Source organism: Streptomyces sp. NPDC036984, from assembly GCF_055607665.1.
Window position 1 is genome coordinate 48,526 of sequence record NZ_JBVJRL010000026.1, and the last position, 56,096, is coordinate 104,621.

General features: G+C 70.6%; 52 protein-coding genes, 1 tRNA gene and 1 pseudogene (1 of these 54 running past the window's edge). 16 read left to right on the forward strand and 38 right to left on the reverse strand.

Translation table 11 applies throughout. The features are described from left to right. Positions 1–1,403: pseudogene (locus ACZ7DL_RS33080) on the forward strand (hypothetical protein); the annotation flags it as partial. A 183-nt stretch (positions 1,404–1,586) separates the two neighbouring features. Continuing rightward, positions 1,587–2,522, forward strand: coding sequence for a coiled-coil domain-containing protein (locus ACZ7DL_RS33085; RefSeq protein WP_189819504.1), 936 nt, complete (start codon positions 1,587–1,589; stop codon positions 2,520–2,522). 65 nt (positions 2,523–2,587) lie between these two features. Here the strand turns inward: ACZ7DL_RS33085 and ACZ7DL_RS33090 are convergent, their stop codons facing one another. After that, entirely contained in the window at positions 2,588–2,782 is a 195-nt protein-coding gene (locus ACZ7DL_RS33090; RefSeq protein ID WP_470779889.1) for a hypothetical protein, read from the reverse strand. Between the two features lie 205 nt (positions 2,783–2,987). On the opposite strand from ACZ7DL_RS33090, the gene ACZ7DL_RS33095 reads away from it, so the two are divergent. From ACZ7DL_RS33095 to ACZ7DL_RS33110, 4 genes are all read left to right on the forward strand, one after another. Further along, positions 2,988–3,941: an ATP-binding cassette domain-containing protein gene (locus tag ACZ7DL_RS33095; RefSeq protein ID WP_470779891.1), complete on the forward strand. Its 954-nt coding sequence runs from the start codon at positions 2,988–2,990 to the stop codon at positions 3,939–3,941. Positions 3,942–3,944: 3 nt separating this feature from the next. Beyond that, positions 3,945–4,718: an ABC transporter permease gene (locus tag ACZ7DL_RS33100; protein ID WP_470779892.1), complete on the forward strand. Its 774-nt coding sequence runs from the start codon at positions 3,945–3,947 to the stop codon at positions 4,716–4,718. 131 nt (positions 4,719–4,849) lie between these two features. Then, positions 4,850–6,202, forward strand: coding sequence for an ABC transporter ATP-binding protein (locus ACZ7DL_RS33105; protein ID WP_470779893.1), 1,353 nt, complete (start codon positions 4,850–4,852; stop codon positions 6,200–6,202). Continuing rightward, a complete protein-coding gene (locus ACZ7DL_RS33110) occupies positions 6,199–7,065 on the forward strand; it encodes an ABC transporter permease (protein ID WP_470779894.1) in 867 nt (288 codons plus the stop codon). Before ACZ7DL_RS33105 ends, ACZ7DL_RS33110 begins: the two co-directional genes overlap by 4 nt. A 28-nt stretch (positions 7,066–7,093) precedes the next feature. Here the strand turns inward: ACZ7DL_RS33110 and ACZ7DL_RS33115 are convergent, their stop codons facing one another. After that, positions 7,094–7,426, reverse strand: coding sequence for an ATP/GTP-binding protein (locus ACZ7DL_RS33115; protein WP_470779895.1), 333 nt, complete (start codon positions 7,424–7,426; stop codon positions 7,094–7,096). A gap of 222 nt (positions 7,427–7,648) precedes the next feature. Between ACZ7DL_RS33115 and ACZ7DL_RS33120 the strand changes: the two genes are divergently transcribed. Next, positions 7,649–8,677: an LLM class flavin-dependent oxidoreductase gene (locus ACZ7DL_RS33120; RefSeq protein WP_470779896.1), complete on the forward strand. Its 1,029-nt coding sequence runs from the start codon at positions 7,649–7,651 to the stop codon at positions 8,675–8,677. Between the two features lie 115 nt (positions 8,678–8,792). Here ACZ7DL_RS33120 and ACZ7DL_RS33125 read toward each other — a convergent pair whose 3' ends face one another. Continuing rightward, positions 8,793–9,185: an SCO5389 family protein gene (locus ACZ7DL_RS33125; protein WP_014675028.1), complete on the reverse strand. Its 393-nt coding sequence runs from the start codon at positions 9,183–9,185 to the stop codon at positions 8,793–8,795. Between the two features lie 277 nt (positions 9,186–9,462). Here ACZ7DL_RS33125 and nucS point away from each other — a divergent pair, with 277 nt between their 5' ends. After that, positions 9,463–10,134, forward strand: coding sequence for an endonuclease NucS (gene nucS / locus ACZ7DL_RS33130; RefSeq protein WP_470779898.1), 672 nt, complete (start codon positions 9,463–9,465; stop codon positions 10,132–10,134). A gap of 309 nt (positions 10,135–10,443) precedes the next feature. On the opposite strand, the gene ACZ7DL_RS33135 is transcribed toward nucS, so the two are convergent. The 4 genes from ACZ7DL_RS33135 to ACZ7DL_RS33150 form a co-directional block, all read right to left on the reverse strand. Next, a complete protein-coding gene (locus ACZ7DL_RS33135; protein WP_470779900.1) occupies positions 10,444–13,017 on the reverse strand; it encodes a P-loop NTPase family protein in 2,574 nt (857 codons plus the stop codon). 267 nt (positions 13,018–13,284) lie between these two features. Beyond that, a complete protein-coding gene (locus tag ACZ7DL_RS33140; protein WP_360745921.1) occupies positions 13,285–13,608 on the reverse strand; it encodes an STAS domain-containing protein in 324 nt (107 codons plus the stop codon). Positions 13,609–13,765: 157 nt separating this feature from the next. After that, on the reverse strand, positions 13,766–14,614 hold the full coding sequence (locus ACZ7DL_RS33145; protein WP_470779901.1) for a 3-hydroxyacyl-CoA dehydrogenase family protein: 849 nt from the start codon (positions 14,612–14,614) through the stop codon (positions 13,766–13,768). A 124-nt stretch (positions 14,615–14,738) separates the two neighbouring features. Beyond that, a complete protein-coding gene (locus tag ACZ7DL_RS33150; RefSeq protein WP_470779902.1) occupies positions 14,739–15,380 on the reverse strand; it encodes a TetR/AcrR family transcriptional regulator in 642 nt (213 codons plus the stop codon). An 80-nt stretch (positions 15,381–15,460) separates the two neighbouring features. Between ACZ7DL_RS33150 and ACZ7DL_RS33155 the strand changes: the two genes are divergently transcribed. From ACZ7DL_RS33155 to ACZ7DL_RS33165, 3 genes are read left to right on the forward strand one after another with little or no spacing between them, the layout of a single operon-like run. Continuing rightward, positions 15,461–16,246 (forward strand): ABC transporter ATP-binding protein, encoded by a 786-nt coding sequence (locus tag ACZ7DL_RS33155; protein WP_470779904.1) that lies wholly within the window; start codon positions 15,461–15,463, stop codon positions 16,244–16,246. 28 nt (positions 16,247–16,274) lie between these two features. After that, positions 16,275–17,024, forward strand: a complete 750-nt coding sequence (locus ACZ7DL_RS33160) for an ABC transporter permease (RefSeq protein ID WP_470779906.1) — start codon at positions 16,275–16,277, stop codon at positions 17,022–17,024. Positions 17,025–17,037: 13 nt separating this feature from the next. Then, positions 17,038–17,610: a cob(I)yrinic acid a,c-diamide adenosyltransferase gene (locus ACZ7DL_RS33165; RefSeq protein ID WP_470779907.1), complete on the forward strand. Its 573-nt coding sequence runs from the start codon at positions 17,038–17,040 to the stop codon at positions 17,608–17,610. Positions 17,611–17,626: 16 nt separating this feature from the next. On the opposite strand, the gene ACZ7DL_RS33170 is transcribed toward ACZ7DL_RS33165, so the two are convergent. Next, the gene (locus ACZ7DL_RS33170) at positions 17,627–18,130 is read right to left on the reverse strand and encodes a DinB family protein (protein ID WP_470779909.1); all 504 of its coding nucleotides are present in this window, start codon (positions 18,128–18,130) and stop codon (positions 17,627–17,629) included. After that, positions 18,127–18,723, reverse strand: a complete 597-nt coding sequence (locus tag ACZ7DL_RS33175; RefSeq protein WP_470779910.1) for a hypothetical protein — start codon at positions 18,721–18,723, stop codon at positions 18,127–18,129. Before ACZ7DL_RS33175 ends, ACZ7DL_RS33170 begins: the two co-directional genes overlap by 4 nt. A 151-nt stretch (positions 18,724–18,874) precedes the next feature. Here ACZ7DL_RS33175 and ACZ7DL_RS33180 point away from each other — a divergent pair, with 151 nt between their 5' ends. The 3 genes from ACZ7DL_RS33180 to ACZ7DL_RS33190 all read left to right on the forward strand — a co-directional run bounded on the left by ACZ7DL_RS33180 (position 18,875) and on the right by ACZ7DL_RS33190 (position 22,636). Continuing rightward, the gene (locus ACZ7DL_RS33180) at positions 18,875–20,041 is read left to right on the forward strand and encodes a sensor histidine kinase (protein ID WP_470779911.1); all 1,167 of its coding nucleotides are present in this window, start codon (positions 18,875–18,877) and stop codon (positions 20,039–20,041) included. A 4-nt stretch (positions 20,042–20,045) separates the two neighbouring features. Then, a complete protein-coding gene (locus tag ACZ7DL_RS33185) occupies positions 20,046–20,687 on the forward strand; it encodes a response regulator (RefSeq protein ID WP_470779912.1) in 642 nt (213 codons plus the stop codon). 125 nt (positions 20,688–20,812) lie between these two features. Then, on the forward strand, positions 20,813–22,636 hold the full coding sequence (locus tag ACZ7DL_RS33190; protein WP_470779914.1) for a glycosyl hydrolase family 18 protein: 1,824 nt from the start codon (positions 20,813–20,815) through the stop codon (positions 22,634–22,636). A gap of 66 nt (positions 22,637–22,702) precedes the next feature. Here ACZ7DL_RS33190 and ACZ7DL_RS33195 read toward each other — a convergent pair whose 3' ends face one another. From ACZ7DL_RS33195 to ACZ7DL_RS33290, 20 genes are all read right to left on the reverse strand, one after another. Further along, positions 22,703–23,149 (reverse strand): DUF2550 domain-containing protein, encoded by a 447-nt coding sequence (locus ACZ7DL_RS33195; protein ID WP_470779916.1) that lies wholly within the window; start codon positions 23,147–23,149, stop codon positions 22,703–22,705. Positions 23,150–23,303: 154 nt separating this feature from the next. Beyond that, positions 23,304–23,678: a F0F1 ATP synthase subunit epsilon gene (locus ACZ7DL_RS33200; protein WP_470779918.1), complete on the reverse strand. Its 375-nt coding sequence runs from the start codon at positions 23,676–23,678 to the stop codon at positions 23,304–23,306. Between the two features lie 111 nt (positions 23,679–23,789). Next, positions 23,790–25,226, reverse strand: coding sequence for a F0F1 ATP synthase subunit beta (gene atpD, locus ACZ7DL_RS33205; RefSeq protein ID WP_470779920.1), 1,437 nt, complete (start codon positions 25,224–25,226; stop codon positions 23,790–23,792). Further along, positions 25,227–26,144 carry a F0F1 ATP synthase subunit gamma gene (locus ACZ7DL_RS33210; RefSeq protein ID WP_470779922.1) on the reverse strand — a complete coding sequence of 306 codons (918 nt, stop codon included), beginning with the start codon at positions 26,142–26,144 and terminating at the stop codon, positions 25,227–25,229. Positions 26,145–26,165: 21 nt separating this feature from the next. After that, entirely contained in the window at positions 26,166–27,758 is a 1,593-nt protein-coding gene (gene atpA / locus ACZ7DL_RS33215) for a F0F1 ATP synthase subunit alpha (protein WP_470779924.1), read from the reverse strand. Positions 27,759–27,907: 149 nt separating this feature from the next. Next, positions 27,908–28,723 carry a F0F1 ATP synthase subunit delta gene (locus ACZ7DL_RS33220; RefSeq protein WP_470779926.1) on the reverse strand — a complete coding sequence of 272 codons (816 nt, stop codon included), beginning with the start codon at positions 28,721–28,723 and terminating at the stop codon, positions 27,908–27,910. Continuing rightward, positions 28,720–29,268, reverse strand: a complete 549-nt coding sequence (locus tag ACZ7DL_RS33225) for a F0F1 ATP synthase subunit B (protein ID WP_470779928.1) — start codon at positions 29,266–29,268, stop codon at positions 28,720–28,722. Before ACZ7DL_RS33225 ends, ACZ7DL_RS33220 begins: the two co-directional genes overlap by 4 nt. Before the next feature lie 38 nt (positions 29,269–29,306). Beyond that, positions 29,307–29,552: an ATP synthase subunit c family protein gene (locus ACZ7DL_RS33230; protein WP_470779930.1), complete on the reverse strand. Its 246-nt coding sequence runs from the start codon at positions 29,550–29,552 to the stop codon at positions 29,307–29,309. A 79-nt stretch (positions 29,553–29,631) separates the two neighbouring features. After that, a complete protein-coding gene (gene atpB / locus ACZ7DL_RS33235; protein ID WP_470779931.1) occupies positions 29,632–30,402 on the reverse strand; it encodes a F0F1 ATP synthase subunit A in 771 nt (256 codons plus the stop codon). A gap of 273 nt (positions 30,403–30,675) precedes the next feature. Continuing rightward, positions 30,676–31,113, reverse strand: a complete 438-nt coding sequence (locus tag ACZ7DL_RS33240) for a hypothetical protein (RefSeq protein WP_470779933.1) — start codon at positions 31,111–31,113, stop codon at positions 30,676–30,678. Between the two features lie 302 nt (positions 31,114–31,415). Continuing rightward, positions 31,416–32,732, reverse strand: coding sequence for an MraY family glycosyltransferase (locus ACZ7DL_RS33245; RefSeq protein WP_470779935.1), 1,317 nt, complete (start codon positions 32,730–32,732; stop codon positions 31,416–31,418). 183 nt (positions 32,733–32,915) lie between these two features. Then, positions 32,916–34,154, reverse strand: a complete 1,239-nt coding sequence (locus ACZ7DL_RS33250) for a serine hydroxymethyltransferase (RefSeq protein ID WP_470779969.1) — start codon at positions 34,152–34,154, stop codon at positions 32,916–32,918. Between the two features lie 89 nt (positions 34,155–34,243). Continuing rightward, on the reverse strand, positions 34,244–34,903 hold the full coding sequence (locus ACZ7DL_RS33255) for an arsenate reductase/protein-tyrosine-phosphatase family protein (protein ID WP_470779936.1): 660 nt from the start codon (positions 34,901–34,903) through the stop codon (positions 34,244–34,246). 88 nt (positions 34,904–34,991) lie between these two features. Beyond that, positions 34,992–35,639, reverse strand: coding sequence for an L-threonylcarbamoyladenylate synthase (locus ACZ7DL_RS33260; protein ID WP_470779938.1), 648 nt, complete (start codon positions 35,637–35,639; stop codon positions 34,992–34,994). 52 nt (positions 35,640–35,691) lie between these two features. Beyond that, on the reverse strand, positions 35,692–36,537 hold the full coding sequence (gene prmC / locus ACZ7DL_RS33265; RefSeq protein WP_356855071.1) for a peptide chain release factor N(5)-glutamine methyltransferase: 846 nt from the start codon (positions 36,535–36,537) through the stop codon (positions 35,692–35,694). A 32-nt stretch (positions 36,538–36,569) separates the two neighbouring features. After that, positions 36,570–37,637, reverse strand: a complete 1,068-nt coding sequence (gene prfA, locus ACZ7DL_RS33270) for a peptide chain release factor 1 (RefSeq protein WP_470779940.1) — start codon at positions 37,635–37,637, stop codon at positions 36,570–36,572. A 105-nt stretch (positions 37,638–37,742) separates the two neighbouring features. Further along, the gene (rpmE, locus tag ACZ7DL_RS33275; RefSeq protein ID WP_014675000.1) at positions 37,743–37,967 is read right to left on the reverse strand and encodes a 50S ribosomal protein L31; all 225 of its coding nucleotides are present in this window, start codon (positions 37,965–37,967) and stop codon (positions 37,743–37,745) included. 249 nt (positions 37,968–38,216) lie between these two features. Next, positions 38,217–39,347, reverse strand: coding sequence for an LCP family protein (locus tag ACZ7DL_RS33280; RefSeq protein ID WP_470779942.1), 1,131 nt, complete (start codon positions 39,345–39,347; stop codon positions 38,217–38,219). 286 nt (positions 39,348–39,633) lie between these two features. Further along, entirely contained in the window at positions 39,634–42,450 is a 2,817-nt protein-coding gene (locus ACZ7DL_RS33285; protein ID WP_470779944.1) for a S8 family peptidase, read from the reverse strand. A gap of 147 nt (positions 42,451–42,597) precedes the next feature. Continuing rightward, positions 42,598–44,214, reverse strand: a complete 1,617-nt coding sequence (locus ACZ7DL_RS33290; RefSeq protein ID WP_470779945.1) for a phospholipase A2 — start codon at positions 44,212–44,214, stop codon at positions 42,598–42,600. A 199-nt stretch (positions 44,215–44,413) separates the two neighbouring features. On the opposite strand from ACZ7DL_RS33290, the gene ACZ7DL_RS33295 reads away from it, so the two are divergent. Then, positions 44,414–45,088: a hypothetical protein gene (locus ACZ7DL_RS33295; RefSeq protein ID WP_470779947.1), complete on the forward strand. Its 675-nt coding sequence runs from the start codon at positions 44,414–44,416 to the stop codon at positions 45,086–45,088. Between the two features lie 159 nt (positions 45,089–45,247). Here the strand turns inward: ACZ7DL_RS33295 and rho are convergent, their stop codons facing one another. The 7 genes from rho to ACZ7DL_RS33330 form a co-directional block, all read right to left on the reverse strand. After that, positions 45,248–47,242, reverse strand: coding sequence for a transcription termination factor Rho (rho, locus tag ACZ7DL_RS33300; RefSeq protein ID WP_470779949.1), 1,995 nt, complete (start codon positions 47,240–47,242; stop codon positions 45,248–45,250). Between the two features lie 406 nt (positions 47,243–47,648). Beyond that, positions 47,649–48,578, reverse strand: coding sequence for a homoserine kinase (gene thrB / locus ACZ7DL_RS33305; protein WP_470779951.1), 930 nt, complete (start codon positions 48,576–48,578; stop codon positions 47,649–47,651). Positions 48,579–48,859: 281 nt separating this feature from the next. Next, positions 48,860–49,918: a threonine synthase gene (gene thrC, locus ACZ7DL_RS33310; RefSeq protein ID WP_470779952.1), complete on the reverse strand. Its 1,059-nt coding sequence runs from the start codon at positions 49,916–49,918 to the stop codon at positions 48,860–48,862. A gap of 6 nt (positions 49,919–49,924) precedes the next feature. After that, positions 49,925–51,217, reverse strand: a complete 1,293-nt coding sequence (locus tag ACZ7DL_RS33315; protein WP_470779954.1) for a homoserine dehydrogenase — start codon at positions 51,215–51,217, stop codon at positions 49,925–49,927. A gap of 152 nt (positions 51,218–51,369) precedes the next feature. After that, positions 51,370–52,761 (reverse strand): diaminopimelate decarboxylase, encoded by a 1,392-nt coding sequence (gene lysA / locus ACZ7DL_RS33320; RefSeq protein WP_470779956.1) that lies wholly within the window; start codon positions 52,759–52,761, stop codon positions 51,370–51,372. Between the two features lie 50 nt (positions 52,762–52,811). Further along, on the reverse strand, positions 52,812–54,047 hold the full coding sequence (gene nrtL, locus ACZ7DL_RS33325) for an ArgS-related anticodon-binding protein NrtL (protein WP_470779958.1): 1,236 nt from the start codon (positions 54,045–54,047) through the stop codon (positions 52,812–52,814). Positions 54,048–54,301: 254 nt separating this feature from the next. Continuing rightward, entirely contained in the window at positions 54,302–54,835 is a 534-nt protein-coding gene (locus tag ACZ7DL_RS33330) for a response regulator (protein ID WP_470779960.1), read from the reverse strand. Between the two features lie 165 nt (positions 54,836–55,000). Between ACZ7DL_RS33330 and ACZ7DL_RS33335 the strand changes: the two genes are divergently transcribed. Further along, positions 55,001–55,072: transfer RNA gene (locus ACZ7DL_RS33335), tRNA-Arg, on the forward strand. Positions 55,073–55,322: 250 nt separating this feature from the next. On the opposite strand, the gene ACZ7DL_RS33340 is transcribed toward ACZ7DL_RS33335, so the two are convergent. Together ACZ7DL_RS33340 and ACZ7DL_RS33345 are read right to left on the reverse strand one after the other, a co-directional pair. Beyond that, a complete protein-coding gene (locus ACZ7DL_RS33340) occupies positions 55,323–55,619 on the reverse strand; it encodes a GYD domain-containing protein (protein ID WP_031077045.1) in 297 nt (98 codons plus the stop codon). A gap of 244 nt (positions 55,620–55,863) precedes the next feature. Continuing rightward, positions 55,864–56,096 carry the end of a tyrosine-type recombinase/integrase gene (locus ACZ7DL_RS33345; RefSeq protein ID WP_470779961.1) on the reverse strand. Its footprint extends 1,141 nt past the window's final position, so only the last 233 of its 1,374 coding nucleotides appear in the window; the start codon falls outside the window, past its right edge; the stop codon is at positions 55,864–55,866.

The following is a 56,096-nucleotide window of genomic DNA, read 5'->3' on the forward strand; positions in this document are numbered from 1 at the left end:
ACGCCCGCGAGGACGCCAACCGCATCCGCTCGGACGCGGCGACCCAGGCCGACACCCTCATCACCGAAGCCCGCAACGAGGCCGAACGGCTCCAGACCGAGACCGTGGCCGAGGCGGACCGGGTGCGCACCGAGGCGCTCACGGAGGCCGAGCGGCTCCAGGCCGAGACCGCCGCCGAGGCGGAGCGGATCCGGACGGAGGCGTCGGAGACGCTCGCCGAGGCCACCGAGGCGGCGACCCGGACCCGGGCGGACGCCCGCGAGGACGCCAACCGCATCCGCTCGGACGCGGCGACCCAGGCCGACACCCTCATCACCGAAGCCCGCAACGAGGCCGAACGGCTCCAGAGCGAAACCGTCGCCGAGGCGGACCGGGTCCGTGCCGAGGCGGTCGCCAAGGCCGAACAGCTCCTCGGGGAGGCCACCGACGAGGCCGAACGGCTGCGCGCCGAGGCCGCCGAGACGGTCGGCTCCGCCCAGGCGCACGCGGAGCGGGTGCGGGCCGAGGCCGAGCAGCTGAAGGCGGACGCGGAAGAAGCGGCCGAGCGGCTCGTCAACTCCGCGCGCGAGGAGGCCGAGCGGGCCCTGGACGAGGCCCGCAAGGACGCCAACAAGCGGCGCTCCGAGGCGGCCGAGCAGGTCGACAAGCTCATCACGGAGACCACGGCCGAGGCCGACAAGCTGCTCACCGAGGCGCAGGGGCAGGCCCTGAAGACCACCGCGGACGCCGAGTCGCAGGCCGACACGATGGTCGGTGCGGCCCGCAGCGAGGCGGAGCGGATCGTCTCCGAGGCCACCATCGAGGGCAACTCGCTGGTGGAGAAGGCGCGTACGGACGCGGACGAGCTGCTGGTCGGCGCCCGCCGGGACGCGACCGCGATAAGGGAGCGCGCGGAGGAGCTGCGCGACCGCATCACCACGGAGATCGAGGAGCTGCACGAGCGGGCCCGCCGCGAGGCCGCCGAGACCATGAAGTCCACCGGCGACCGCTGCGACGCGCTCATCAAGGCCGCCGAGGAGCAGCTGGCGAAGGCCGAGGCGAAGGCCAAGGAGCTGGTCTCGGACGCCAGCTCCGAGGCGGGCAAGGTGCGCATCGCCGCGGTCAAGAAGGCGGAGGGTCTGCTCAAGGAGGCCGAGCAGAAGAAGGCCCGCCTGATCAAGGAGGCCGAGGAGCTGAAGGCGGAGGCGATCCGCGAGGCCCGGCGCACGGTCGAGGAGGGCAAGCGGGAGCTGGAGATCCTGGTGCGCCGGCGCGAGGACATCAACGCCGAGATCTCCCGTGTCCAGGACGTCCTGGAGGCGCTGGAATCCTTCGAGGCGCCGTCGGCCGGCAAGGACAACGGGGTCAAGACGAGCGCCACCGTGGGTGCCCCTCGATCGGGTGGAAAGTCCTCGGACAGCTAGCGGAAGAGGGACGTTCCGGTGTCTTCTGGGGTCTTTGCCCGACTCCTTGGCAAGCCGTCCGACGGTCGGCCACTCAAAAGAGGTGCCATTCTCCAGATCAAAATCGTATCCGCTCGATGACACACCGCTTCGGCCCCTAGGATTCCCCTTATCACCTCACCGGTCTCATTCGACAGGAACCCCATGAGCGACACTTCCCCCTACGGCTTCGAGCTTGTGCGGCGTGGGTACGACCGCGCTCAGGTGGACGAACGTATCTCCAAGCTCGTCTCCGACCGTGACAGTGCTCTCGCCCGCATCACCGCTCTGGAGAAGCGGATCGAGGAGCTGCACCTCGAAACGCAGAACGCCCAGGCTCAGATCACGGACGCCGAGCCGTCGTACGCGGGTCTCGGTGCACGGGTCGAGAAGATCCTGCGCCTGGCCGAGGAAGAGGCCAAGGAGCTGCGTGAGGAGGCCCGGCGGGCGGCCGAGCAGCACCGCGACCTCGCGGAGTCGGCGGCCCAGCAGGTCCGCAACGACGCCGAGTCGTACGCGGCCGAGCGCAAGGCCAAGGCCGAGGACGAGGGCGTCCGGATCGTCGAGAAGGCCAAGTCCGACGCCTCCCAGCTGCGCGCCGAGGCGCAGAAGGACGCGCAGTCCAAGCGCGAGGAGGCGGACGCCCTCTTCGAGGAGACCCGCGCCAAGGCCGCGCAGGCCGCCGCCGACTTCGAGACCAACCTGGCCAAGCGGCGCGAGCAGTCCGAGCGTGACCTGGCCTCGCGTCAGCAGAAGGCCGAGAAGCGCCTCGCCGAGATCGAGCACCGGGCCGAGCAGCTGCGCCTGGAGGCGGAGAAGCTGCGCACCGACGCCGAGCGCCGCGCCCGCCAGACGGTGGAGACCGCTCAGCGCCAGGCCGAGGACATCGTGGCCGACGCCAACGCCAAGGCCGACCGGATCCGTTCGGAATCCGAGCGGGAGCTGGCGGCGCTCACCAACCGCCGCGACAGCATCAACGCCCAGCTGACGAACGTCCGCGAGATGCTCGCCACGCTGACCGGTGCCGCGGTGGCCGCGGCCGGCACGTCCACCGACGACGAGCCGATCTCCCGGGGCGTTCCGGCGCAGCAATCCCGGTAGGTCCGGACAGTCGTACGACGCTCCGAGGGGCGGTGGGACCCGGTCCCGCCGCCCCTTCGCCGTTGCTACCGCAGGCCGTACAGGGGCGGTTCCTTGGTGCCTTCGCCGTTGACCACGACCCAGGTACCGGCCGCGCGCAGGAGTTGGGTGCGCCCGGCGAACCGGTTGGTGAGGACCATGGTCCCGTCGCTCTCGCCGATCCGGTCCCCGTCGGCCGCGGCGAAGGTCCACAGCCGGCCGTTGCCGCCGAGTACGGCCACACCGCGAGCCCGGCCGCCGCCCCGGCGGCCACCACCGCCAGTCCCGCCCCGATTCCGCATGACCCCGCGCGCGGTCCGCCGTCCTCGACCACTGTCTCCCCCGCCCGTCTCCCCGCCCCCCGGCGCCCCCGGCCGATCACGGGGGCTGGAGCATACCGCGACCGTTCAAGTGGCAGGCGTCCGGAGCCCGTCTTAGCGTGGCCGCATGATCGAGCTGGAGGGGCTGACCAAGCGGTACGGCGAGAAGGTGGCGGTCGACCACCTCACCTTCTCCGTCAGGCCGGGCATCGTGACGGGTTTTCTCGGACCCAACGGGGCCGGGAAGTCCACGACCATGCGGATGATCCTCGGGCTCGACCACCCGACCGCCGGCGACGTGCGCATCGACGGCACGCACTACGACCGGCTGAAAGACCCGTTGACGTACATCGGGGCGCTGCTCGACGCGAAGGCCGTGCACGGCGGGCGCAGCGCCTACCACCATCTGCTGTGCCTGGCGCAGAGCAACGGCATCCCTCCCGGCCGGGTGGCGGAGGTGCTGGAGACCGTCGGGCTCACCACCGTGGCGCGCAAGAAGGCCAAGGGGTTCTCGTACGGCATGGGGCAGCGGCTCGGGATCGCCGCCGCGCTGCTCGGGGATCCGCGGATCCTGATGTTCGACGAGCCGGTGAACGGGCTCGACCCGGAGGGCATCCACTGGATCCGGACCTTGATGAAGTCGCTGGCCGCACAGGGGCGGACGGTGTTCGTCTCCAGCCATCTGATGAGCGAGATGGCGCTGACCGCCGATCATCTGGTCGTCATCGGACAGGGGCGGCTGCTCGCGGACACCTCCATGGCCGACTTCATCCGGACCAACTCGCGCTCGTACGTCCGCGTCCGCTCCCCGCAGCGCGAGCGGCTGCTCGACGTGCTGCACCAGGCCGGGATCACCGTGGTGGAGGCGGGTGGCGGGACGCTGGAGGTGGAGGGCGGCAAGGCCGAGCAGATCGGCGAGCTTGCCGCGCGGTACGGACTCGTGCTGCACGAGCTGAGCACCCAGCAGGCCTCGCTGGAGGAGGCGTTCATGCAGCTGACGGCTGGGGCGGTGGAGTACCACGCACACGCCGGCCCGGGTCCCGCCCCGCAGGACCGGGGCACCGGCTGGAAGGAGGGCTGAGCCATGGCGGCCGTTCAGGTCATCCGGTCCGAGTGGACCAAGATCCGGTCGGTGGCGTCCACGGTGTGGACGCTGTCGCTGGCCGTGGTGGTCACCGTCGCGCTCGGCATGCTGATCTCCGCGCTGGCGAGCAGCCAGTACGACGGCATGCCCGTGCGGCAGCGGCTCTCCTTCGACCCCACGGTTATCAGCTTCGCCGGGATGACGCTCGGCCAGCTCGCCCTGATCGTGTTCGGCGTGCTGGTCGTCTCCAACGAGTACAGCACCGGCATGATCCGGGTCTCCCTGGCCGCCGTGCCGCAGCGCGGCCTGTTCCTGTTCGGCAAGATCGCGGTGGCCTCGGCGCTCGCGCTGGCCGTCGGCATGGCCACCAGCTTCGCCGCGTTCTTCCTCGGCCAGGCCATGCTGGGCGCCCACGGGGCCGGCATCGGCGATCCGGGCGTGCTGCGCGCGGTGTTCGGCGGCGGGCTGTACATGACGCTGATCGCGGTGTTCTCGATGGGCGTGGCCGCGATGCTGCGCTCGCCGATGCTGTCCCTCGGCATCCTGATGCCGTTCTTCTTCCTGATCTCCAACATCCTCGGCAACGTCGACGCCACGAAGCGGGCCGGCCGGTATCTGCCCGACCAGGCGGGCAGCCGGATCATGCAGGTGGTGCCGCGTCTCGGCGACGACACGCCGTACGGCCCGTGGACCGGGCTCGGCATCATGGCGTTGTGGGTGGCCGCCGCACTGGCGGGCGGCTACCTCCTGCTCAAGCGCCGGGACGCCCAGTAGAGCGCCTCGTCACCCCGAGTAGTGCTCTGGCTTTACTTTCTCTTGGGCGGAACCGTCAACGCCCCGATATCCTCCTAACCCTTACGGGGGCGTGTGCCCCGCTGTCCTGAACCTTTCGATGGGTGCGGAGCATGATCGAGGCTGTCGGCCTGACCAAGCGCTACGGCGACAAGACCGCCGTGTACAACCTTTCCTTCCAGGTGCGGCCTGGTGCCGTGACCGGCTTCCTCGGGCCGAACGGCTCGGGCAAGTCCACGACGATGCGGATGATCCTGGGGCTGGACAACCCCACCTCCGGGTCGGTCACCATCGGCGGCTACCCCTACCGCAAGCTGCCGAACGCCCCCCGGCAGGTCGGCGCGCTGCTCGACGCCAAGGCCGTGCACGGCGGCCGGAGTGCCCGCAACCATCTGCTGAGCCTCGCCCAGCTGTCGGGCATCCCGGCCCGGCGGGTGGACGAGGTGCTCGGTGTCGTCGGCCTCCAGGGCGTGGCCAGGAAGCGCTCCAAGGGCTTCTCGCTCGGCATGGGCCAGCGCCTGGGCATCGCGGCCGCGCTGCTCGGCGACCCGCAGGTGCTGCTCTTCGACGAGCCGGTCAACGGTCTCGACCCCGAGGGCATCCTGTGGGTCCGCAACCTGATGAAGGCCCTGGCGGCCGAGGGCCGTACGGTCTTCGTCTCCTCGCACCTGATGAGCGAGATGGCACTGACCGCCGACCACCTCATCGTCATCGGGCGCGGACAACTGCTCGCCGACATGAGCGTGAAGGACTTCATCTCGGCCAACTCCGCCGACTTCGCGCGCGTGCGCACGCCCGACACCGAGCCGCAGCTGCGCGAGAAGCTGAGCTCGGCGCTAACCGAGGCGGGCGGGCACGTGCTGCCCGAGCAGGACGGCGCGCTCCGGGTGACCGGGCTGCCGCTGCCCCGCATCAGCGACCTCGCGCACGAGTCGGGCGTCCGGCTGTGGGAGCTCTCCCCGCACCAGGCGTCGCTGGAGGAGGCGTACATGCGGATGACGCAGGGCGCCGTGGACTACCGCTCGACCGTCGACCAGAAGGCGGGCCTCCAGCAGCCGCTGCCGCCCGGCGCCCAGCCGCCCGTGCCGGTGCCCGGCCAGGGCCAGCCCGGCTGGTACGCCCCGCCGCCGCCCCAGCAGAGCGGGCAGCCCTTCGCGATGCCGGCCACGCCCGCGGGCCCGTACGGCGGTGCCCCGGCGGGCGGGTACGGCGCTCCGGGCGCGGGGGCCGGCCCGGCCAACCCGTACGCCCAGCCGAGCGCACCGGCCGGGCAGCCCGCGCAGTCCCAGCCGGCCGCCCCGGCGCCGCAGGACCAGCCGCCGGCCCTGGTCAAGGAGACCCCGGCCGCCGCCCCGCAGGCCCCGGCCGCCCCGCCCGCGCCGCAGCAGGCACCCGCCGCGGCCGCCCCGGCCGCCGCCTCCGCCTCCGCCCCTGCCGACCCGACCCAGCCCGAGGACGCCCGATGAGCACCCACCAGCCCTCGATGCCGCAGGCCCCCGCACCCGCGCCCGGTGGGCCGTACCCCGGCTACACCTCGCCCATCCCGGTCGTGCGCACCCACCTCGGGCATGCGCTGGCCTCCGAGTGGACGAAGATCAAGTCCGTGCGCTCGACGATGTGGACGCTCGGCGTGTTCGTGCTGCTCGTCGTCGGCATCGGCCTGCTGGCCGGCGCGCTGGTCGAGGCCAACTCCGACTCCGAGGGCCTGAGCGGCGAGAACCCGCTGGCGTTCGGCTTCTTCGGCCTGCTCCTCGGCAGCATCTGCATCATCACGCTCGGCGTGCTGACCACGGCCTCGGAGTACGGCACGGGCATGATCCGTACGACGATGACCGCGTGCCCCAGCCGGGCCCGGGTGCTCGCCGCCAAGTCGATCGTGTTCTTCGCCGTCGCCTTCGTCTTCACCCTGGCCACGTCCGGCTTCGTGGCCATGGTCCAGGCGTCCATGCTGGAGGGCACCGGCGCCCGCACCCCGTCCGGCTCGGAGTGGTTGAAGGCCACCGTCGGCATCAGCCTCTACATCGCGCTGCTCGGGCTGCTCTCGCTGCTCATCGGCTCGGTCATCCGGCACTCCGCGGGCGCCATCACCATCATGATCGGCGTGGTCCTCGCGCCGCTGGTGCTGGCGCTGTTCATGGTGTCGGAGTCGCTGAACAAGCTGCGCGAGTGGCTGTTCGAGTACTCGATCCCGAACCAGCTGAGCGTGTTCTACGCCAACTCGCTGTCCGATTCGGGCCCGTCCGGCTGGGACCCGCTGTGGATCATGGTGGGTGTGACGGCGGCGGTGTACGCGGGCGCGTACGCGCTGCTCCAGAGCCGGGACGTGTGAGGCCCCTCGCCTCCGGGGCGCCGGCGCCCTAGAACCTCGGCGCGTTACGGGACCGCTGCACCCGCGTGGTGCGGCGGTCCTTCGCGTTCCAGCACGCCTTGTGCCAGTGCCTGCGGTCGTCGACGCCCGCGTGCTCGGGCCAGGCCACCACATGCGGCATGCTGGAGGGGATCAGCTGGTCGCAGCCCGGGCAGCGGTAGGTCTTGCCCTGCGCGCCGGCCCCGGCGACATGCCGCACGCTCCACTCCTCGCCCTGCCAGCTCTCCGTGGACTGCCAGCCGCCGTACCGGCCGGCGCGGTCGTCCTCGGCGCTCCGGCCCGACGATCCGGCTGCCTTCGGACGGTTGCGGCGCGGGGACACGGGACACCTCTCGGGGCTATACAGGAAGCACGGGCTGCATCCAGCCTACGCGCCGCCGAGTGGGGTACGCGTACGGAACCAACCCGTACAAGTCCCCCTCCGGAACGGGTCATTCTGCAGACAATCCGCAAATCTCCTCGCCAGGCCGTGTCCTGGGCACGTGTCAGACGGTTATGCCGGGCGGGGGAGCTCCGGGTCGGAGCCAAGGAAGCAGGAAATGCGATGCACCTAGGAAGTTTTGTGCTGGCCGCCCAGTTCCCGGGCCAGGGCCCCGGGGAGGCCCTGCACCGGGCGGTCCGCTCGGCCGAGGTGGCCGAGCAGGCCGGGCTGGACGCGGTGTGGCTGGCCGAGCACCACTTCGTGCCCTACGGCACATGCCCGTCCGCGATCACCCTGGCCGCGCTGCTGCTCGGCCGCACCCAGCGGATCCGGGTCGGCACGGCGGTCAGCGTACTGCCGACCACCCACCCGGTGACCCTCGGCGAGCAGGCCGCGCTGCTCCATCTGACCAGCGGCGGCCGGTTCACGCTGGGCGTCGGGCGCGGCGGCCCCTGGGTGGACCTGGAGGTGTTCGGCGCGGGCCTCGAGGCGTACGAACAAGGGTTCCCGGAGTCGCTCGATCTGCTGCTGCGCTGGCTGAGCGAGCCGTCCGTGGCGGCATCCGGCGAGCGCTTCTCCTTCCGCGAGGTTCCGGTGGTGCCCCGCCCGTCGGAGGCCCTGACGGACACCCCCGGCCCCGAGGTCGTCCTCGCCTGCACCTCGCCGTCGAGCGTCCGGCTGGCCGCCGAGCGCGGGCTGCCGATGCTGCTCGGCATGCACGTCGGGGACGAGGAGAAGGCCGAGATGGTCGCCCTGTGGCGGCGCTGCGCCCGCGCGGCGGGCCGGTCGGCCGAGGAGATCACGGGTGCCGCGCACGTCTCGGCCGGCGTCTGCCAGCTCGCCGACCGGCGCACGGACGCGGCGGAGACGCTGCTGAAGGCGATGCCCGGCTGGCTGAGGCAGGGCCTGGACGCCCATGTGACGGTGGACGGACGGGCGCGCGCGAAGCGCGACCCGTACGCCTACACCGAACTGCTCTGCGGACTGCATCCGGTCGGCACCCCTCGGCTCGCCGCCGACCGGCTCGCGGCCACCGCGGAGCGCACCGGCATCTCCCGCTTCGCCCTGCTGACGGAGGGCTCGGGCGACCTCGCGGCCACGGAGGAGAACCTCCGCCGGCTCGGCGCGGAGGTGCTGCCCCAGTTGCGTTGACGCACCCCCCTCGCGCAAGCCACCTGGGGGGCTTGCCGCCCCAGTACTGAAATGCACCTCCCGCGGGTGGAGCGGCAAGCCGGCGGCTTAGTGCCTCGGCCGCACCGAAGCGGCGTCAGCAGTCCCGAAGCTCCGGCGACTGGTTCAGCAACTGGTTGCGCACCGATGTGAAGCGGGCCAACGTCTCGTCCACCGAGGCGTCCAGCGGGAACACCGCCACGCGATGGCAGTTCTGGAAGGCCAGCCGCACACCGAAGTGCCGCTGCAGCGCGCCGCGGATGGCGTCACTCGCGAGCGCACGCAGCAGCTGACCGCGCGCCTGCTCGTCCGGCGGGGGCGTCTGGTTGTCGGCGAAGGGGCCGCCGTCGACCTTCAGCTGGGCCACCAGGGAGCTGATCATCTCCCATGCGTAGGGCAGGGAGGTCCGGACGCAGTCGACGAATGCTGCTTCGTCGACCTCGCCTCGCTCGGCCTGTTCGAGTAGGGCCGGTGAGACGTCGAGCGACATGGGTTCTCCTCTCGCACCCCCGTAAGAGCAGGGGTTGCCGGACAGGTCAGGGAGTTCGCGATTTCGAACACGCTCCGTACAGAGGCCGCAACCTCCCGTTCTCTACGGTAGGCAACGGTCGGTGACCACACCAGCAGAATGCGTATATGGAACGGTCTGCTCATGCTCACTATCGGCCAGGGATGAACAAGAGTTTCCAGGGACAATTGGGGTGATTCACAGGGAGCGGGATGGGCGGATCGCGTGCACCGGCGCGCGTCGAGTAGCGTTGCCGACCATGCGTCTCGTCATTGCCCGATGCTCGGTCGACTACGCCGGCCGGCTCACCGCCCACCTGCCCTCGGCGCCCCGCCTGATCCTGGTCAAGGCGGACGGCAGCGTCTCGATCCACGCCGACGACCGGGCCTACAAGCCGCTCAACTGGATGTCGCCGCCCTGCACCCTCAAGGAGGGTTCGGGCGAGGACGAGGGCGTGTGGACCGTCGTCAACAAGGCGGGCGAGAAACTGATCATCACGATGGAGGAGATCCTGCACGACTCCTCGCACGAACTCGGTGTGGATCCCGGCCTGATCAAGGACGGCGTGGAAGCGCACCTCCAGGAACTGCTCGCCGACCGCATCGAGACGCTGGGCGAGGGGTACACCCTCATCCGCCGCGAGTACATGACCGCGATCGGACCGGTGGACATCCTGTGCCGGGACGCCGACGGCCAGACGGTCGCGGTGGAGATCAAGCGCCGGGGCGAGATCGACGGCGTGGAGCAACTCACGCGCTATCTGGAGCTGTTGAACCGCGATCCCCACTTGGCGCCGGTCCGCGGCATCTTCGCCGCCCAGGAGATCAAGCCCCAGGCCCGCGTCCTCGCCACCGACCGCGGCATCAACTGCCAGATCCTGGACTACAACGCGCTGCGCGGCATCGAGGACGACAAGCTCCGCCTGTTCTGACCCACTGGCTCCGCCGAGTTCGGCCGGGTTCTCCCACCCGGCCCCCCACCTTCTCCGGCGCCCACTGGCTCCGCCGAGTTCGGCCGGGTTCTCCCACCCGGCCCCGCACCTTCTCCGGCGCCTCTCGCCTTCTCGGTCGGCCCGCCCTACTCCGCCGCGCCCCTTTGCTCCGCCGCCCGCCTTTTCTCCGCCGCGACGGCGCTCAGCCCGTACGGCGGTTTCCGGCGGTGCCGAACCGGCCAAGGCCCGTCGGGCACCGCCGGAGAACCCGTCGGCACCCTTTCTTCGCCTGCACCCTGTTCTCCGCCGTCACATCACGGCGCCGGCCGCCCCCGGTGCGCTCTGTGATGCCGATGCGCTGCTCGACGTCCCCCCGGCGGAGCCGTCCGTCCCGCCGGTCGTCGTGTCGCCGGTGGTGCCCGTCGAGCCGCCGCCGGTCGTGTCACCGGTGGTGGTGCCCGTCGAGCCGCCGCCGGTCGTGTCGCCGGCGGTGCCGCCCGTCGTGCCGGTGGAGCCCCCGGTGTCGCTGCCGCCGCTGTCGCCGCCCGTGGTCCCGCCCGTCGTGCCACCGGTCGTCGTGCCACCGGTGGTGCCGCCCGAGGTACCGCCCGTCGTGCCACCGGTGGTGCCCCCCGTCGTACCGCCGCTCGACGAGCCGGTCGACGTCGACGGCTTGGGGGACTTGGACGGTGAGCCGGAGGACGTGCCGGAGGGGGACGGCTCGGCGCTGTCCGAGGGGCCGGGCGTGCCGTCCGGCGACGCCGGGTCGTCCGCGGTGCCGTAGGTGCCGTCGGGGCCCGGTGACGTGGGCCGGCCGCCGGCCGCGCCGGTGCCGCCCGTGCCGCCGGTGTCGGTCGGGTCCGTGCCCGGGCCGCCGTCGTCCACGCCCAGGGTGGCCGACGGGTTGACCTCGACCTTGCCCGCCGGGTTCCGGTCGCCCTCCTGATCGGACGTCATGCCGAGCGTGACGACCGTACCGAGCACGGCGGCGAGCAGCGCGCCGGAGCCGGCCGCCACCAGGTTGCGCCGGGCCAGGCGCCGCAGGCCGCCGGCCCGCGCCCCGGGCACCACGGCCCGCGGGGTGAGCAGGGTGTCGCCGGCCGGGCCGGGCAGCGGTGGCGCCGGCTCCTCGTGCCGTTCCTGCCCCGGCTCCGCCCCCGCCGCCACCGGCGGCCCGGGCACCTCGCCGGCCCGGTCGGCGAGCAGCGCCAGAGCCCGGCGGCCGGCGACCGCGCCCCGCTTGTCGGCGAGCGCGCCGCGCAGCCCGCCCGACGCCTCCAGCTCGGCGCGGGCCCGGTCGAGCTGTCCGCCGCAGAGTGCGAGGATCCCCAACTCGTGGTGGAAATAGGCTTGTTCAGTCACCTCACCGGCCAGCCGGGAGGCTTCCGCGCCGGACCGCAGGGCCCGTTCCCAGGCGCTCCAGTGGAGTCCGGCGGCGAAGGCGGGCGCGGCCGTGCGGGCCAGCCGTACGGCGCTGCTCTCCTCGCCCTCGGCGGGCGGGGCCGTCTGCGGTACGACGGCGGCGAGCGCGGCCAGGACCGCGTCGGCTTCGGCGCACACCCGTTCGGGGGTGACCGAGGGGTGGCCGGCCCACCAGGCGTAGTGCTGGGCGGCGGTGAGGGCGTGGCCGGCCGCGTCCTCGGCGTATCCGGCGGCCTCCAGCTGGGTCCGCACCCCGGCCGCGAGGCGGTAGCGGGAGCCGACCGGGGAGACCAGGCCGCAGCCCGCCAGCTCGCCGAGGGCGGCGTCCGCGTGGGTGTCGCCGACCAGGGCGGGCAGATGGGCCTGGTGGGGTATCTCGCCGTCGAGGGCGACCGCGAAGCGGAGGGCGGCGCGGGCGGAGGCGCTGAGCCGGGAGGCGAGCAGCGGGGCGGGGGCCGCGGCCTCGCCGAGGGAGGGCAGCGGGACGTCCTCCTCCAGCTCGACGGGCATGTCCGCCGGCCGGCGTACGTCCTCGAAGACGCCGTACTCGTCCACCGCGCCGGTGTCGGCCCGCAGCTGCTCGCGCTGCCGGAGCAGGGCGCCGGCCTGGACGAAGCGCAGCGGCAGGCCCTCGGACTCGAACCACAGGTCGCCGGCCCAGTTGGCCTCCTCCTCGGTGAGGACGCGGCCGACGGTCCGCTCCAGGAGCTCCACACCGGCGGCGCGGTCGAGGCCGCCGAGGAAGACCTCCTCCAGGTCCGACCCGGCGGAGGGCGCGGGCACGTCGGGGGTGGCGCCGAGCAGGAAGGCGCACTCGGGGGCGGCGTCGAGCAGCTCGTCCAGGGGGGCACCGCCGAACGCGAGGTCGTCCAGGACGACGACCGCGCCGATCTCGCGGACGCAGGCGACCAGTTCCTCGCGGTCGGGGCGGTGCAGGAGGGCGTCGTAGACGGCGTGGAACAGGTCGTGGAGAAGGTCGCCGGCCGTGCGGTGGAAGCCGTTGAGGCGGACCACGCCGTCGGGGGCGAGGTCCAGGCAGTCGTCGGCGACCAGGTCGAGCAGAGCGGTGCGTCCGGAGCCTGCCGGGCCGGTGAGGCGGACGGAGCGGCCGCGGGCGAGGAGGCGGACCAGGCGCTCGCGTTCGTCCTGGCGTTCCAGCAGGGAGACCGCCGGCTGGGCGGGGCCGGGCGGTACCGGCGGCCGGGCGGCGCGTTCGGTCTCCGCGCGCTCGGCGGCGCTGCGCTTGCGGGGCCTGCCGGGCAGCTCGGCCGGCGGGCAGGGTTCTATCTCGCTGCCGTCGACGGGGTTGACGGTGAGCTGGAGGTCGCCGCAGACGAGCTGGACCATCCGGGCGGGCGCGGGCGCGCCCGGGACGAAGTCGGAGGTGAGGGATTCCCGCTGGGGGCGGCGGCTGTGCGCCTGGCCCTGCTCCTCGGGTCCCGCGTTGATCGGGTCGTCCATGGGTTCAAGCCCCCCAAAAGCGTCGTGTGCCTGTTCCGGCCCTCCCGGCCTTGTCGCACACCGCGCTGTCGCTTCTGGTCCGGGCCCGCTCGGTCGAGGGTTGCGAGACGGCGGGCGACCGCACCCTAAACCTTCGCTCAGTATCTCCGACAGGGCGGGGTGCCATGCGGTCCGAGACGTCACGGTCTTGTGAGGATTGCCTTCGACGGGCGCTTCGGCGGCTGCGCCCGGGTCCTGCCCGTCGCCCGGTTCAGCCCCGTGCGCACCTCATACCCGGGGCAGCGACTCCACGCCGATGCCGCCCTCGATGGCGAGGATGCGGTGCAGCCGGGTGGCCACCAGCAGGCGCTGCATCTGCGGTGGCACGCCCCGCAGCACCAGGCGGCGCCCGCAGCGGCCGGCCCGCCGGTGGGCACCCATGATCACCCCGAGTCCGGTGGCATCCCAGGAGTCCAGTTCGGACAGGTCGAGCACCAGGTCGCCGACTCCGGTGTCGACGGCCGTGTGCAGAGCCGTACGGGCGTCCGCCGCGCTGCGGACGTCGAGGCGGCCCCCGACGACCAGCTCGGCGTGGTCGCCCCTGATGTACATATGCGCTCCCCGTTGAGTGCGGTTGGCGTACTCGGTGACGGTGCTGTGCAACGTCTGACTGTGCGGGTGGCGGTACGGTTGCTGGTTGTAAGCGAACCGATACCGAATTCACCCCCGGGAGTGAAACTCCCGGGGTGGTTGGGCGTGGACGGGTGACTCAGTACTTGTAGAAGCCCTGCCCGCTCTTGCGGCCGATGTCACCGGCGTCCACCATCCGGCGCATCAGCTCCGGCGGGGCGAACTTCTCGTCCTGGGACTCGGTGTAGATGTTGCCGGCCGCGTGCAGCAGGATGTCCACGCCGGTCAGGTCGGCGGTGGCCAGCGGGCCCATGGCGTGACCGAAGCCCAGCTTGCAGGCGAGGTCGATGTCCTCGGCGGTGGCGACGCCGGACTCGTACAGCTTGACCGCCTCGACCACCAGGGCCGAGATGAGACGGGTGGTGACGAAGCCGGCCACGTCCCGGTTGACGACGATGCAGGTCTTGCCGACGGACTCGGCGAACTCCCGCGCGGTGGCGAGGGTTTCGTCGCTGGTCTTGTAGCCGCGGACGAGCTCGACGAGCTGCATCATCGGCACCGGCGAGAAGAAGTGGACGCCGACGACCCGCTCGGGGTGCTCGGTGGCCGCCGCGATCTTGGTGATCGGGATGGCGGAGGTGTTGGAGGCGAGCACGGTGTCCGCCCGCACGATCTTGTCGAGCGCGCGGAAGATCTCGTGCTTGACCTCCAGCTTCTCGAAGACGGCCTCCACGACGACGTCGGCCTCGGCGGCCGCGTCCAGGTCGGTGGTCGGGGTGATGCGCGCAAGGGCGGCCTCGGCGTCCTCGGCGGACAGCTTGCCCTTGCCGACGAACTTGTCGTACGACGCCTTGATGCCGTCGGTGCCACGCTTCAGTGCCTCGTCGGTGACGTCCCGCAGGACGACCTCCCAGCCCGCCTGCGCGGCGACCTGGGCGATGCCGGCCCCCATGAGACCGGCCCCGATGACGGCGAGCTTCCGTGCCACTCCGACTCCCTTGAACGCGGTGAAAGTCTCCCTCTCCGGCGGGACCATAGCGCTCCGGCGGCGCTGTGTGACCGGTAAGTAACGCGCGTCACGTCTCATTTGACGGACATCACACCGGCAGGGGTCATGCCGCGCCTCGGACGGCGTAGTTGAGCACCTTTTCGCTCAACAGGTCCTCGATGTCATCCAGGAGTACGAGTACCTCTCGTGATACTTCGCGCGGTTCGCGCCCCTTGACCATTTCGCGACCGATGACCGCCATGACGGTGCTGTGCACCCAGCCGATCTGACCCGCCATCAGGTGCGGCAGCTCGTCGCCGTCCGCCGCACCGGTCTCCTCGCGCAGCACCTCTTCCAGATTGGCCTGAACCTCCTGGGCGATCGCCCACAGCCGGGAGCGCAGCGCGGGCGCGTCCTCGACGACCTTCATGAAGGCCGCGTATCCGGGGAGCAGGCCGACCCTGGGCGAGACGGCCTCGACCTCCTCGCGCAGCTCGCGCAGGACCGCGGCGGCGGCCGACTCCCCCGCCGGGCGCCCCCGCACCCAGCGGGCCAGCCGGTCGATCACGCCGGCCGAGCGGTCGAAGAAGAGGTCCTCCTTGGCGGGGAAGTAGTTGTAGACGGTGTTGACGGAGACGTCGGCGGCCTCGGCGATCTCCGCGACGGTCACCACGTCGAACCCGCGCTCCACGAAGAGGGCCGTGGCGACGTCCGAGATGTACTGCCGGGTCTGCCGTTTCTTCCGCTCCCTGAGCCCTTCAGCCATGCCCGCATCCTAACTTCGCTGGGGCAGGTGAAATTTTGGGGTCATTGCAAATTTTCAGGGACTCTGTTTTTCTGGTCGGCATGGCAGCAGTCATCAGCACGGCGGGCCTCGCCCGCACCTTCCACACGAAAGCCGGCCCCGTCGACGCCGTCCGCGGGATCGACCTCACCGTCCGCGAGGGCGAGATCCTCGGCTTCCTCGGCCCCAACGGCGCCGGCAAGACGACCACCCTGCGCATGCTCACCACCCTGCTGAAGCCGACCGGCGGCGCGGCCACGGTCGCCGGCTGCGACCTGGCGACCGACCCGGCCGGGGTGCGCCGGGCGAGCGGCTATGTCGCCCAGTCCGGCGGAGTGGACCCGCAGATCACCGCGCGGGAGGAGCTGGTCACCCAGGGCCGGCTGTACCGCCTGCCGAGGGCCGAGGCGGTCGCACGCGCCGGAGAACTGGCCCGCGAGCTGGACCTCGCCGAACTCCTCGACCGGAAGACCGGCGCACTCTCGGGCGGCCAGCGGCGCCGGCTGGACATCGCGATGGCGCTCACCCACCGGCCGAAGGTGCTGTTCCTGGACGAGCCGACGACCGGCCTGGACCCCGGCAGCCGCGCCGACCTGTGGGCCCTGGTCCGCCGGCTGCGCGACGAGCACGGCACGACCGTCTTCCTGACCACCCACTACCTGGACGAGGCCGACGCCCTCGCCGACCGCCTGGTGATCGTCGACCGGGGCACGGTCGCCGCCGAGGGCACCCCGGCCGCGCTCAAACTGCGCTACGGCGGCTCGCTGGACGCCACGCTCCAGGACACCTTCCTCGCCGTCACCGGCCGCGGGCCCGCCCCGGCCGACACGGCCCCCGTAGCCGTATAGGACACACAGGACGTACAGGACTCTTTCGATGCTTCTCCACGACACGGCCCTCATCTACGGCCGTTATCTGCGCCAGTCGCTGCGTTCCCGCTTCGCCCTGCTCTTCGGCGTGCTCACACCCCTGCTCTACCTGCTGTTCTTCGGGCCGCTGCTCACGGACCTGCCGCTCGGCGGCAAGGGCAGCTCCTGGCAGGTGCTCGTCCCCGGGCTGCTGCTCCAGCTCGGCCTGTTCGGGGCCCTGTTCGCGGGGTTCACGGTCATCATCGAGAAGGGGCAGGGGGTGGTGGAGCGGATGCGGGTGACCCCGGTGAGCCGGCTCGCCCTGCTGCTCGGCCGGGTGCTGCGGGACGCCACGGTGTTCGTCTTCCAGGCGGTGCTGCTGGTGCTGGCCGCGCTGGCGATGGGCCTGCGCGCGCCGCTGGCCGGCATCCTGATCGGCTTCGCCTTCGTCGCCCTGCTCACACTCTCGCTGGCCTCGCTGTCGTACGCGCTCGGCATGAAGGTCCGCACCCCGCAGGAGTTCGGGCCGCTGATCAACGCGGTGTCGATGCCGTCGATGCTGCTGTCGGGCCTGATGCTGCCGATGACCCTGGCACCGGCCTGGCTGGACGTGCTGTCGCACTTCGTCCCGTTCCGCTATCTGGTGGACGCGGTCCGTGACGCGTACGTCGGCGCGTACACGAGCGCGCACATGCTCTACGGCGTCCTGGTCGCCGTCGCCTTCGCGGCGCTGACCGTGACGGCGGGCACACGGGTGTTCCGGACGGCCGGGGCGTAACTACGCTGGCCGCATGGTCAATCTGACGCGCATCTACACCAGGACCGGCGACCAGGGCACCACCAGCCTCGGCGACATGAGCCGGGTACCCAAGACCGACCTCCGGATCTCCGCCTACGCGGACGCCAACGAGGCCAACGCGGTGATCGGCACCGCGATCGCGCTGGGCGGCCTGGAGGAGGAGATCGCCACGGTCCTCACCCGCGTCCAGAACGACCTGTTCGACGTGGGTGCGGACCTGTCGACGCCGGTGGTGGAGAACCCGCAGTTCCCGCCGCTGCGGGTCGAGCAGTTCTACGTCGACCGGCTGGAGGCGGACTGCGACCGCTTCAACGAGCGGCTGGAGAAGCTGCGCTCCTTCATCCTCCCCGGGGGCACCCCGGGTGCGGCCCTCCTCCACCAGGCGTGCACGGTCGTACGCCGGGCCGAGCGCTCCACCTGGGCGGCCCTGGAGGTGCACGGCGAGACGATGAACCCGCTCACCGCGACCTACCTCAACCGCCTCTCCGACCTGCTCTTCATCCTGGCCCGCAGCGCCAACCGGGAGACCGGCGACGTGCTGTGGGTACCGGGCGGGGAGCGCTAGACCCTGCTGTCGGCGACTAGTCGCCGGTGCGGCCGTCGGTCATCTCGCGCAGGATGTCGAGGTGGCCGTTGTGCCGGGCCGTCTCCTCGATGAGGTGCAGCAGGATCCAGCGCAGGTCGCGCGCGCTGCCGTCGTCCCGCTTCCGCCGCGCCTTGGTGTCCAGGTCGTGCGCGGCGACGAGTTCGTTGTGCCGCGCGGACTCCTCGGCGTACTCGGCGAGCAGCCGTGACAAGGGGATGTCGACGGCTATGCGCATCTCGCGGTCGGGATCCTCCTCGGTCCAGGGGCCCTCGTCCTCCTCCCCGAGGAAGACGACCCGGAACCAGTAGTACTCGACCCAGCGCAGATGGTTGATCAGCCCGCTCAGGGTCATCAGCGGCGAGCCGGGCAGGAGCGCCTTGCGGGCGTCCTCGTCGGACAGTTCCGCGCACTTGGCGCGCGCGGTGGCGCGGACGTAGTCGAGGAAGGTGGTCAGCTGTGTGCGCTCGTCCCAGGCGGGAGGCGTGTCGGTACGTGTCATCGCCGGGATGATGTCCCGGCGCCCGCCTCGCTGTCGAGCGGATTCCCGGCAGCCTTGCCCTCGGGCTCCCGCTTGGGGAGGAAGGTGTAACTGGCGGCGATGACCAGGTTGATGCCGATCACCCAGAGCATGCGCATCTGCCAGGCGCGCAGCGAGCCGGTGTCGCCGTGGTCGCCGACGTACCAGACGGCGCCCTGGAGCAGGGCGAGGGCGACGACCGAGGACAGGATCCAGCGGCCCGCGACCTTCCACTCGTGGACGGCACGGGCCGTGCCGTACTTCGGCGGCTTGACCGGGGGCGGGCCGCCGGCGAAGCGGTGGGCCACCCGGGCGTCCGCCCAGCGGATGGTGGAGTGGCCGAGGCCGACCGTGAAGCCGATGTAGACGGCGGCGAGGCCGTGCCGCCAGTCGGGTTCGGCGCCGTTCCTGAGGTCGATCGCGGTGACCGCGAAGAGCACGACCTCCAGCAGCGGCTCGCACAGCAGCAGGGCCAGGCCGGTGCGCGGCATCCGGAGCCCGTACCGGAAGGCCAGTCCGGCCGCCAGCAGCACCCAGAACGCCACCTCGCAGGCGATGATCAGTCCGACGATCACGGTTCGCTCCCCTCGTTCACCCGTCCAGGGTCCCGCGGGCGGCCGCGCGGAACATCGTCGGCGCAGACGAAACCGCCGTAAGCGAAAGTCGCAGCCGGGGACCCTTCGCGGGGTGCACGCCGGGCGCCCGGGAGCCGTGTTGGATAGGGGCATGGCCCGCACGTTCCCCCGCCCGCACCGCCACGACCTGTTCATCGGCGCGGGCGGTCTGCTCGGCGGGGTGCTGCTGTGGGTGCCCGGCATCCATGCGCGCATGGCGGCGGACGACCTGGTGCTGTGGCGCGCCCCCTGGGCCGCGCTGGTGCCGCTCGTGGTCATCGCGGCCTGTGAGCCGCTGCGCCGCGTCCGGCCCCGCACCGGCCTGCTGATCGGCACCGCCGCACTGGCCGCGGACACGGTGACCGTCGGCAGCATCGCCACCGTCGTGCTGTACACCGACCTGGTGTACGCGGCGGTGCTGTACGGCAGCCCCGCCTCCGCCCGCCGCATCCCGTGGATCGCCGGTTTCCTGACCGTGCTGGGCGGGGTCGTACCGGCGGCCCTGTGGCGGGATCCGCGGGGCCTGCTGATCGGTGTGGGGGTGGGTGTGGTCGCGCTGGCACCCGCGGCCACCGGTGCGCTGGTGCGCGACCACCGTGAAGCTGCCGAGTCCGCCCGGCTGCGTGCCGAGCAGACGGCGCTGCTGGCCGAGATGGACCGCGTCCAGGCGGTGACCGTCGAACGGGCCCGGATGGCCAGGGAGTTGCATGACATGGTCGCCAACCATCTGTCGGCCATCGCCATCCACTCCACGGCGGCGCTCTCCCTCGACGACGCGAGGACCACCCGGGAGGCGCTGGCCGTCATCCGGGAGAACAGCGTGGCGGGGCTGGCCGAGATGCGCCGGCTGATCGGGATCCTGCGCGACAGCTCCGGGGACCGGGAGCCCGCCGCCTCCCCCACGCTGGACGGCCTCGGCGCCCTGGTCGGCAGTGCCCGGGCCAACGGCCTGGATGTCACGCTGGAGGCCGGTCACGGCAAGGTGCCGGCACCGGTCGAACTGGCCGCCTACCGGATCGTGCAGGAGTCACTGACGAACGCCCTCAAGCACGCGGCGGAGGGCGGCGTACGGGTGTCCCTGCGGCAGGAGGACGGGCAGCTGGACATCCGGGTGACCAGCCCGTACCGGCCCGGCGACGGTCCTCGCGCGCCCGGCTCCGGCTCCGGTCTCACCGGGATGCGGGAGCGGGCCGCACTGCTCGGCGGCACGTTCGAGGCCGGGCCGCAGGGCGCCCTGTGGACCGTACGCGCCACGCTTCCGCTCACCGAAGGAGACTGAAAGCATGATCCGTGTCCTGGTCGCCGAGGACCAGTCCGCCGTCCGCGCCGGGCTCGTGCTGATCCTGCGCAGCGCGCCGGACATCGAGGTGGTCGGCGAGGCGGCGGACGGCGAGCGGGCGGTCGAACTGGCCCGGACCCTGAGGCCCGACCTGGTCCTGATGGACGTGCAGATGCCCCGCCTGGACGGCGTGTCGGCGACCCGGCGGATCGTCACCGAGCAGCTCGCGGACGTGCTCGTACTGACCACCTTCGACCTCGACGAGTACGTGTTCGGCGCGCTGCGGGCGGGTGCGGCCGGGTTCCTGCTGAAGAACACCGAGGCCCGGGATCTGCTGGACGCGGTCCGTACGGTGGCGCGCGGGGAGGGGGTCGTGGCGCCGGCCGTGACCCGGCGGCTGATCGCCGAGTTCGCCGCGGTGCCGGCGCGGGAGGCAAAGGCCGACCCGGCCGTGCTGGAGGGTCTCACCCGGCGGGAGCGGGAGGTGCTGGGGTGCGTCGGTGAGGGGCTGTCGAACGCGGAGATCGCGGCCCGGCTGGACATGGCGGAAGGCACGGTGAAGACGCACGTCAGCCGGCTGCTGGCCAAGCTGGAACTGCGCAGCCGGGTGCAAGCCGCCGTCCTCGCTCGGGAGTTGGGGCTGTAACGGGACGCCCGCCAGAATGGTCCAGACCTATTGACCTGTGGTCCAGACCTTCCTACCCTCGCAGCACCGTGGGCATGAAGGCTCAGTCATGCCCCTGACACCCCCGATGACGAGGGAGGCGCAGCATGCGCTTCAGACACAGAGCCGCGGCAGGGTTCGCGACCCTGCTGCTCCCCCTGGCCGGCCTGGTCGGTCTCGCGAGCCCGGCCCAGGCCGCGGCGAACGCGACGGCCGGCTTCACCAAGACCAGCGACTGGGGCACCGGCTTCGGTGGTCAGTGGACCATCAAGAACACCGGTACCAGCAGCATCAGTTCCTGGACCGTCGAGTGGGACTTCCCGTCCGGTACGTCCGTCACCTCCGCCTGGGACGCTGACGTCACCGGCTCCGGCACCCACTGGACCGCGAAGAACAAGTCCTACAACGGCACCATCGCCCCCGGCGCCTCCGTCTCTTTCGGTTTCAACGGCACGGGCTCCGGATCCCCGTCCAACTGCAAGCTGAACGGCGACAGCTGTGACGGTACGACGGTCCCGGGTGACGCCGCCCCGTCCGCGCCCGGCACCCCCACCGCCTCCTCGATCACCGACACCTCGGTGAAGCTCGGCTGGAGCGCGGCCACCGACGACAAGGGCATCAAGAACTACGACGTCCTGCGCGACGGCACCAAGGTCGCGACGGTCACCACCACGTCGTACACCGACACCGGCCTCACCGCCGGCACCGACTACTCCTACACCGTCCAGGCCCGCGACACCGCCGACCAGACCGGCCCGGTCAGCGGAGCGGCCAAGGTGCACACCACCGGCGGCGGCACCACTCCCCCGCCCACCGGCGACAAGGTCAAGCTCGGCTACTTCACCGAGTGGGGCATCTACGGCCGGAACTACAACGTCAAGAACCTGGTGACGTCCGGCTCCGCCTCGAAGATCACGCACATCAACTACGCCTTCGGCAACGTCACCGGCGGCAAGTGCGCGATCGGCGACTCCTACGCCGACTACGACAAGGCGTTCACCGCGGACCAGTCCGTCAGCGGCGTCGCCGACACCTGGGACCAGCCGCTGCGCGGCAACTTCAACCAGCTGCGCCAGCTGAAGGCGAAGTACCCGAACATCAAGGTGCTGTGGTCCTTCGGCGGCTGGACCTGGTCCGGCGGCTTCGCCGACGCCGCGAAGAACCCGGCGGCCTTCGCCCAGTCCTGCTACGACCTGGTCGAGGACCCGCGCTGGGCCGACGTCTTCGACGGCATCGACATCGACTGGGAGTACCCGAACGCCTGCGGTCTGACCTGTGACACCTCCGGTGCGGCGGCCTTCAAGAACCTGATGTCCGCGCTGCGCGCCAAGTTCGGCTCGAACAACCTGGTCACCGCCGCGACCACGGCCGACGGCTCGGCCGGCGGCAAGATCGAGGCCGCGGACTACGCGGGCGCCGCCCAGTACGTCGACTGGTACAACGTGATGACGTACGACTTCTTCGGCGCCTGGGACGCCAAGGGCCCGACCGCCCCGCACTCCCCGCTCACCTCGTACAACGGCATCCCGAAGGCGGGCTTCACCACCGCCGACGCGATGGCGAAGTTCAAGGCGATCGGCGTGCCCGCGAAGAAGCTGCTCATCGGCATCGGTTTCTACGGCCGCGGCTGGACCGGCGTCACCCAGGACGCCCCCGGCGGCACCGCCACCGGCCCGGCGGCCGGCACCTACGAGCAGGGCATCGAGGACTACAAGGTCCTGAAGTCGTCCTGTCCGGCCACCGGCACCGTCGCCGGCACCGCGTACGCGCACTGCGGCAGCAACTGGTGGTCGTACGACACCCCCGCCACCATCGCCTCCAAGATGACCTGGGCCAAGAACCAGGGCCTCGGCGGCGCCTTCTTCTGGGAGTTCAGCGGCGACACCGGCAACGGTGAACTCGTGAGCGCCATCAACAGCGGACTGAGCTGACCGAGTCCACCGTACGACACCGCCGCGGGTGGGCCACGAGCCCGCCCGCGGCGGCCTTTTCCCCGGCTACGCCACATTCACCCGCTGTCCGGGCGGGGCTGCCTCCAGCCACGCGAGAAAACCGGTCAGCGCATCTTCGCTCATGGCCAGTTCCAGGCGGGTGCCCCGGTGCGTACAGGCCAGCACCACCGCGTCGGACAGCAGCGCCAGCTCCTCCTCGCCCTCGGGCAGCCGGCGGCCGGCCACCTCGATCTGCGCCCGCTCCAGGATGCGGCGGGGGCGGGGGGCGTAGGAGAAGACCCGGTACCACTCGATGCGGTCACCGTTGTAGCGGGCGACCCCGTAGCTCCAGCCCTTGCCGCCCGTGTCCGGTTTCTCGGCCACGTCCCAGCGCAGCGAGCAGTCGAACGTGCCGCCGGAGCGCTGGATGAGCCTGCGGCGCAGGCCGAACAGGAACAGCCCCACCACCACGAGTGCGACCACGATCCCGCACACAGTCAGAGCGAGGACCATCGCGACCGACCTCCTCGTCTCTCAGGCAGTGGAACTGCGTCTGCCACTGAGTAATGAAACGGAAAAAACATCCACATCTGCCTCAGCCGCGACCGGCACCGGATTGCTCCGGGCCGGCCGCGGCTGAGTGACGTCAACGTACAGCGCGGCTGGTTCAGCGCGCCGTCGCCGCGCGAAGTCGTACGTCCGCGCGGCGCTCGGCGGCGGCGTCGCCCTCCGCCTTCGCGCGCTCCAGCTCTCGCTCCGTGCGCTGGACATCGATCTCGTCCGACAGCTCGGCGATCTCGGCCAGCAGCGAGAGCTTGTTGTCCGCGAACGAGATGAAACCGCCGTGCACCGCGGCGACGACCGTTCCACCATCACTCGTACGGATGGTCACCGGGCCCGACTCCAGCACACCGAGCAGCGGCTGGTGACCGGGCATGACGCCGATGTCGCCGGACGTGGTGCGCGCGACGACCAGGGTGGCCTCGCCGGACCAGACCTGGCGGTCGGCGGCGACCAGCTCGACGTGCAGCTCAGCAGCCAAGGGTGGCTCCTCGGGTCACCACCCGGCGGTAGTGCCGGGTGTTGGGGTCAATTCTAGTAGGCGTGGATGAGGGGGCGGGACGCGCCCGCCCCCTCAGTCAGAGCACGAGGCTCAGGAGACGCCCAGCTCCTTGGCGTTGGCCTTGAGGTCCTCGAGGCCACCGCACATGAAGAACGCCTGCTCGGGGAAGTGGTCGTACTCACCGTCGCAGATCGCGTTGAACGCGGCGATCGACTCGTCGAGCGGCACGTCCGAACCGTCCACGCCGGTGAACTGCTTGGCGACGTGGGTGTTCTGGGACAGGAAGCGCTCCACACGACGGGCACGGTGGACGACGAGCTTGTCCTCCTCGCCCAGCTCGTCGATACCGAGGATCGCGATGATGTCCTGGAGGTCCTTGTACTTCTGCAGGATCGTCTTCACGCGCATGGCCGCGTTGTAGTGGTCCTGCGTGATGTAGCGCGGGTCCAGGATCCGGGACGTGGAGTCCAGCGGGTCCACGGCCGGGTAGATGCCCTTCTCGGAGATCGGACGGGACAGAACCGTCGTCGCGTCGAGGTGGGCGAAGGTGGTGGCCGGGGCCGGGTCGGTCAGGTCGTCGGCGGGGACGTAGATCGCCTGCATCGAGGTGATCGAGTGACCGCGGGTCGAGGTGATGCGCTCCTGGAGGAGACCCATCTCGTCGGCCAGGTTCGGCTGGTAACCCACCGCGGACGGCATACGGCCGAGCAGGGTGGAGACCTCGGAACCGGCCTGCGTGAAGCGGAAGATGTTGTCGATGAAGAACAGCACGTCCTGCTTCTGGACGTCACGGAAGTACTCGGCCATGGTGAGGCCGGCCAGCGCGACGCGCAGACGGGTGCCCGGGGGCTCGTCCATCTGACCGAAGACCAGCGCGGTCTTGTCGATGACGCCCGAGTCCGACATCTCCTCGATGAGGTCGTTGCCCTCACGGGTGCGCTCACCGACACCGGCGAACACGGAGACACCGTCGTGGTTGTTGGCGACGCGGTAGATCATCTCCTGGATGAGCACCGTCTTGCCGACACCGGCACCACCGAACAGGCCGATCTTGCCACCCTTGACGTACGGGGTGAGAAGGTCGATGACCTTGACGCCGGTCTCGAACATCTCGGTCTTCGACTCGAGCTCGTCGAAGTTCGGGGCCTTGCGGTGGATGGACCAGCGCTCGCCCTCGTAGGTCTCGTCGACGTTCAGCACCTCACCGAGGGTGTTGAACACCTTGCCCTTGGTGAAGTCGCCGACCGGGACGGTGATGCCGTCGCCGGTGTCGACGACCGGGGCCTGGCGGACCAGACCGTCGGTCGGCTGCATGGAGATGGTGCGGACCAGGCCGTCACCCAGGTGCTGGGCGACCTCCAGGGTCAGCGTCTTCTTCTGACCCTCGTTCGCCGGGTCGGCCACCTCGACGTGAAGGGCGTTGTAGATTTCCGGCATCGCGTCGACGGGGAACTCCACGTCGACGACCGGGCCGATGACCCGGGCGACGCGGCCCGTAGCCGTCGCGGTCTCAACAGTGGTGGTCATTTATCGGTCACTCCCCGCGGTCGCGTCGGCCAGGGCGCTCGCGCCACCGACGATCTCGCTGATTTCCTGGGTGATTTCGGCCTGGCGGGCCGCGTTGGCAAGCCGGGAGAGCGTGTTGATCAGCTCGCCCGCGTTGTCGGTGGCCGACTTCATCGCGCGCCGCGTGGCGGCGTGCTTCGAAGCGGCCGACTGGAGCAGCGCGTTGTAGATACGGCTCTCCACGTAGCGCGGCAGCAGGGCGTCGAGGACGTCCTCCGCCGACGGCTCGAAGTCGTACAGCGGGAGGATCTCGCCCTTGGGGGCGGCCTCCTGCGCGACCTCGTCGAGGCGCAGCGGCAGCAGCCGGGCGTCGAGCGCCGTCTGCGTCATCATCGAGACGAACTCGGTGAAGACGATGTGGAGCTCGTCCACACCACCCTCGGCCGTGTCCTTCTCGATGGCCTCGATCAGCGGCGCCGCGACCTTCTTGGCGTCCGCGTACGACGGCTCGTCGGTGAAGCCCGTCCACGACTCCGCGATCTTGCACTCACGGAAGTTGTAGTGGGCGACACCGCGCCGGCCGACGATGTACGTGTCGACCTGCTTGCCCTCGCGCTCCAGGCGCTCGGTCAGCTGCTCCGCGGCCTTGATGGCGTTGGAGTTGAAGGCGCCGGCCAGACCACGGTCGCTCGTGAGGAGCAGGACCGCGGCACGGCTCGGGTTCTCCGCCTCCGTGGTGAGCGGGTGCTTGGTGTTCGATCCCGTGCCGACCGCCGTGACCGCGCGCGTGAGCTCGGTCGCGTACGGCGTGGAGGCCGCCACCTTGCGCTGCGCCTTGACGACGCGCGAGGCGGCGATCATCTCCATCGCCTTGGTGATCTTCTTGGTCGCGGTGACGGATCGGATGCGACGCTTGTAGACCCGGAGCTGGGCTCCCATGAGTCAGGTCCCTTCCTTACGTCACTTGGCGGCAGCGGCCGGAGTGTCCTCGCCGAGCAGCTTGCCGTCCGAGGTCTCGAACTGCTTCTTGAAGTCCACGATCGCGTCGGCGACGGCCGTCAGGGTGTCGTCGGACATCTTGCCGCCCTCGCGGATGGAGGTCATGAGGCCCTGCTCCTTGCGGTGCAGGTACTCCAGCAGCTCCTTCTCGAAGCGGCGGATGTCGGCGACCGGCACGTCGTCCATCTTGCCGGTGGTGCCGGCCCAGACGGAGACGACCTGGTCCTCGGTGGACATCGGCTGGTACTGGTCCTGCTTCAGCAGCTCGACCATGCGCTGACCGCGCTCCAGCTGCGACTTCGAGGCCGCGTCCAGGTCGGAACCGAAGGCGGCGAACGCCTCCAGCTCACGGAACTGGGCGAGGTCGACACGGAGGCGGCCGGAGACCTGCTTCATCGCCTTGTGCTGCGCGGAACCACCGACTCGGGAGACGGAGATACCGACGTTCAGCGCGGGGCGCTGACCGGCGTTGAACAGGTCCGACTCCAGGAAGCACTGGCCGTCGGTGATGGAGATGACGTTGGTCGGGATGAACGCCGAGACGTCGTTGGCCTTGGTCTCGACGATCGGCAGACCGGTCATCGAACCGGCACCCATGTCGTCGGAGAGCTTGGCGCAGCGCTCCAGCAGCCGGGAGTGCAGGTAGAAGACGTCACCCGGGTAGGCCTCACGGCCCGGCGGACGGCGCAGCAGCAGCGACACGGCGCGGTAGGCGTCGGCCTGCTTCGACAGGTCGTCGAAGATGATCAGGACGTGCTTGCCCTGGTACATCCAGTGCTGGCCGATGGCCGAACCGGTGTACGGCGCCAGGTACTTGAAGCCGGCCGGGTCGGACGCCGGGGCGGCGACGATGGTCGTGTACTCCAGCGCGCCGTTCTCCTCCAGCGCGCGGCGCACGCCGGCGATGGTGGAGCCCTTCTGGCCGATGGCGACGTAGATGCAGCGGACCTGCTTCTTCGGGTCGCCCGAGCGCCAGTTGTCGCGCTGGTTGATGATCGTGTCGACGGCCAGGGCGGTCTTGCCGGTCTGGCGGTCACCGATGATCAGCTGACGCTGGCCACGGCCGATCGGGGTCATCGCGTCGACGGCCTTGTAGCCGGTCTCCATCGGCTCGTGCACCGACTTGCGCTGCATGACCGTGGGTGCCTGCAGCTCGAGGGCGCGGCGGCCGTCGGTCTCGATCTCGCCGAGGCCGTCGATCGGGTTGCCGAGCGGGTCGACGACACGGCCGAGGTAGCCCTCGCCGACCGCGACGGAGAGGACCTCACCGGTGCGCGTGACCGGCTGACCCTCCTCGATGCCGCTGAACTCGCCCAGGACGACCGCACCGATCTCGCGCTCTTCCAGGTTCAGCGCGAGACCGAGGGAGCCATCCTCGAACTTCAGCAGCTCGTTCGCCATGGCCGAGGGCAGACCCTCGATCTTGGCGATACCGTCGCCGGCGACGGTGACCGTACCGACCTCCTCGCGCGAGGCCGCGTCCGGCTTGTACGACTGGACAAAGTTCTCCAGCGCGTCCCGGATCTCCTCCGGCCGGATCGTGAGCTCCGCCATCTGGGTTCCCTGCTCTCCTTGTTGGGCCCGAAGTTTCACTTTGGGGGGATGGGGACTCCCCCCTGGAAAAGGGTGAATCCTCTGCACGGCCCAACCAGGGCCGTAATTACGTACTGCTTTTCTCGACGTGTCGAGATATCGAGTTGCTGCTAGCTCGCCATGCGGCGGGCGGCCTCGTCCAGCCGGTCCGCGATCGAGCCGTTGATGACCTCGTCACCGACCTGCACCCGGATGCCGCCGACGACCTCGGGGTCGACGTCGAGGTTCAGGTGCATCCGACGCCCGTAGAGCTTGGCCAGGGAGGCGCCGAGGCGCTCCTTCTGCCCGTCGCTCAGCGGCACCGCCGAGGTGACGACGGCGACCATACGGTTCCGGCGCTCGGCGGCGAGCTTGGACAGGGACTCCAGTCCCGCTTCCAGGCTACGTCCACGCGGCGCGGTCGCGAGGCGCGTCACCAGACGCTCGGTGGCCGGCTTGGCCCGTCCGCCCAGCAGCCGGCGCAGCAGCTCGGTCTTGGCCGAGGTGCCGGCGGCACGGTCGGTGAGCGCGGCGCGCAGGTCGGTGTTGGAGGAGACGATCCGGCCGAACCGGAACAGCTCGTCCTCGACGTCGTCGAGCGTGCCCGTCTTCTCCGCGGCCGTGAGGTCGGCGATGCCCGCCAGCTCCTCCAGCGCGTCCACCAGGTCGCGCGACTGCGACCAGCGGGACCGGGCCAGCCCGGACACCAGGTCGGCGGTGGTACCGCTGACCTGGCCACCGATCAGGCGCTGGACCAGCTGAGCCTTTACCTCTCCGGGCTGCGCCGGGTCGGTGAGAACCCGGCGCAGGCCGACCTCGCGGTCGAGCAGCGCGGTGACGGCCGCCAGCTCGTCCGCGAGCTGCACGGCGTCCACGGACGTGGAGTCCGTCAGCGCGTCGAGACGCTCACGTGCGGCTGCCAGGGCCTCGCGGCTCGCTCCGTTCATCGCGTGGCCTCGGCCTTCTCCTCGAGCTCGTCGAGGAAGCGGTCGATCACACGGCTCTGGCGGGCGTGGTCCTCGAGGGACTCGCCGACGAGCTTGCCGGCCAGGTCGGTGGCGAGCTTGCCGACGTCCTGACGCAGCGCGGACGCGGCGGCCTTGCGGTCGGCCTCGATCTGGGCGTGACCGGCGGCGACGATCTCCTCGCGCTGCCGCTGGCCCTCGGCCCGCATCTCGGCGATGAGCGCGGCACCCTGCTCCTGCGCCTCCTGGCGCAGGCGCGCGGCCTCGTGCCGGGCTTCGGCGAGCTGGGCCTTGTACTGCTCAAGGACGCTCTGGGCCTCGACCTTCATGGCGTCGGCCTCTTCGATACCGCCTTCGATCGCCGCGCGGCGCTCCTCCAGAACCTTGTTGATGTTCGGAAGCAGCTTCTTCCAGAAGAAGAAGAACACGATGGCGAAGGCGATGGTGCCGACGAGCAGCTCAGGGCCGGCCGGAATGAGCGGGTTCTGCTCTTCCTCGGCCGCCAGCTGTACCAGGTTGGCGATCACATCAGTGCCTTTCGTCGATCCGTGTCAGGTAAGGGTGATTACTTACCGAACACGAACGGCATAACGATGCCGATGAGGGCGAGCGCCTCACAGAAGGCGAAGCCCAGGATCTGGTTGGCGCGGATCAGACCGGCGGCCTCGGGCTGACGGGCCAGGGCCTGGGTGCCGTTACCGAAGATGATGCCGACGCCGACGCCGGGGCCGATGGCCGCAAGGCCGTAGCCGATGGAACCGAGGGAGCCGTGGACACCGGACTCGGCGGCAAGGGTCTGGAGAGCGGACATGCCGGTTCTTCCTTCTCTTTCATGGACCGGTGGGGGTTGGCCACCGGACGTCTGGGATTTACGGGGCGGGTGGTTCGGCTCAGTGGTGCTCGGCGAGAGCGCCCTGAATGTAGGAGCAGGCGAGGAGCACGAAGACGTACGCCTGGACGGCCTGCACGAAAAGCTCGAAGAGGATCATGACGACGGTCATGACGAAGGACACGCCGGCCGCGGGGATCATCCAGCTGTTCAGCAGGTACCAGGAGGCGACGGTGAACATCACCAGCATCAGGTGACCGGCGAACATGTTGGCGAAGAGTCGCACCGCGTGCGTGAACGGGCGGACGAACAGGTTCGAGAGGAACTCGATGACCATGACGAGCGGCAGCACCGCACCGAGCGACTTGTCGTAGCCGGTCACGTTCTTGAAGAAACCGACGAAACCGTGGCGCTTGAACGTCAGCCCGACCCAGAGGATCCAGACGAGCGCGGCCAGGACGACCGGGAAGGCGAAGACCGAGGCGACCGGGAACTGGGCCAGCGGAACCACGGACCAGATGTTCATGATCCAGATGAAGAAGAAGAGGGAGACCATGAGCGGCACCCACTTCTCGCCCTCGCGCTTGCCGAGGGTCTCGTACACGATGCCGCGGCGCACGAAGTCGTAGCCGGCCTCGCCGACCATCTGAAGCTTGCCCGGGACGACCTTGGCCTTGCCGAAGGCGGCCCAGAAGAACGCGACGACGAGCACGGTGGTGATGAGCGCGAGCAGCATCACCTTGTTGAACTCGAAGCCCCCGACCGTGGCGATCGGCTTGAACAAGAACGAGTGCAGGCCCGGAGCCGGGAAGCCACACCCGTTGTCGGACATGATCCGACAACTCCAGTCAAAGGCGAGCTGGGTCTGGTCAGCACTCACCGCGGGCTCCTTCGGCGTGACGCATAGGTACGGCAACCTCGTTGTGTCGGCGCGGCACACGGCCGCGGATCGGCACCGGACTGGTGTTACGGATGTGGGGGCGGCTGGGGGGCATCGAGCCTCGCGATTGAGCAGGCGTCAGCTCAGATGCCCGCGCCCGCGATGCCGCAGTTGGCACCGGACGATAGCAGGAGATCTCACAAGCCTTTATCCCGCCCCTACCCCTCACGGCTTCGGCCCTGTCTTCTCGGGCTTCTCACTCTTCGCGGAGTCCGGGTCGATGTAGAAGATCTTGGCCTTCATGTGCGCGCGTGCCTGCACAGCCATCCACACGACGGTCGCGACGACGAGCGACACGGCGAACGTCTTCGCGTTGAAGAGGGAGGTGTCCTTGAAAACAGCGACAAAGATCAGGAGGAGCAGCAGCTGGGCGACGTAGAGCATGAGCCCCATCGCCTGAAACAGCTGCGGGAGCGTTTTTGCCGTCCACTGGAGCACGTAGAGGCCGATCCCCATGAACAGGATGGCCAGCACCGTACCGACGGCCGCGCCGAGCGCACCCTTACCCCCCGCGACCGCGGCGCTCACAGCGACGGCGATCGCGCCCGCAGCCGCTGTGGGCACAGCGATCTGCATGAGGTTCCGGGCGTCATTGGACGGCATGGCGGCAACTCCGCTTTCACAGGGGGCAGGGTGTCGTCATGGACGAGCGTAGTCCCGGGCCGAGGGGGTCGAGACCTCACACCGATGGACCATCGCACTGGGTCCTTCGGCTCTATCCGGGGTTCTCGTGAACCGTATCACAAACTATTTGATGAGGTCTTTACCTGGTTGGTGTGCTTGCTGTCACACATGAGAGTGACCGTGCGCGTCTGTGCAAGAACAGCACCGACTTGTCTGGTATTAGGGGGGTTTGCTCCCCCACGACTTGGCAATGCTCTAGTCAGATTCTTACCTTGGCCGTCTCAACGGCGGTCGCTGAAACGCGAACGGGCACCGATCGCGGTCGCGCCGTTGACACCCGAGACGCCGGCCGTGACCGGGGCGCGCTCCTCCGCCTCCGGGGCCTCCGCTTCCGCGGTCCCCGCCGCCACGGCGGCCTCGGGAGCCCCGCGCCGCCTGCGGTACCGCGGCGGCACGAACCGCTGGGCCCACACCGGCACGCGCGGGGTGAAGCGCGGGAGGAGCAGCAGGACCAGGCCGACCGCGCTCAGGAAGACCACGCCCAGCACGATCCACATCGACGCCGAGTTCACGGAGTACGCCAGCGCCCCGAAACCGATCAGCGCCGACCAGAAGTACATGATCAGCACGGCCCGGCTGTGCGAGTGGCCGATCTCCAGCAGGCGGTGGTGCAGATGGCCGCGGTCGGCGGCGAACGGGGACTGACCGCGCCAGGTGCGGCGGACGATCGCCAGGACCAGGTCGGCGGCCGGCACGGCGATGATGGTCAGCGGCAGCAGCAGCGGGATGTAGACGGGGACCGTCTGGTGGACCGCGGCCTTCTCCGAACCGGTGAACAGGGCCAGGGCGTCCGGGTCCACCTGGCCGGTGATGGAGATCGCGCCCGCCGACAGCACCAGGCCGATCAGCATCGAACCCGAGTCGCCCATGAAGATCCGCGCGGGGTGCATGTTGTGCGGCAGGAAGCCCAGGCACATGCCCATCAGGATGGCCGCGAAGAGGGTGCCGGGGGCGGCGGCCTCGATGCCGTACGAGTACCAGATCCGGTAGGCGTACAGGAAGAACGCGGCCGCCGCGATGCACACCATGCCCGCCGCGAGGCCGTCCAGGCCGTCCACGAAGTTCACCGCGTTGATCGTGATGACGACCAGAGCCACCGTGAGCAGCGTGCCCTGCCACTGGGTGAGAGCGACGTTGCCGACGCCCGGGATGGGCAGCCACAGGATCGTCAGACCCTGCATGACCATCACGCCCGCGGCGATCATCTGACCGCCCAGCTTGATCAGCGCGTCGATCTCGAACTTGTCGTCCAGGACGCCGATCAGCCAGATCAGGGCGGCACCGGAGAGCAGCGCCCGCGGCTCGTTCGACTTGGCGAAGACCTCGTTGAGGTTGGTCAGGTGGTCCGCGACCAGCAGGCCCGCGCACAGGCCGAAGAACATCGCGATACCGCCGAGGCGCGGAGTCGGTTCCCGGTGCACGTCCCGGGCTCGGATCTCCGGCATGGCTCCGGCCACGATCGCGAACTTCCGCACCGGCCCTGTCAGCAGATACGTCACCGCGGCCGTGATGCAGAGCGTCAGCAGGTATTCACGCACGGGCTTCCCCACAGGTCTCGCTGGCCATCACAGCCACACACCCTAGCGACGGACGCATGTGGATGAGGACTTCCGGGTAGCGACGATGGTTGCACGCCCAGCTGTGCGCCACGCACCGTGACCGGCCTGCGCCGGCCCACAGCGGGACGACACCAGGGTGTACGGAACTCCGCCTACCCCCGCTCAGCCGGGGTACGGCGGAAACTGGCCGGTGAGTGCGCGCACCTCCTCGCGGGCCGCGGCCGGCTCCGTCCCGCCCCGCAGCACGGCCGCCAGCAGCGCCGCGATCCGCACCATCTCCGGCTCCCCCATGCCCTGGGTGGTCACCGCGGCCGTACCCAGGCGCAGGCCGCGGCCGTCGCCGTGCGGCAGCGCGCAGCAGTCCAGCACCAGGCCGGCCGCGAGGAGCCGGCCGCGCGCGGTGCGGCCGTCCACGCCGAGCGGTGCGGGGTCCGCGGTGATCAGGTGGGTGTCCGTGCCGCCGGTGGTGACGACCAGCCCCTCCGCGGCCAGATGACCGGCCAGCACCCGGGCGTTGGCGACCACCTGATGGGCGTACACGGTGAACGCCGGGGTTGCCGCCTCACCGAACGCGACGGCCTTGGCCGCGATGGTGTGCATCTGGGCGCCGCCCTGGGTGAACGGGAAGACGGCCCGGTCGACGCGCTCGGCCAGCTCCGCGCCGCACAGGATCATCCCGCCGCGCGGGCCGCGCAGCACCTTGTGGGTGGTCGCGCAGACGATGTCCGCGTACGGCACCGGGTTCGGCGCCGCGCCCCCGGCGACCAGCCCGATCGGATGCGCCGCGTCCGCGATCAGATAGGCCCCGACCTCGTCGGCGACCTCGCGGAAGAAGGCGTAGTCGATGTGGCGGGGGTAGGCGATGGAACCGCACACGATGGCCTTGGGCCGGTGGTTGCGGGCCAGGTGGCGCACCTGGTCGTGGTCGATCAGCCCGGTCTCGGCGTCGACGCCGTAGCCGACGAAGTCGAACCAGCGGCCGGAGAAGTTCGCCGGTGAGCCATGGGTGAGGTGGCCGCCGTAGGGCAGGCCGAGGGCGAGGACGGTGTCACCGGGGCGCAGCAGGGCCGCGTAGGCGGCCAGCACGGCCGAGGAGCCGGAGTGCGACTGGACGTTGGCGTGCTCGGCGCCGAACAGGGCCTTGGCCCGGTCGATGGCGGCGCGTTCGGCGACGTCGACGAGCTCGCAGCCGCCGTGGTGCCGGGCGCCGGGGTAGCCCTCGGCGTACTTGTTGGCGAGCGGCGAGCCGAGGGCGGCGAGCACGGCGAGTGAACAGAAGTTCTCGGCGGCGATCAGCTGGAGTGTCGTGGACTGCCGGGCCAGCTCCCCGAGCAGGATCTCGGCCATCGCCGGGTCCTGCCGCCGCAGGACATCGGTCTCGTACGGGGTGGTGACCGACATGACGGACTCCGGGCGGTCGACGGTGACGTATCCCCAATGTAGGCCCGGGGTGCGGCGCACGCGCGATTGTTACGCCCGTTTATGTCGGCTTATGCGCGCGCCGGTACGCCCGTCAACGCCGTCACCACCGGATCCAGCGCGTCGCGTATCTCGTCCCCGATCGAGCGGAAGAACGTCAGCGGGGCGCCGTACGGGTCGTACACCTCGTCCGCCTCCGCGTTCGGGGCGAGCAGCCAGCCGCGCAGCGCCGCCGCCGCACGCACCAGCGCGCGGGCCCGCATGACCACACCGTCCTCCAGGGGCGGCAGGGTGGTCGGGTCTATGGCGCGGACCAGGCGGGTGAACTCCTTCAGGGTGAAGGTGCGCAGGCCCGCCGAATGGCCCATGGAGATGACCTGGGCGCGGTGGTCGCGGGTGGCGGTCAGCACCAGGTCGGCCATGATCACGTGCTCGTCCAGCAGCTCCCGGCCGACGAAGCCGGTGGCGTCCGCGCCGAACTCGGCCAGCACGGTCTCCGCGTTGGCCTCCATGGGCGCGCCCTCGTGGCCCCAGGTGCCCGCGCTCTCCACGACCAGCCCGCCGCCGAGCACGCCGAGCCGCTCCGCGACGAAGTGGCGGGTCAGCCGCTCGGTGATGGGCGAGCGGCACACGTTGCCGGTGCTGACGTGGAGGATGCGGAAGGTGTCGCGCGGAAACCCGAACGTCGTCGTCTCCTCCGCGATGCGGCCCCCGTCGCCTATGCCGGGCATGGGGGCACCCCCTGCTCATGGGGGTGCCCCCGCTCGGGCGAAGCCGAGAGTGGGGCAGGAGCCTCGAGCGCGGGGGACTCAGGGGCCGTCAATTCGCCACCTCGAGGTCGGGTACGACCTTGCGCAGCTCCTCCGGGGAGATGGCGCCCTCGCGCAGCAGCAGCGGCACCTCGCGGGAGACGTCCACGATGGAGGACGGCACGTTGCCCGGGGTGGGGCCGCCGTCGAGGTAGACGGAGACGGAGTCGCCGAGCATCTGCTGGGCGGCGTCGCAGTCCTCCGGCGCCGGGTGACCGGTGAGGTTGGCGGAGGAGACGGCCATCGGGCCGACCTCGGTGAGCAGTTCGATGGCGACCGGGTGCAGCGGCATGCGCACGGCGACCGTGCCCCGGGTGTCGCCGAGGTCCCACTGGAGCGACGGCTGGTGCTTGGCGACGAGCGTCAGGGCACCCGGCCAGAACGCGTCGACCAGCTCCCAGGCCAGCTCGGAGAAGTCCGTGACCAGGCCGTGCAGCGTGTTCGGGGAGCCGATGAGGACAGGGGTGGGCATGTTGCGGCCCCGGCCCTTGGCGGCGAGCAGGTCGGCGACCGCCTCCGAGGAGAACGCGTCCGCGCCGATGCCGTACACCGTGTCGGTCGGCAGCACCACCAGCTCGCCCCGGCGGACGGCGGACGCGGCCTCGCGCAGACCCGTCACGCGGTCGGTTGCGTCGTTGGTGTCGTATCGCCGTGCCATAACTAGCGGGCCTCCTCGTACACGTACTGCGGGGGTGAAGTCTGCGGGGTGCTCACGGCAGCGCCTTGCGGGCGGTGGCGAACCGTGGGCGGTTGTTGAGGTCGGGGTGGTCGGCAGCGTCCGCCCAGCCCCGCTCCTCGGTGAAGATCCACGGCACCTGGCCGCCCTGGGTGTCGGCGTGCTCGATGACGACGACACCGCCGGGGCGCAGCAGCCGGTGTGCGGTGCGCTCGATGCCCCGGATGAGGTCGAGTCCGTCCTCCCCGGAGAACAACGCCATCTCCGGGTCGTAGTCGCGGGCCTCGGGTGCGACGTACTCCCACTCGGTGAGCGGGATGTACGGCGGGTTGGAGATGACCAGGTCGACCTGGCCGTCGAGGTCCGGGAAGGCGGTCAGCGCGTCGCCCTGCCGCAGGTCGACCCTGGAGCCCGCCACGTTCTTGCGGGTCCACACCAGAGCCTCCTCGGACAGCTCCACGGCGTGCACCCGGGAGCGCGGGACCTCCTGGGCGAGGGCGAGCGCGATGGCGCCGGAGCCGGTGCACAGGTCGACGATGCACGGCTCGACCACGTCCATGGCGCGTACGGCGTCTATGGCCCAGCCGACCACGGACTCGGTCTCCGGGCGCGGCACGAACACCCCCGGCCCGACCTGGAGTTCCAGGTACCGGAAGTAGGCCCGCCCGGTGATGTGCTGGAGCGGCTCGCGCTGTTCACGCCGGGCGATGACCTCCCAGTACCGGGCGTCGAAGTCGGCGTCCTTCACGGAGTGCAGTTCGCCGCGCTTCACGCCGTGCACGAACGCGGCGAGCTCCTCCGCGTCGGTGCGCGGCGAGGGCACGCCGGCGTCGGCCAGCCGCTGGGTGGCCTGGGCCACCTCCGCGAGCAGCAGGTTCACGCAAGTCCTCCGTGTGGTCGTACGTGCCTTACTTACGCGGCCGCGAGCTTCGCCGCCGAGTCGGCGTCGACGCAGGCCTGGATCACCGCGTCGAGGTCGCCGTCCAGGACCTGGTCCAGGTTGTACGCCTTGAAGCCGACGCGGTGGTCCGAGATGCGGTTCTCCGGGAAGTTGTAGGTGCGGATCTTCTCGGAGCGGTCGACGGTGCGGACCTGGCTGCGGCGGGCGTCCGCGGCCTCCCTCTCCGCCTCCTCCTGCGCGATGGCGAGCAGCCTGGAGCGCAGGATACGCAGCGCCTGCTCCTTGTTCTGGAGCTGGCTCTTCTCGTTCTGGCAGGAGGCGACGACACCGGTCGGGAGGTGCGTGATCCGCACGGCGGAGTCGGTGGTGTTGACGGACTGACCGCCGGGACCGGAGGACCGGTAGACGTCGATGCGGAGGTCGTTCGGGTTGATCTCGACGTCCACTTCCTCGGCCTCGGGGGTCACGAGGACACCGGCGGCGGAGGTGTGGATACGGCCCTGGGACTCGGTGGCCGGGACGCGCTGCACGCGGTGCACGCCGCCCTCGTACTTCAGCCGGGCCCACACGCCCTGGCCGGGCTCGATCTGTCCGCGGGCCTTCACCGCGACCTGGACGTCCTTGTAGCCGCCCAGCTCGGACTCGGTGGCGTCGATGATCTCGGTCTTCCAGCCGACGCGCTCGGCGTAGCGCAGGTACATGCGCAGCAGGTCGCCGGCGAACAGCGCCGACTCGTCGCCGCCGGCGCCCGCCTTGATCTCCAGAATGACGTCCTTGTCGTCACTCGGGTCGCGCGGGACGAGCAGCAGGCGCAGCTTCTCGGTCAGCTCCTCGCGCTGCTTCTCCAGGTCCTTGACCTCGGCGGCGAAGTCCGGGTCGTCGGCGGCGAACTCGCGCGCGGTCTCGACGTCGTCGCCGGTCTGCTTCCAGGAGCGGTACGTGGCGACGATCGGGGTCAGCTCGGCGTAGCGCTTGTTCAGCTTGCGCGCGTTGGCCTGGTCGGCGTGGACCGACGGGTCGGCGAGCTTCTTCTCCAGGTCGGCGTGCTCGGCGACGAGTTCCTCGACGGCCTCGAACATCTTGGGCTCCTGTACTGCGATGAAGGGAAGGGCGATCGACCAAAAACGCCGGTCCCGGGCACACCCCCGGAAAGGGTGGACCGTGGACCGGCGAAATGGGGCTCGCTACTTCTTGGAGCCGGCGGCAGCCTTGCCGAAGCGGGCCTCGAAGCGGGCCACACGGCCACCGGTGTCGAGGATCTTCTGCTTGCCCGTGTAGAACGGGTGGCACTCGGAGCAGACCTCGGCCCGGATGGTGCCGGACTCGATGGTGCTACGGGTGGTGAACGACGCGCCGCAGGTGCAGCTGACCTGCGTCTCGACGTACGCGGGGTGGATGTCGCGCTTCAAGGTGTCTCCTAGTGTTCCGGGAGGGCGCCGGGTCGCAGCCGCGGGATGCGGAAGCGTGAACCGGAGCCGACGTACCAGTCTGCCAGGACTGGTGCCATCCACCCAAACCGGGGGTGCGGTCGTTCTATTCCTGCGGGTGCGTGAGGGCGCCTACCGAGGTGCCTGGTGATCGCCGTTCGCGAGTGAGGGTGCGTTGCGGCTCGTCGCGCCCGCACTGCGGAGCCGCACATCGATACAGCCCCGCGCCCCTCAGTTGGTCACCACGCCCTTGGCTTCGCCCGTGGCCGTGCCTGCCGTGGCCGACTTCGGGATCGGGCGGTCCTTCTTCAGCGCATCCCACACCAGCTGGGCCTTGGTCTTGTCCAGCAGGACGCGGTTGGGGTTGGCCGGGTCGTACTGGACGGGCATCGTGACCATCTTCATGTGGGACGAGCCGATGCCCTTGAGGCCGTTCGCGAAGTCCATCAGGGCGTTGACCGAGCCGAGGTCGGAGTCGGTGGTGACGGCCTTGGTGGCGGTGTCGGCGAGATCGAACAGCTTCTTCGGGTTCGAGAGGACTCCGACGTGCTTGGCCTGGTCGATCAGGGCCTTGATGAACGCCTGCTGGAGCTGGATCCGGCCCAGGTCGGAGCCGTCGCCGACACCGTGCCGGGTGCGGACCAGGCCGAGGGCCTGCTCGCCGTTCAGGGTGTGCGGGCCGGCCTTGAGGTCCAGGTGGCTCTGGGGGTCCTTGATGTTCTTGGTGGTGGTCACATGGACGCCGCCGAGGTCGTCGATGAGCTGCTGGAAGCCCTCGAAGTCGACCTCCAGGTAGTGGTCCATGCGGATGCCGGTGATCGACTCGACGGTCTTCACCGCGCAGGCCGCACCCCCGGTGGAGTACGCCTCGTTGAACATCACGCCGGACGCGGCGGAGTGCGTGGTGCCCTTGGTGTCGGTGCACTGGGGGCGGTCGACCAGGGTGTCGCGCGGAATCGAGACCACGCCGGCCTTCTTGTGGCCCTCGTAGACGTGGACGATCATCGCCGTGTCGGAGCGGGCGCTGCCGTCGTCCGTGCCGCCGCCGAGCTTCCTGTTCTTGCCGGAACGGGTGTCCGAGCCGAGGACCAGGATGTTCTCGGAGCCGTTGTCGATCTTCGTGGGCCGGTCGCCGCCGAGGGCCTGGTTGATGTCGACGCTGTGCAGGTTGCCGTTGAGCTTGAAGTACACGTAGCCGGCGCCGGCACCGCCCAGCACCACCACGCCCGCGGCCGTCCAGGCCGTCGCGCGCAGGGCCTTGCTCCCCGTACTGCGGGCCTTGCGCCGGCGGCCCTTGCCCCGGCGGGGGCGGGATCCGGTCGTGCCCGGCTCGGTTATGGCGGGCGTGCTCTCGGCGGCCACATCGCTCCTAGGTCTCGGCGGTCGATTACCCCCTGCGGTCAGGGTCGGGCGCGGTCGTCACCGCTCCATCGTCGCTCCCCCTGGTCAGACGGAGAAACTCGGGAAAGGGTTGCACAACGCACCGTGCCCCTCGCGTACAGCGAGGGGCACGGTGCGTAGTCACCCGGTACGAGTGGCACTGCGTTCACCTGCGGATTCGGCTCCGGAGGTGGTCCCCCTGGAAGCCGGCGCCCGCCGAGACCCCTGTGGCAGAGGTCTCGGCGCTACGCCTCCGGGGAGCCGTCGCTCACCGGGCCGACATGCCGAACCGCAGCCCGGCGGCCGGGAGGCCGCCCGTGCCCGGGGCGTAGGTGGTGACCGGCTGCACGGTGCCTCCGGTCACATTCGCCCACGGCATCGCGTACAGGGAGCCGTAGGCGCCCGGTCCGTAGGGCATGCCGAGGTAGAGGTTGGTCTGCGTGCCGTACAGGCTGATGCCCGCGTTCTGCCCGGCGGCCGGGGTTCCCGGCATGCCGGAGCCGTTGCCGGCCTCGATCCACCGGTCGGTGGCACCCGGCGCGCTGCGCAGGCCGAAGACCGACACGGCACCCGCGTCGGCGACCGTGCCGATGTCCTCGCCCGGCACACCGACGGCCATCACCAGGGTGGTGTCGGTGACGGTCGCCCCCGGGTCCCGGTTGACGATGGCCACCTGGGCGCCCATGCGGTCACCGGCCTCCGGTGCTCCGGTGACGTCGTCGGGCGTCTGCTCGTAGCCGCTGTTGACCTCCGTGATCGCGGGATCGACGGTCTTGTCCACCCTGACCACGACGGCACGTCCGGCGTCGGCCTTGGACGCCCCTCCATAGGTGATGTCCTCGCCCGGGACGCCGATGGCGATGTACGTGCCCCGCCGGGGCCACGGGAAGCCCTGCATGAACAGACCGTCGGTGGCCGAGACCGCCGCACCGAACTGGTCCCCCGCCTGTGCGTCACCGCTCACGTACGGGCTGGCCTGGTCGACGGACGCCACGTGGGCCGGGACACCGCTGCTGTTCAGGTCGTGGCTCATCACATCGACCTGGCCCGAGACCACCTCGGATCCGTTCGGGCCCGACGCGTAGGGCATGACGCCCTCGCCCGGAATGCCGACCACCACGTACGAGGGGGTCGCGGTGACGGAGGAACCGAACTTGTCGCCCGCCTCCAGCGTGCCCGCCACCCCTGAACTGCCCTGGATCAGCGTCCGGTTGACGGTGCCGCGCAGATAGAAGGCGGCGCCTGTGTCGGCCTTGCCGTCGATGTCCTCACCGGGCACTCCGATGACCAGGTACGGCTCCTGATCGAGCGTGAGGCCGGCGGCGACGGCGGCGCCCATGCGGTCCCCGGATTCCGAGGCCGCGGCGAGGACGCTCTCCGTGCCCGTCCCCTGTTCGAGGTGGAGTGCCGCCCTGCCGGAGCCGAGGCCGCCGGAGGCTCCGTAGATCACGTCCACGGTGCCCGCGTCCGTCGCGCTGCCGACGTCCTCGCGGGAGGTGCCGACGACCAGGTCGGTGCAGCCGTCCTTGTTGTGGTCGACGACGGCGAGGGAGTCGCCGAAGTAGTCGTTCGCCTCGGCGTCGCCGGGCACCGAGGCGAGGTCCTGGTTCAGCTCGGACGTGCCCTTGCCAGCGCCGTAGACGACCCGCACGAGGCCGGCCTTGGCGTCACCGCCGACACTCGCCTCGGGGTCGGCGACGGCGATGTCCTCTTTCCGGTCGCAGTTGAAGTCGTTGCCGACGGGGAGCGGCTGGCCGGCTTCTGCGCCGAGCGCCCGGGCGACGTCGATGCGGGGCGTGTCGGCACCCGTGTAGGTGATGCTCTTCCCGCTGTTCTTCAGCCGCGACTCCAGGTTCGCGATGCTGTCGCCGGGGAACGCCTGCCGCAGGATCGCGAGGGCGCCGGCCACGTGCGGCGCGGCCATGGAGGTGCCGTTCTTGGAGGCGTACCCGTCGCCGGGAACCGAGGAGATGATGCCGGTGCCGGGGGCGAGGAGGTCCAGCATCGGGCCGCGGTTGGTGAACCCGGACAGTTGGTCGTCGTCGGTGGTGGAACCGACCGCGATCGCGTTGGGCACGCAGGCGGGGGCGCTCACCGCGTCGGTGTACGCGTTGTTGCCGGCCGCGACCACGGTGGCGACGCCGGCGGCGAGCAGGTTGTCGATGGCCGACTTGCGCGGGTCGCTGTCGCAGGCGGTGGCGTACCGGCCGGCGCCCAGGCTCAGGTTCGCGGCCACCAGCGGTGTCCCGGACTGCCGCAGCTGAAGCACCTTCTCCAGCCCGGCGAGCTGGGCGCTGGTGAAGCTGAGCGCGCACGGTGCGGCGCCGGCGCCGCAGACGTCCTCGGAGTCGAACTTGCTGAACACCTGGATGGCCACGATGTTCGCACCGGGGGCGACACCGCGCTTGGGGGCTCCGGTGAGGCCCGCGCCGTTGCCGGCCACGATGCCGGCCACGTGGGTTCCGTGGTCGCAGTCGGTCATGGTCGCGCAAGGGCCGGTACCGGAGTCGGCCGTACCCGGCCCCTCCTGGTGGTCGTTCCCGTCGGGGCACAGGCTGGTTGCGGTGTAGTCGGGGTCGACCGGCGAGAAGCACGCCTCGGCGATGACCCGGTCCTTGAGGAACGGGTGCCTGGTCGCCACGCCGGTGTCCAGGACGGCCACCACGCTGCCCGCGCCGGTCATGCCCTGGGCGGATGCCTGGTCGGCGCCGATGACGGGGACGCTCTCGTCCAGGGACGGCCGCGCCGGGACGTCCTCGGTGACGCTGACCACGCCCGGCTGGGCGGCCAGCTGGTCCAGCCCGCTCCGGTCGACCTTGAGGGTGACGACCGGCAGGGTCTCGAACGACTGCACCGTCTCACCGGCCGATGCCGCGGCGGAGAGGTCCGTGCGGTTCTCGGTGAGGACGTTGACGCGGACGGTGCCGCCAGCGGAGGTCGCGTCGTACAGCGGCGGATCGACCGGATCGTCGGTCGTCGCGGCCGCCGCGGTGGCACTGCGTGGCGCCGCGGCATGGGCCGGCAGGGCGCCGAGGGTCACGGCCATCACCGCGGTGACGACCGTGGTCCATATCGGTTTCTTCACTGTCGCTCCGGTGGGAAGCGGGCATGACTGGGCCCGCTGGTGCGTGTGCGGGGAAGGAGCCGAGCGTGAGAAGGCCGGACGGCGAATGGTTCCGTCGTCCGGCCGGGCCGCTCGTCGGCGTGTTCCGTCGGAAGGCTGTGCCGCGGATCAGGTGGCGTTGGCGCCGTTCTTCGGGTTGCCGTACTTCTGGACGGCCTTGAGGTACGTGTACGCGATGCTGCGGCACACGCTCTTGAACCGGTAGGCCGAGCAGGTGTAGTCGCGGAGCGTGGTGTGGAAGGCGTTGTCCACGTTCGACTTCTTGCTGCGGTCGAGGTAGTACTTGTAGCCCTTGTAGGTGTTGCCGATCAGGCCGTACCCGTAGTCGTGCATGTCGCAGGCGGAGCGGAAGTCGTAGCCGGACGGCTTGTCCGGAGCGCTCGTGCAGTGGTCGTGGTTGATGCCGACCACCCAGTAGCCGCTGGGCAGCTGCTTCCAGTACGGGGCGTGCCAGCCGTAGTGGGCCACCCACGCGGCGCAGCCGCTCTTCGTGTACCACAGCCAGGACGTGGCGGTGTCGCAGTAGCGCGGGTACGCCTGCGGGTCGGAGATCTCACCGGTGGTGAAGTCCGTGGCAGGCGGGCCGGAGGCGTTGGGGTCGGTGATTCCGGCCGCGCCCTGGAACTCGGACTGCGAGGCCGGGCGCGCCAGGCCGGTGGACTCGACGTTCGGGGCGGCCGACTCCGCCGGGAAGGTGAGGTCCCAGGCGCCGTTGGCCGGGGAGCTGATCTCGGAGACGCGGCCGGTCGTGTCGTAGGAGTACGACGCCACGGGGTCCGCGCTCTCGACGGGGTTGGTCATGGTCCGCAGCAGGCCCGAGGCGTCGTAGGCGTACCGGGCGACCGTCTGCGTCGTGGAGCCGCTGGTGACCGTGATCGCCTTGGCACGGCCCAGGTAGTCGCCGTACGACGAGCCGGAGGCCGTCGTGGTCGACGCGTAGGTGACCGTCAGCGACTGCTGCGGGGTCTCCCCGGCGGCCGGCTCGGTGATCGTGGAGACGCGGCCCTGGGCGTCGTAGCCGACCGTGGACGTGCCGTTGGACGTGCTGCCCACGCCGGTGACCCGCCACTTGTCGGTGCCGGGCGCCGCCTGCTTCCACGTGAAGGTGGGCTTGAGGTCCGCGGCCGGCATCGGATTCCCGGCGGCGTCGGTGAAGGTGTCGTCCCCGGCCTGCGTCGCGGACAGGTCCGCGCCGAGGCTTTCGACGATGGTGGTGACCATCGCTCCGGCCGAGGTGTCCCACTTCGTGGTCTCGGTGATCTTGGAGCCGTCGGTGGTCTCGTACTTGTTGACACCGCCGCCACTCGGATAGGCGATGCTGCTCGTCAGGCCGTAGCGGAACGATTCACCGACCCCGAGGTCGGTGACCATGATGTCGCTGCCCTGCTGTTCCAGCTTGCGGTTGAGCGTGCCGCCGAGGAATTCCGCTTCCCACCCGGGGCCGAAGGCACCGATGTCGGCGCGGGACGCGGGCGCCGATTCCGGCTGCGCGATGCCGCCCGACTGCGCGACGACGCTGTGCCTGCGGCCGATGGCGCCGACGGCCACGTCGCTTTCGGCGATCTCGAAGGACTGGGTCCCGGAGAAGTACAGGCCGGGGCCTATCTGCTGGATCTCGCCCGTGGCGAGCGGCGGATCCACGGTGGCTGCCGCCGCGGGATGCAGCGGAAGCAGCAGTGACAAAGAGAGCGCCGTGATGACCGGCACACCTGCCTTGCGCACCATTCCCCCCTATTTTGATCAACTCGGTTGATCGCCAGACCATAAGGAGCTGATCAGCACCCCCACAAGATCCCACATAAGGAATCATGGAATCCGTTTATTTGCGGGGGTGAAGGGCCGTCGAGGCGCGCGGCCAAGCGGGGAGCGCATCCGGGTACGCGTACTCATGGCCACCGTCCGAGCCCGTCCGGAGACTGTCACCATGCGACGAATTCCTGTCTGTTTCCAAGGAGTTGTCCGTTCTCCGCACCGCCTGGGACTCACCCTCGCGGCCACCATCCTCGCCGCGCTTGCGCTCGCCGCCTGCGGCACACAGAAGAGAGCCCGGAAGACACCGGACGGGGCCGCCGGCGCCGCTTCAGGCGGCGAGCCGCCCACCCCGGACCCGCAGGTCGCCTTCATGGACATGCTCAATTCGGTCGGACAGCCGTGTGCACCGGACAGCCCGCCCGGGCAGGAGCCGGCCGCCGTGGACGAGAAACCGCCGACCGCCCCCGGGGAGCCGCTGCCGGTCGACGAGTCCGCGCCCGGCGGCACCGGGCCGACGCCGGACGCCTCCGCGACGGCGCGGGAAGCGGAGCTGAGCGAGGTCGAGAGGTGCGAGGGCCGCCTGCACGCCGAGCGCATCACCGAGGCGCTCAGCGGTCTGGCCGACCCGACGCCCGACCAGGTCAGGACGGCTCTGAACGGTCTCGGCTACATCGACGAGCGCATCCACGGCCTCCGGCGCTCCGGTGCGACCACACGGTTCTTCCTCGACCTGCGGGTCATGGGAGGTTCCCTGGGCCTGGACGGCTCGGTGACCGGCACGAGGGCGGTCGTCAGGGCGTTCGCAGCCCCCGCGACGGGCCCCTTCACCGCGGCAAAGCGGAGGTAAGGACCCCGGAATTATGTGACCGGCATCACTTCAGAAAGGGGAACCTACCCGGCCCGACACACGTCGCCTGGGCCGGCACGCGCCATCCCGGACCCACACAGCGCGAAGGGCCGCCCCCGGTCGTGGGAGCGGCCCTTGCTACGGCGTACGGCGCGATGGTCAGTCGTTGCCCGGCGTCGGCGTCGTCTTCTGGATCTGCATCAGGAACTCGCCGTTCGACTTGGTCTGCTTCATCTTGTCGAGAAGCAGCTCGATCGCCTGCTGCTGGTCGAGCGCGTGCAGCACCCGGCGCAGCTTCCAGACGACCGCCAGCTCCTCGTTGCCGAGCAGGATCTCTTCCTTACGGGTACCGGACGCGTCCACGTCCACCGCCGGGAAGATGCGCTTGTCGGCGAGCTTCCGGTCGAGCTTGAGCTCCATGTTGCCGGTGCCCTTGAACTCCTCGAAGATCACCTCGTCCATGCGGGACCCGGTGTCCACGAGAGCCGTGGCGAGGATGGTCAGCGAGCCGCCGTCCTCGATGTTGCGCGCCGCGCCGAAGAACCGCTTCGGCGGGTAGAGCGCGGTCGAGTCGACACCACCGGACAGGATGCGGCCGGAGGCCGGGGCGGCCAGGTTGTAGGCACGACCCAGACGCGTGATGGAGTCGAGCAGCACGACGACGTCGTGGCCCAGCTCCACCAGGCGCTTGGCGCGCTCGATGGCGAGCTCGGCGACCGTGGTGTGGTCCTCGGCCGGGCGGTCGAAGGTCGAGGAGATGACCTCGCCCTTGACCGACCGCTGCATGTCGGTGACCTCTTCCGGACGCTCGTCGACGAGGACGACCATCAGGTGGCACTCGGGGTTGTTGTGCGTGATCGCGTTGGCGATCGCCTGCATGATCATGGTCTTGCCGGTCTTCGGCGGAGCCACGATCAGACCGCGCTGGCCCTTACCGATCGGCGAGACCAGGTCGATGATGCGGGTGGTGAGCACGCCCGGGTCGGTCTCCAGGCGGAGCCGGTCCTGCGGGTAGAGCGGGGTCAGCTTGTTGAACTCCGGGCGGCCACGGCCGTGTTCGGGCGCCATGCCGTTGACCGAGTCCAGGCGGACCAGCGCGTTGAACTTCTCGCGGCGCTCGCCCTCCTTCGGCTGGCGGACCGCACCGGTGACGTGGTCACCCTTGCGCAGGCCGTTCTTGCGGACCTGGGCGAGGGAGACGTACACGTCGTTCGGGCCGGGCAGGTAGCCGGAGGTCCGGATGAAGGCGTAGTTGTCGAGGATGTCCAGGATGCCCGCGACGGGGATCAGAACGTCGTCCTCGGCGACCTGCGGCTCGGCGATCTCGTCGCGGCCACGACGGCCACGGCGGTCGCGGTAGCGGCCCCGACGGCCACGGCGGCCGCCCTCGAAGTCGTCGTCGTCCTGCTGACGGTCCTGCTGGCGGTCCGGCCGGCCGCCCTGCTGCTGACGCTGCTGGCCGCCCTGCTGCTCGTCGCCCTTGTTACGGCGGTCGCGGTCACGGTCGCGGTCGCGGTCACGGCCGCGCTCGCGGCGGTCGCGGCGGCCACGGCCCTCGCCGTCACCGGCGTCACCCTTGCCCTCGCCCTGCTGCTGCGCGGGCGCCTCGGCCTTGGCCTCGGCGGCGACGGTCTCGGCGCTGCTCGGGGCCGGGCTGCCCGCCTCGGCGGTGGCACGGCGGCGACGGCGCTCGGCCGGGGCGTCGTCTCCCCCACGCTCGGCTTCGCTCGCGCGGGCGGTGCCCCCACCCGGCTGGCCGGGGATCTCGATCTGCTGCTGGGCCACGGCCTTCTCGGCGGGGGCTGTGGAGGACTTGGCCTCGGCCTTCTTCTCCGCGTCCTCGCCCGTGCGGGCCTTCGAGGTGGCCCGGCGCTTGGGCTTGGTCTCGGTGGCGGCCTCGGCCTTGGGGGCGGCGCCCCCGGCGGCCTGCGCCTCCTTGATGACCTCGATCAGCTGGCTCTTGCGCATCCGCGCGGTGCCCCTGATCCCGAGGCCCGAGGCAACCTGCTGAAGCTCGGCCAGCACCATGCCCTCGAGGCCGGTACCGCGGCGCCGCCGGGAGCCGGCACCGGTGGCAGGCGCGGAGGCGTCCGTGGCGGGCGCGGCAGCGGTCTCCTCGACACGTGCGCCCATCAGATCGGTGGTGTCGCTCACGAAGGGTCCTTCCCTGGAGCGGACGTCGGCCTGTCTGGCTCGGCGACCGGTTGTGCTGTCCGGCTACGGTTCTGTCTTCCGTGAACCGTGCCGGGGCGGTGGTCCGCCAAAGCGGCGGAAGAAATGTGCGGTGATGGCGCTTCCGCGAGTCGTGGCACCCAGTGTCACGTGGCGTGGTAGCACCGATTCCGGAGCGTGCCCGGCGGACCGCTCAGTGTCCGCATACGACGTACTGCCCAGGTACGACGCAAGGAACACGGAGTGGCGCGGGAGGCTCCCGGAGGAATGTCTGTCCCGGACGGGGACACGAGGCACCTCGCCATGGTGAGGTCGGGTGCAGACTTGAGGTTAACACTACCGGATCCAACAAACATTCCCCCTCTCCAAATCCGGCAACCGTACGCAGTTAATCAACACCGGAGGTCGCAAGCGGCAGCACGCTCGCTCCCTGTACGTCCAGGCTCAGCCTGTTGGCGGCCCAGTCGGCGCCGGCCAGGGCTTCCACCTTGTCGGCGGAGCCGGCGTCGACGAGGGCCATGACGGTGGGCCCGGCACCCGAGATCACCGCCGGGATGCCGTCGGCCCGCAGCCGCTCCACCAGCGCGGCGCTCTCCGGCATGGCCGGGGCGCGGTACTCCTGGTGGAGGCGGTCCTCGGTGGCGGGCAGCAGCAGCTCGGGGCGCCTGGTCAGGGCCTCGACGAGCAGGGCGGCGCGGCCCGCGTTGGCGGCGGCGTCGACGTGCGGCACGGTGCGTGGGAGCAGGCCGCGCGCGGTTTCGGTCAGAACCGGCTTTCCGGGCACGAAAACCACCGGAACGATGGAATCGTTCGGCTCCATCCTGATGGCCCGGGCGGTGCCGGCCTCCATCCAGGACAGGGTGAAGCCGCCGAGCAGACAGGCGGCCACGTTGTCCGGGTGGCCCTCGATCTCGGTGGCCAGCTCCAGCAGCGCGGCGTCGTCCAGGCGGGCCTCGCCGCCTATGGTCACCGCGCGGGCGGCGACGATGCCGGCGCAGATGGCGGCGGAGGAGGAGCCGAGGCCCCGGCCGTGCGGGATGCGGTTGGCGCAGACGATCTCCAGGCCCCGGGGCTGTCCGCCCAGCAGGTCGAAGGCGGTGCGCAGGGAGCGGACGAGGAGGTGACTCTCGTCCCGCGGCAAGGTCTCGCCGCCCTCACCCGCGATGTCGATGTGCAGCCCGGAGTCGGCCACCCGGACCACGACGTCGTCGTAGAGCCCCAGCGCCAGGCCCAGGGCGTCGAAGCCCGGACCGAGATTGGCACTGGTGGCGGGAACGCGCACCCGGACGGCGGCGGCGCGGAACGCTGGACCGGCCATCGCTCGAAGACTCTCCTTGAGCTGCGTGACGGTCGAATGGCATCGAGGGGGCTCGGTGGACATTCGACCGATGTTCGGTGGACATCCGATGACGTACGAGGACCCGTCGGGCCGCGGAGACGCCGCGGCGCCGTGCCATGCGCGAGGGCATATGCGGCAGGCGGGTTCGATACAGCCTATCGAAGGAAGGTTCTGTGGCGACATAGGGCGCACAGGAGGCGCACGATGCGTGTCGTAAGCCCCCTGTGCCCCCTGTCAGGGATTTCCCGGCACCGGGGCGCTCAGGCGAGGCCCAGGCGCTCGGCCGCGCCCGCCGCCTCGACCGGGACGGTGACCGGCTGCGGGGCGCCGGCGACGGCCCAGTCGGGGTCCTTCAGGCCGTTGCCGGTGACGGTGCACACGATGCGCTGGCCGGGGTCGACCTTGCCCTGCTCGGCGGCCTTGAGCAGACCGGCCACGGAGGCGGCGGAGGCGGGCTCCACGAAGACGCCCTCCTGCGCGGCCAACAGGCGGTAGGCGCGCAGGATTTCACGGTCCGTCACCTCGTCGATGAACCCGCCGGACTCGTCCCGCGCGGCCAGGGCGTACTGCCAGGAGGCGGGGTTGCCGATGCGGATGGCGGTGGCGATGGTCGACGGGTCCTTGACGACCTCGCCGCGCACGATCGGGGCACTGCCGGAGGCCTGGAAACCCCACATTCGGGGGGTTTGGGCGGCGATACCGTCGGCGGCGTACTCCTTGTAGCCCTTCCAGTAGGCGGTGATGTTGCCCGCGTTGCCGACCGGGAGGACGTGGATGTCGGGCGCGTCGCCGAGCATGTCCACGATCTCGAAGGCGGCCGTCTTCTGACCCTCGATACGCACCGGGTTGACCGAATTCACCAGCGCCACGGGGTAGTTGTCGCTCAGTTCCCGCGCGAGGGTGAGGCAGTCGTCGAAGTTGCCGTCGACCTGGAGGATCTTCGCGCCGTGCACGAGGGCCTGGCCCATCTTGCCGAGGGCGATCTTGCCCTGCGGCACCAGCACGGCGGAGACCATGCCGGCCCGCACCGCGTACGCGGCGGCGGAGGCGGAGGTGTTTCCGGTGGAGGCGCAGATGACGGCCTTGGCCCCCTCCTCCTTCGCCTTGGAGATGGCCATCGTCATGCCGCGGTCCTTGAAGGACCCGGTGGGGTTGGCGCCCTCCACCTTGAGGTGGACCTCGCAGCCCGTGCGCTCGGAGAGCACCTGCGCGGGCACGAGCGGCGTGCCGCCCTCGCGGAGCGTCACGACCGGCGTGGTGTCGGATACCGGAAGCCTGTCCCGGTACTCCTCGATGATTCCGCGCCACTGGTGGGTCATTGCTGGTTACTCTCCTTCAACCCGCATGATGCTGGCGACACCCCGCACGGTGTCGAGCTTGCGCAGTGCCTCGACGGTCCCGGTGAGGGAGGCGTCGGAGGCCCGGTGGGTGACGACGACGAGGGAGGCCTCGCCGTCCTTGCCCGACTGCCGGACGGTGTCGATCGACACCCCGTGCTCGGCGAACACGGTCGCGACCTGGGCGAGCACGCCCGGTTTGTCCGCGACGTCGAGACTGATGTGATAGCGCGTGACGACCTCGCCCATCGGGGAGACGGTCAGGTCGGCGTACGCGGACTCGCCGGGCCCGGTGGTGCCGCTCAGCCGGTTGCGGCAGACGGCGACGAGGTCGCCGAGGACGGCGGAGGCGGTGGGCGAACCGCCGGCGCCGGGGCCGTAGAACATGAGCTGCCCGGCCGCGTCCGACTCCACGAAGACGGCGTTGTAGGCGCCGCGCACGGAGGCGAGCGGGTGGCTGAGCGGAATCATCGCGGGATGCACGCGCGCGGTGACCGACGACCCGTCCTTCGACCGCTCGCAGATGGCGAGCAGCTTGATGGTGCAGCCCATCTCCTTGGCGGAGCGGAAGTCGGCGGCCGTGACCTCGGCCATGCCCTCGCGGTAGACGTCGTCCAGGCGTACCCGCGTGTGGAAGGCGATACCGGCGAGGATGGCGGCCTTGGCGGCGGCGTCGAAGCCCTCGACGTCGGCGGTCGGGTCGGCCTCCGCGTACCCCAGGGCGGTGGCCTCGTCCAGGGCCTCCTGGTAGCCCGCCCCCGTGGAGTCCATCTTGTCGAGGATGAAGTTGGTGGTGCCGTTGACGATGCCGAGCACCCGGTTGACCTTGTCCCCGGCGAGGGACTCGCGCAGCGGGCGGATCAGCGGGATCGCACCGGCGACGGCGGCCTCGTAGTACAGATCCCTGCCGTTCTCCTCGGCGGCGGCGTGCAGGGCGGCCCCGTCCTGGGCGAGCAGGGCCTTGTTGGCGGACACGACCGACGCCCCGTGCTCGAAGGCCGTGGTGATCAGGGACCGGGCGGGCTCGATCCCGCCGATGACCTCGATCACCACGTCGATGTCGCCGCGTTTGACGAGGGCGGTGGCGTCGGTGGTGACGAGGGCCGGATCGATGCCCTCACGCACCCTGCTGGGACGCCGTACGGCGACACCGGCGAGCTCGACCGGGGCCCCGATCCGGGCGGCGAGGTCGTCGGCGTGCGTCGTCATGATGCGCGCCACCTCTGAGCCGACCACTCCACAGCCCAGCAGCGCCACCTTCAGCGGACGCGTACGCATCATCCGACCTCGTTTCCTCATACCGTCTACGGTTGGACCAGTCTCACTCACCGGACGGGAGTTTCTACCCTTCGTCCGGATCGTGAGACATCTATTTCATTTTCACCGGGGCGGAAGACCGCAGATCTTCCGCCCGGGGTTTTCCGCGGGTGCGGTCACCCGACGTCGAGACGCAGGAGGTCCTCCTCCGTCTCCCGCCGGACGATGACCCGGGCCGCGCCGTCCTGTACGGCGACGACGGGCGGCCGGAGCACATGGTTGTAGTTGCTGGCCATGGACCGGCAGTACGCGCCCGTGGCCGGCACGGCGATCAGGTCGCCCGGCGCCAGGTCGGCGGGCAGGAACGCGTCCTTGACCACGATGTCCCCGCTCTCGCAGTGCTTGCCGACGACACGGGCGAGCATCGGCTCGGCGTCGCTCGTCCGCGACACGAGGGCAACGCTGTACTCGGCGTCGTACAGCGCGGTCCGGATGTTGTCCGACATGCCGCCGTCGACGGAGACGTACGTCCGCAGCCCGTCCAGCGGCTTGATGGTGCCGACCTCGTAGAGCGTGAAGGCGGTGGGTCCGACGATGGCGCGCCCCGGCTCCACGGAGATCCGCGGGGTCCGCAGCCTGGCCACCTCGCACTCACGGGTGACGATCTCGGTCAGCGCCTTGGCGATCTCGTGCGGCTCGCGGGGATCGTCGTCACTCGTGTACGCGATACCGAGCCCGCCGCCCAGGTCGATCTCGGGCAGCTCGACCCCGTGCTCGTCGCGGATGTCCTTGAGCAGCCCGACCACGCGGTGGGCGGCGACCTCGAACCCGGACATGTCGAAGATCTGCGACCCGATGTGGCTGTGAATGCCGATCAGTTCGAGCCCGTCGAGCTGGAGGGCCCGCCGTACGGCCTCGGCGGCCTGCCCGCCGGCGATCGGAATCCCGAACTTCTGGTCCTCGTGGGCGGTGGCGATGAACTCGTGCGTGTGCGCCTCCACACCGACGGTGATCCGGATCTGGACCTTCTGCCGCTTCCCCAGGGACTGCGCCACGTGGGCGACCCGCACGATCTCCTGGAAGGAGTCGAGCACGATCCGCCCGACGCCGGCCTCCATGGCCCGGGTGATCTCCGCGACGGACTTGTTGTTGCCGTGGAAGGCGATGCGCTCGGCGGGCATCCCGGCGCTCAGGGCGGTGGCCAGCTCACCGCCCGAGCACACGTCCAGGTTGAGCCCCTCCTCGTTCAGCCAGCGCACGACGGCCCGGGAGAGGAACGCCTTGCCCGCGTAGAACACGTCGGCGTCCGGACCGAACGCGGTGCGCCAGGCACGCGCCCGGGCCCGGAAGTCGGCCTCGTCGAGGATGTAGGCAGGGGTGCCGAACTCCTCGGCGAGCCGGGTGACGGGGACCGCGCCGACGGTGAGCACGCCGTCGGCGTCGCGCGTGACGGTCTGGGCCCAGACCTTCTGGTCCAGGGCGTTGAGGTCGGCGGGCGGCGCGTAGTAGTGCCCCTCGGGAAGAACGTCGGCGTGACGGGGCCCGGCGGGGTGGGCGGAACGGCTCATGACTCTCAGACTCTCTGTCTCTCTCCGGGACGCGACTGCTCTCGGGCGCCTCAGAGGTGTTCGGGTGCGTCGATGCCGAGCAGGGACAGGCCACCGGCCAGCACCGTCCCGGCGGCTTCGGCAAGCGCCAGCCGGGCACGGTGGGCGGCCGAGGGTTTCTCCTCGCCACGGGGAAGCACGGAAGACAACAGGGGCAGCACGGCATCGGCGACGGTGACGAGATGCCGGGCGAGCCGGTCCGGGGCACGGTGGGTGGCGGCCGCGGTGAGGATCCGGGGGTGGTCGGCGAGGGGGGTGAGCAGGGCCCGAACGGCGACGCCGGCGTCCGGGGTGGGAAGGCTGGGGGTGGCGGAGGGGTGGGGGGTGGCGGTGCGGGCGCGCGCGGTCGGGGCGGCGGTGCGGGTGTTCGTGGAGGGGGTCTGAACCGGGGCGGCGGTCGCGGAGGCCGAGGTGGGGCCGGAGCTCACGCAGGGGGTCTGATCCGGGCCGGGGTTCGTGGAGGCCGAGGTGGGGGCGGGGTTCACGCCGAGGCCGACGGGGCCGACGGGGCCGACGGGGCCGACGGGGCCGACGGGGCCGACGGGGCCGGGCTCGGCGGTGAAGCCCAGGCGGGCGGCGTTGCGGCTGAGGGAGCGGATGCGGGCGTGGGCGTACCGCACCCGGAACAGCGGATTACCCTCCCGCTGGACGAGGTGGTCGGCGGTGATCCGGGGCCGGTCGTGCGGGGCGGGATGGAGGAGGGCCCACTGGGCGGCGTCGGGCCCGAGCGGGGCGGGGTCCTCGGGAGCCGGCACGGGCCGGAGATTGACGGGCTCGCCGTGCTCGACGGTGGCCCGCCCGCCCTGGGTCCCCACGATGCGCACGACGGCGTCGGCGACGACCTCGGCCCGCACCTCGTACGGCACGCGCAGGGCGAGGACCTGACCGGCGAGGGAGTCACCGTGGCCGTACCGGACGCCCCTCCCGAGGATCTCGCGCACGAGCCCGGTGACGGGGTCGGCCTGCTCGTCGAGGCTGATGTTGAGGAACCCGGGTCCGGTGACGACGACGTCCCGGATGCCGTCGGCGGCGACGAGACGGGTCCGCAGGATCTCGGCCACCCGCTGCGGGGGCTGCTTGGCCGAGCGAGCGAGCTGCAAGGCGATGGTGGTGGCGAAGTCCCCGCATCCGCCGGGCCCCGGCTCGGTCACCACGGCCCGCTCGGGGACGGTCACACTCAGTTCTCCCTCATCGACGGCACAACGCACCGCGTACAACACGGTGCGGGAGAGCTCGACGGGGGTCACGGGACAAGCGTAGGGGAGGAGGGGGGTGGGTATGCGAGCCGGTTATGCCTGTGCACCTGCCGTCCGCACGGGGCCTGCCCCTGCCGTACGAACGTCCCCCTGCCGTCCGCACGGGCCTGACCCTGCCGTACGAACGTCCCCCTGCCGTCCGCACGGGCCTGACCCTGCCGTACGGACTAACGGGCATGGCCCTGCCATATGAACGAGCCTGGCCCCTGCCGTACGAACGGCCTGCCCCCTGCGTACCTACGGATCTAGCCTCCGAAGGACATCCCGCCCGGCACGCCGTCGGAGACGCCGTCACCGTCGGTCTCCCCGTCACCGCCGCCGTCCCCGCCCCGATCTCCTCGATCTCCTCCGCCGCCTCCTTCGCCGGCCTCTCCCCCGTGCCCGCCGGACTCACCGTGCCCGGCCCTGCGCTGGATGAGGTGCTTGACGAGTCGTACGAGCTCGGCAGGTTCGAAGGGCTTGGCTAGGAAGGCGTCCACGCCGACGTCGAGGCCGGTCTCGACCTCGTACTGCGTACACGCGCTGATGATGGCGAGGGGCACGTGGTGGGTACGGGGATCGGCCCGGAGCCGGGCGGCGGTGCGCAGCCCGTCCAGCCGAGGCATGACGACGTCGAGCGTCACGACGTCGGGCCGTACCTGGTGCACCACGTCCAGACACTCGGCACCGTCGGCCGCGGTCACGACCTCGAGCCCTTCCAGTTCGAGGTTGACCCTGATCAGCTGCCGGATGACCTTGTTGTCGTCGACAACAAGCACCCGGCCAGAAGCGCCTGGCACAACTCGAGAGTAGGTCCGGACCGGCCACCGCGTCCGGGTTTTCCCCACTTCCGCCCCCTGGAGGGGACCCGCCCACCCCCACCCGGGGAAACGGGTTCCTGATCACTCCGCCGGACCTGCTAATGTTCTACCCGTCGCCGCAAGCGAGAGCTCAGCGCCCGACACGCCCCCGTAGCTCAGGGGATAGAGCAACGGCCTCCGGAGCCGTGTGCGCAGGTTCGAATCCTGCCGGGGGCACCTTGGATTTGGTGCCTATAGACCCCGTCACCAGCGGAAACGCTGAGGCCGGGGTCTTCGCGTATGTGCAGGCGTATGTCGCTCGGAGCGGGCGTATGTCGGGGGCTGTGGACGAGGCGTGGACGGGATCTTGGGGCGTAAGCGCAGGTCATGCCCGGTACCCCCGAGGCTCCGGACAGGTCCAGGGACCTTGGGGGGTACCGCCTTGAGCGTGTCACTCGTACCAACAGAACCTCGACGGGGAAGTTCCTCAGCCGGTGGCTTTGGCGATGATGCGGTCCATCTCCTCCCGGCCGAAGGCCCGCAGGGTCGTGCTACGGACGTTGCCCAACGCGCCGACCTGTAGGAGCACTGCGGTGGCAGTCTCGTCGTCGGGCGCCTCCACGACAGCCACGATGTCGTACGGGCCGACGGTCCAGAAGAGGTTCAGGACCTTCACCCCGAGCTTCTGAGCCGCTGCCGTGAAGGCTTCGGCGCGTTGCGGGGTGTCCTTGTAGCCGCGGACTCCCTGGTCGGTCCAGTTCAGCAGCGCAACAAACGTCGGCATGATCCTTTACCCCTGTAAGTAGACGCACCTAGTCGTGGTCAACTCTGGGCATCATGCGCGTAATACGCATGAGAGGCGCCTCTGAACGAGTGATGGAAGCCGTCCTTACTTCATAGCCCGGCCCGACATACACCCCGGAGCCACCGGCGCTGAATTCCTGAGGACAGGAACGCCCCTCTCGGCCAAGGCCATGCCGATGCCCCCGGAACAAGTCCGGGGGCATCGGGGCTACCGTCGTCAGCGATCACTCGTACTCGCGCAACAGATCCTCAATACGCCGGTTGGCGACGTCTTGCCGTCCGTCGAGGCACTTGGCGTAGCGGGTCAGCAAAACTTCCACGCTGTTGCCGGCGCGCTCGGCCACCTCGGTGGGGTCGACACCGGCGTTGAGCCACGTCGACAGCGCCGAGTGCCGGAGGTCGTACGGCCGACTCGCGAGCGGCGAGGCCGCGACGGCTGGCGGAAGCGCGAGGAGCC

Excerpts from the sequence above, each read along its gene's own strand:
- ACZ7DL_RS33155 (WP_470779904.1), top strand. The coding sequence starts at position 15,461 with ATGGCAGCAGTCATCAGCACGGCGGGCCTCGCCCGCACCTTCCACACG.
- nucS (WP_470779898.1), top strand. The coding sequence starts at position 9,463 with ATGCGTCTCGTCATTGCCCGATGCTCGGTCGACTACGCCGGCCGGCTC.
- ACZ7DL_RS33105 (WP_470779893.1), top strand. The coding sequence starts at position 4,850 with ATGATCGAGGCTGTCGGCCTGACCAAGCGCTACGGCGACAAGACCGCC.
- ACZ7DL_RS33125 (WP_014675028.1), bottom strand. The coding sequence starts at position 9,185 with ATGTCGCTCGACGTCTCACCGGCCCTACTCGAACAGGCCGAGCGAGGC.
- atpB (WP_470779931.1), bottom strand. The coding sequence starts at position 30,402 with ATGTCCGACAACGGGTGTGGCTTCCCGGCTCCGGGCCTGCACTCGTTC.
- ACZ7DL_RS33260 (WP_470779938.1), bottom strand. The coding sequence starts at position 35,639 with ATGGCACGGCGATACGACACCAACGACGCAACCGACCGCGTGACGGGT.
- ACZ7DL_RS33135 (WP_470779900.1), bottom strand. The coding sequence starts at position 13,017 with ATGGACGACCCGATCAACGCGGGACCCGAGGAGCAGGGCCAGGCGCAC.
- ACZ7DL_RS33120 (WP_470779896.1), top strand. The coding sequence starts at position 7,649 with ATGCACCTAGGAAGTTTTGTGCTGGCCGCCCAGTTCCCGGGCCAGGGC.
- lysA (WP_470779956.1), bottom strand. The coding sequence starts at position 52,761 with ATGAGCCGTTCCGCCCACCCCGCCGGGCCCCGTCACGCCGACGTTCTT.
- atpD (WP_470779920.1), bottom strand. The coding sequence starts at position 25,226 with ATGACCACCACTGTTGAGACCGCGACGGCTACGGGCCGCGTCGCCCGG.
- ACZ7DL_RS33085 (WP_189819504.1), top strand. The coding sequence starts at position 1,587 with ATGAGCGACACTTCCCCCTACGGCTTCGAGCTTGTGCGGCGTGGGTAC.
- thrC (WP_470779952.1), bottom strand. The coding sequence starts at position 49,918 with ATGACCCACCAGTGGCGCGGAATCATCGAGGAGTACCGGGACAGGCTT.
- atpA (WP_470779924.1), bottom strand. The coding sequence starts at position 27,758 with ATGGCGGAGCTCACGATCCGGCCGGAGGAGATCCGGGACGCGCTGGAG.
- ACZ7DL_RS33230 (WP_470779930.1), bottom strand. The coding sequence starts at position 29,552 with ATGTCCGCTCTCCAGACCCTTGCCGCCGAGTCCGGTGTCCACGGCTCC.
- ACZ7DL_RS33170 (WP_470779909.1), bottom strand. The coding sequence starts at position 18,130 with ATGACACGTACCGACACGCCTCCCGCCTGGGACGAGCGCACACAGCTG.
- thrB (WP_470779951.1), bottom strand. The coding sequence starts at position 48,578 with ATGGCCGGTCCAGCGTTCCGCGCCGCCGCCGTCCGGGTGCGCGTTCCC.
- ACZ7DL_RS33100 (WP_470779892.1), top strand. The coding sequence starts at position 3,945 with ATGGCGGCCGTTCAGGTCATCCGGTCCGAGTGGACCAAGATCCGGTCG.
- ACZ7DL_RS33160 (WP_470779906.1), top strand. The coding sequence starts at position 16,275 with ATGCTTCTCCACGACACGGCCCTCATCTACGGCCGTTATCTGCGCCAG.
- ACZ7DL_RS33185 (WP_470779912.1), top strand. The coding sequence starts at position 20,046 with ATGATCCGTGTCCTGGTCGCCGAGGACCAGTCCGCCGTCCGCGCCGGG.
- ACZ7DL_RS33180 (WP_470779911.1), top strand. The coding sequence starts at position 18,875 with ATGGCCCGCACGTTCCCCCGCCCGCACCGCCACGACCTGTTCATCGGC.
- ACZ7DL_RS33150 (WP_470779902.1), bottom strand. The coding sequence starts at position 15,380 with ATGGCTGAAGGGCTCAGGGAGCGGAAGAAACGGCAGACCCGGCAGTAC.
- ACZ7DL_RS33190 (WP_470779914.1), top strand. The coding sequence starts at position 20,813 with ATGCGCTTCAGACACAGAGCCGCGGCAGGGTTCGCGACCCTGCTGCTC.
- ACZ7DL_RS33250 (WP_470779969.1), bottom strand. The coding sequence starts at position 34,154 with ATGTCGGTCACCACCCCGTACGAGACCGATGTCCTGCGGCGGCAGGAC.
- ACZ7DL_RS33255 (WP_470779936.1), bottom strand. The coding sequence starts at position 34,903 with ATGCCCGGCATAGGCGACGGGGGCCGCATCGCGGAGGAGACGACGACG.
- ACZ7DL_RS33165 (WP_470779907.1), top strand. The coding sequence starts at position 17,038 with ATGGTCAATCTGACGCGCATCTACACCAGGACCGGCGACCAGGGCACC.
- ACZ7DL_RS33290 (WP_470779945.1), bottom strand. The coding sequence starts at position 44,214 with ATGGTGCGCAAGGCAGGTGTGCCGGTCATCACGGCGCTCTCTTTGTCA.
- ACZ7DL_RS33240 (WP_470779933.1), bottom strand. The coding sequence starts at position 31,113 with ATGCCGTCCAATGACGCCCGGAACCTCATGCAGATCGCTGTGCCCACA.
- ACZ7DL_RS33095 (WP_470779891.1), top strand. The coding sequence starts at position 2,988 with ATGATCGAGCTGGAGGGGCTGACCAAGCGGTACGGCGAGAAGGTGGCG.
- ACZ7DL_RS33295 (WP_470779947.1), top strand. The coding sequence starts at position 44,414 with ATGCGACGAATTCCTGTCTGTTTCCAAGGAGTTGTCCGTTCTCCGCAC.
- ACZ7DL_RS33340 (WP_031077045.1), bottom strand. The coding sequence starts at position 55,619 with ATGCCGACGTTTGTTGCGCTGCTGAACTGGACCGACCAGGGAGTCCGC.
- ACZ7DL_RS33315 (WP_470779954.1), bottom strand. The coding sequence starts at position 51,217 with ATGATGCGTACGCGTCCGCTGAAGGTGGCGCTGCTGGGCTGTGGAGTG.
- ACZ7DL_RS33140 (WP_360745921.1), bottom strand. The coding sequence starts at position 13,608 with ATGTACATCAGGGGCGACCACGCCGAGCTGGTCGTCGGGGGCCGCCTC.
- ACZ7DL_RS33110 (WP_470779894.1), top strand. The coding sequence starts at position 6,199 with ATGAGCACCCACCAGCCCTCGATGCCGCAGGCCCCCGCACCCGCGCCC.
- ACZ7DL_RS33195 (WP_470779916.1), bottom strand. The coding sequence starts at position 23,149 with ATGGTCCTCGCTCTGACTGTGTGCGGGATCGTGGTCGCACTCGTGGTG.
- prfA (WP_470779940.1), bottom strand. The coding sequence starts at position 37,637 with ATGTTCGAGGCCGTCGAGGAACTCGTCGCCGAGCACGCCGACCTGGAG.
- ACZ7DL_RS33220 (WP_470779926.1), bottom strand. The coding sequence starts at position 28,723 with ATGAACGGAGCGAGCCGCGAGGCCCTGGCAGCCGCACGTGAGCGTCTC.
- ACZ7DL_RS33210 (WP_470779922.1), bottom strand. The coding sequence starts at position 26,144 with ATGGGAGCCCAGCTCCGGGTCTACAAGCGTCGCATCCGATCCGTCACC.